Source organism: Bradyrhizobium sp. USDA 3397, from assembly GCF_054060965.1.
In genome coordinates, this window is sequence record NZ_JBSSDS010000001.1 from 616072 (window position 1) to 670710 (window position 54639).

Annotated in this window: 56 protein-coding genes and 1 pseudogene (2 of these 57 cut by a window edge); 25 read left to right on the forward strand and 32 right to left on the reverse strand. The window is 64.6% G+C overall.

The genetic code is table 11. From position 1 onward, the window contains the following. On the reverse strand, positions 1–335 hold the 5' portion of the coding sequence (locus ACVWYQ_RS02965; RefSeq protein ID WP_404541432.1) for a COG4315 family predicted lipoprotein. The gene continues 97 nt to the left of window position 1, outside the view; the window shows 335 of its 432 coding nt (coding positions 1–335); the start codon lies at positions 333–335; its stop codon lies off the left edge, out of view. A 118-nt stretch (positions 336–453) separates the two neighbouring features. Next, on the reverse strand, positions 454–918 hold the full coding sequence (locus ACVWYQ_RS02970) for a MarR family winged helix-turn-helix transcriptional regulator (RefSeq protein ID WP_271546818.1): 465 nt from the start codon (positions 916–918) through the stop codon (positions 454–456). A 102-nt stretch (positions 919–1020) separates the two neighbouring features. Between ACVWYQ_RS02970 and ACVWYQ_RS02975 the strand changes: the two genes are divergently transcribed. The 3 genes from ACVWYQ_RS02975 to ACVWYQ_RS02985 all read left to right on the forward strand — a co-directional run bounded on the left by ACVWYQ_RS02975 (position 1021) and on the right by ACVWYQ_RS02985 (position 3796). Beyond that, positions 1021–2943, forward strand: a complete 1923-nt coding sequence (locus tag ACVWYQ_RS02975; protein ID WP_404541430.1) for an FAD-binding monooxygenase — start codon at positions 1021–1023, stop codon at positions 2941–2943. A gap of 236 nt (positions 2944–3179) precedes the next feature. Next, positions 3180–3461: a hypothetical protein gene (locus ACVWYQ_RS02980; RefSeq protein ID WP_036000293.1), complete on the forward strand. Its 282-nt coding sequence runs from the start codon at positions 3180–3182 to the stop codon at positions 3459–3461. Positions 3462–3589: 128 nt separating this feature from the next. Next, a complete protein-coding gene (locus ACVWYQ_RS02985) occupies positions 3590–3796 on the forward strand; it encodes a hypothetical protein (protein WP_036000235.1) in 207 nt (68 codons plus the stop codon). Positions 3797–3839: 43 nt separating this feature from the next. Here ACVWYQ_RS02985 and ACVWYQ_RS02990 read toward each other — a convergent pair whose 3' ends face one another. Together ACVWYQ_RS02990 and ACVWYQ_RS02995 are read right to left on the reverse strand one after the other, a co-directional pair. Continuing rightward, positions 3840–4184 carry a DMT family transporter gene (locus ACVWYQ_RS02990; RefSeq protein ID WP_157287445.1) on the reverse strand — a complete coding sequence of 115 codons (345 nt, stop codon included), beginning with the start codon at positions 4182–4184 and terminating at the stop codon, positions 3840–3842. 167 nt (positions 4185–4351) lie between these two features. Beyond that, positions 4352–5017, reverse strand: a complete 666-nt coding sequence (locus tag ACVWYQ_RS02995; RefSeq protein WP_404541427.1) for an O-methyltransferase — start codon at positions 5015–5017, stop codon at positions 4352–4354. A gap of 98 nt (positions 5018–5115) precedes the next feature. On the opposite strand from ACVWYQ_RS02995, the gene ACVWYQ_RS03000 reads away from it, so the two are divergent. After that, the gene (locus ACVWYQ_RS03000) at positions 5116–5748 is read left to right on the forward strand and encodes a TetR family transcriptional regulator (RefSeq protein ID WP_404541425.1); all 633 of its coding nucleotides are present in this window, start codon (positions 5116–5118) and stop codon (positions 5746–5748) included. A gap of 56 nt (positions 5749–5804) precedes the next feature. Then, positions 5805–6620, forward strand: a complete 816-nt coding sequence (pdxY, locus tag ACVWYQ_RS03005) for a pyridoxal kinase (protein ID WP_275499235.1) — start codon at positions 5805–5807, stop codon at positions 6618–6620. A gap of 4 nt (positions 6621–6624) precedes the next feature. On the opposite strand, the gene ACVWYQ_RS03010 is transcribed toward pdxY, so the two are convergent. Next, entirely contained in the window at positions 6625–7926 is a 1302-nt protein-coding gene (locus ACVWYQ_RS03010; RefSeq protein ID WP_404541423.1) for a M15 family metallopeptidase domain-containing protein, read from the reverse strand. Between the two features lie 241 nt (positions 7927–8167). Between ACVWYQ_RS03010 and ACVWYQ_RS03015 the strand changes: the two genes are divergently transcribed. After that, a complete protein-coding gene (locus tag ACVWYQ_RS03015; protein WP_025035973.1) occupies positions 8168–8371 on the forward strand; it encodes a hypothetical protein in 204 nt (67 codons plus the stop codon). 171 nt (positions 8372–8542) lie between these two features. Next, the gene (locus ACVWYQ_RS03020) at positions 8543–8794 is read left to right on the forward strand and encodes a hypothetical protein (RefSeq protein ID WP_275499232.1); all 252 of its coding nucleotides are present in this window, start codon (positions 8543–8545) and stop codon (positions 8792–8794) included. Here the strand turns inward: ACVWYQ_RS03020 and ACVWYQ_RS03025 are convergent. Then, positions 8791–9342 carry a bifunctional transcriptional activator/DNA repair enzyme AdaA gene (locus ACVWYQ_RS03025; protein ID WP_456725399.1) on the reverse strand — a complete coding sequence of 184 codons (552 nt, stop codon included), beginning with the start codon at positions 9340–9342 and terminating at the stop codon, positions 8791–8793. The two genes, ACVWYQ_RS03020 and ACVWYQ_RS03025, sit on opposite strands and share 4 nt — an antisense overlap. 129 nt (positions 9343–9471) lie before the next feature. On the opposite strand from ACVWYQ_RS03025, the gene ACVWYQ_RS03030 reads away from it, so the two are divergent. Both ACVWYQ_RS03030 and ACVWYQ_RS03035 read left to right on the forward strand, forming a co-directional pair. Then, positions 9472–9888, forward strand: coding sequence for a nuclear transport factor 2 family protein (locus tag ACVWYQ_RS03030; RefSeq protein ID WP_404541421.1), 417 nt, complete (start codon positions 9472–9474; stop codon positions 9886–9888). Positions 9889–9973: 85 nt separating this feature from the next. Further along, positions 9974–10888: a DMT family transporter gene (locus ACVWYQ_RS03035; RefSeq protein ID WP_404541419.1), complete on the forward strand. Its 915-nt coding sequence runs from the start codon at positions 9974–9976 to the stop codon at positions 10886–10888. A 6-nt stretch (positions 10889–10894) separates the two neighbouring features. Here ACVWYQ_RS03035 and ACVWYQ_RS03040 read toward each other — a convergent pair whose 3' ends face one another. Beyond that, positions 10895–11245 (reverse strand): zinc ribbon domain-containing protein YjdM, encoded by a 351-nt coding sequence (locus ACVWYQ_RS03040; RefSeq protein WP_456725400.1) that lies wholly within the window; start codon positions 11243–11245, stop codon positions 10895–10897. 349 nt (positions 11246–11594) lie between these two features. Between ACVWYQ_RS03040 and ACVWYQ_RS03045 the strand changes: the two genes are divergently transcribed. From ACVWYQ_RS03045 to ACVWYQ_RS03065, 5 genes are all read left to right on the forward strand, one after another. After that, positions 11595–11999 carry a VOC family protein gene (locus ACVWYQ_RS03045; protein ID WP_157287472.1) on the forward strand — a complete coding sequence of 135 codons (405 nt, stop codon included), beginning with the start codon at positions 11595–11597 and terminating at the stop codon, positions 11997–11999. A gap of 115 nt (positions 12000–12114) precedes the next feature. Then, entirely contained in the window at positions 12115–12762 is a 648-nt protein-coding gene (locus ACVWYQ_RS03050) for a cell envelope biogenesis protein TolA (RefSeq protein ID WP_456725401.1), read from the forward strand. Between the two features lie 260 nt (positions 12763–13022). Then, positions 13023–13304 (forward strand): hypothetical protein, encoded by a 282-nt coding sequence (locus tag ACVWYQ_RS03055; RefSeq protein ID WP_456725402.1) that lies wholly within the window; start codon positions 13023–13025, stop codon positions 13302–13304. 219 nt (positions 13305–13523) lie between these two features. Then, positions 13524–14564, forward strand: a complete 1041-nt coding sequence (locus tag ACVWYQ_RS03060) for an acyl-CoA desaturase (RefSeq protein WP_275509677.1) — start codon at positions 13524–13526, stop codon at positions 14562–14564. Positions 14565–14789: 225 nt separating this feature from the next. Continuing rightward, complete coding sequence (locus ACVWYQ_RS03065) at positions 14790–15293, forward strand: hypothetical protein (protein ID WP_036033716.1); 504 nt, start codon at positions 14790–14792, stop codon at positions 15291–15293. 186 nt (positions 15294–15479) lie between these two features. Here ACVWYQ_RS03065 and ACVWYQ_RS03070 read toward each other — a convergent pair whose 3' ends face one another. Continuing rightward, a complete protein-coding gene (locus tag ACVWYQ_RS03070; RefSeq protein ID WP_271547266.1) occupies positions 15480–16493 on the reverse strand; it encodes a hypothetical protein in 1014 nt (337 codons plus the stop codon). 343 nt (positions 16494–16836) lie between these two features. On the opposite strand from ACVWYQ_RS03070, the gene ACVWYQ_RS03075 reads away from it, so the two are divergent. After that, positions 16837–17139 carry a hypothetical protein gene (locus tag ACVWYQ_RS03075; protein ID WP_271546788.1) on the forward strand — a complete coding sequence of 101 codons (303 nt, stop codon included), beginning with the start codon at positions 16837–16839 and terminating at the stop codon, positions 17137–17139. A 189-nt stretch (positions 17140–17328) separates the two neighbouring features. On the opposite strand, the gene ACVWYQ_RS03080 is transcribed toward ACVWYQ_RS03075, so the two are convergent. Continuing rightward, entirely contained in the window at positions 17329–17985 is a 657-nt protein-coding gene (locus tag ACVWYQ_RS03080) for a phasin family protein (protein WP_456725403.1), read from the reverse strand. 212 nt (positions 17986–18197) lie between these two features. Here ACVWYQ_RS03080 and ACVWYQ_RS03085 point away from each other — a divergent pair, with 212 nt between their 5' ends. Then, the gene (locus tag ACVWYQ_RS03085) at positions 18198–18464 is read left to right on the forward strand and encodes a DUF2312 domain-containing protein (RefSeq protein WP_025575662.1); all 267 of its coding nucleotides are present in this window, start codon (positions 18198–18200) and stop codon (positions 18462–18464) included. Positions 18465–18671: 207 nt separating this feature from the next. On the opposite strand, the gene ACVWYQ_RS03090 is transcribed toward ACVWYQ_RS03085, so the two are convergent. The 4 genes from ACVWYQ_RS03090 to ACVWYQ_RS03105 form a co-directional block, all read right to left on the reverse strand. Continuing rightward, the gene (locus tag ACVWYQ_RS03090; RefSeq protein ID WP_456725404.1) at positions 18672–19187 is read right to left on the reverse strand and encodes a chromosome partitioning protein ParB; all 516 of its coding nucleotides are present in this window, start codon (positions 19185–19187) and stop codon (positions 18672–18674) included. 227 nt (positions 19188–19414) lie between these two features. Next, on the reverse strand, positions 19415–19984 hold the full coding sequence (locus ACVWYQ_RS03095; protein ID WP_456725405.1) for a hypothetical protein: 570 nt from the start codon (positions 19982–19984) through the stop codon (positions 19415–19417). Further along, positions 19981–20733, reverse strand: a complete 753-nt coding sequence (locus ACVWYQ_RS03100; protein WP_456725406.1) for a hypothetical protein — start codon at positions 20731–20733, stop codon at positions 19981–19983. Before ACVWYQ_RS03100 ends, ACVWYQ_RS03095 begins: the two co-directional genes overlap by 4 nt. Before the next feature lie 43 nt (positions 20734–20776). Further along, positions 20777–24544, reverse strand: coding sequence for a vitamin B12-dependent ribonucleotide reductase (locus ACVWYQ_RS03105; RefSeq protein ID WP_456725407.1), 3768 nt, complete (start codon positions 24542–24544; stop codon positions 20777–20779). 766 nt (positions 24545–25310) lie between these two features. Between ACVWYQ_RS03105 and ACVWYQ_RS03110 the strand changes: the two genes are divergently transcribed. Then, positions 25311–26210, forward strand: coding sequence for a DMT family transporter (locus ACVWYQ_RS03110; RefSeq protein ID WP_404541393.1), 900 nt, complete (start codon positions 25311–25313; stop codon positions 26208–26210). Positions 26211–26229: 19 nt separating this feature from the next. Here the strand turns inward: ACVWYQ_RS03110 and ACVWYQ_RS03115 are convergent, their stop codons facing one another. From ACVWYQ_RS03115 to ACVWYQ_RS03125, 3 genes are all read right to left on the reverse strand, one after another. After that, positions 26230–28029 carry a cache domain-containing protein gene (locus ACVWYQ_RS03115; RefSeq protein ID WP_404541391.1) on the reverse strand — a complete coding sequence of 600 codons (1800 nt, stop codon included), beginning with the start codon at positions 28027–28029 and terminating at the stop codon, positions 26230–26232. Positions 28030–28037: 8 nt separating this feature from the next. Then, a complete protein-coding gene (locus ACVWYQ_RS03120; RefSeq protein WP_275509687.1) occupies positions 28038–29009 on the reverse strand; it encodes an ABC transporter substrate-binding protein in 972 nt (323 codons plus the stop codon). Positions 29010–29599: 590 nt separating this feature from the next. Next, on the reverse strand, positions 29600–30493 hold the full coding sequence (locus ACVWYQ_RS03125; RefSeq protein WP_456725408.1) for a LysR substrate-binding domain-containing protein: 894 nt from the start codon (positions 30491–30493) through the stop codon (positions 29600–29602). 79 nt (positions 30494–30572) lie between these two features. Between ACVWYQ_RS03125 and mdcA the strand changes: the two genes are divergently transcribed. From mdcA to ACVWYQ_RS03140, 3 genes and pseudogenes are all read left to right on the forward strand, one after another. Further along, positions 30573–32219 carry a malonate decarboxylase subunit alpha gene (gene mdcA, locus ACVWYQ_RS03130; protein WP_404541387.1) on the forward strand — a complete coding sequence of 549 codons (1647 nt, stop codon included), beginning with the start codon at positions 30573–30575 and terminating at the stop codon, positions 32217–32219. 12 nt (positions 32220–32231) lie between these two features. After that, positions 32232–33512, forward strand: a complete 1281-nt coding sequence (locus ACVWYQ_RS03135) for a malonyl-CoA decarboxylase domain-containing protein (RefSeq protein ID WP_404541385.1) — start codon at positions 32232–32234, stop codon at positions 33510–33512. Beyond that, positions 33412–33970: pseudogene (locus tag ACVWYQ_RS03140) on the forward strand (alpha/beta hydrolase); the annotation flags it as partial. The gene ACVWYQ_RS03135 and the pseudogene ACVWYQ_RS03140, both read left to right, overlap by 101 nt. 188 nt (positions 33971–34158) lie before the next feature. Here ACVWYQ_RS03140 and ACVWYQ_RS03145 read toward each other — a convergent pair. The 3 genes from ACVWYQ_RS03145 to ACVWYQ_RS03155 form a co-directional block, all read right to left on the reverse strand. Continuing rightward, the gene (locus ACVWYQ_RS03145; protein ID WP_456725409.1) at positions 34159–36417 is read right to left on the reverse strand and encodes a CHASE3 domain-containing protein; all 2259 of its coding nucleotides are present in this window, start codon (positions 36415–36417) and stop codon (positions 34159–34161) included. Beyond that, the gene (locus ACVWYQ_RS03150; RefSeq protein ID WP_157287617.1) at positions 36414–36836 is read right to left on the reverse strand and encodes a response regulator; all 423 of its coding nucleotides are present in this window, start codon (positions 36834–36836) and stop codon (positions 36414–36416) included. Before ACVWYQ_RS03150 ends, ACVWYQ_RS03145 begins: the two co-directional genes overlap by 4 nt. Before the next feature lie 237 nt (positions 36837–37073). After that, positions 37074–37808 carry a BA14K family protein gene (locus tag ACVWYQ_RS03155; RefSeq protein ID WP_404651924.1) on the reverse strand — a complete coding sequence of 245 codons (735 nt, stop codon included), beginning with the start codon at positions 37806–37808 and terminating at the stop codon, positions 37074–37076. Positions 37809–38049: 241 nt separating this feature from the next. Between ACVWYQ_RS03155 and ACVWYQ_RS03160 the strand changes: the two genes are divergently transcribed. Further along, the gene (locus tag ACVWYQ_RS03160) at positions 38050–38457 is read left to right on the forward strand and encodes an NADH:ubiquinone oxidoreductase subunit NDUFA12 (protein ID WP_157288059.1); all 408 of its coding nucleotides are present in this window, start codon (positions 38050–38052) and stop codon (positions 38455–38457) included. Positions 38458–38965: 508 nt separating this feature from the next. Here the strand turns inward: ACVWYQ_RS03160 and ACVWYQ_RS03165 are convergent. Further along, complete coding sequence (locus ACVWYQ_RS03165) at positions 38966–39652, reverse strand: DJ-1/PfpI family protein (RefSeq protein ID WP_456725410.1); 687 nt, start codon at positions 39650–39652, stop codon at positions 38966–38968. A gap of 104 nt (positions 39653–39756) precedes the next feature. Between ACVWYQ_RS03165 and ACVWYQ_RS03170 the strand changes: the two genes are divergently transcribed. Continuing rightward, the gene (locus ACVWYQ_RS03170; protein WP_456725411.1) at positions 39757–40695 is read left to right on the forward strand and encodes a GlxA family transcriptional regulator; all 939 of its coding nucleotides are present in this window, start codon (positions 39757–39759) and stop codon (positions 40693–40695) included. Between the two features lie 65 nt (positions 40696–40760). Here ACVWYQ_RS03170 and bla read toward each other — a convergent pair whose 3' ends face one another. After that, positions 40761–41699, reverse strand: a complete 939-nt coding sequence (bla, locus tag ACVWYQ_RS03175) for a class A beta-lactamase (protein ID WP_456725412.1) — start codon at positions 41697–41699, stop codon at positions 40761–40763. Between the two features lie 44 nt (positions 41700–41743). On the opposite strand from bla, the gene ACVWYQ_RS03180 reads away from it, so the two are divergent. Next, positions 41744–42640 carry a LysR family transcriptional regulator gene (locus tag ACVWYQ_RS03180; protein WP_404541375.1) on the forward strand — a complete coding sequence of 299 codons (897 nt, stop codon included), beginning with the start codon at positions 41744–41746 and terminating at the stop codon, positions 42638–42640. Positions 42641–42681: 41 nt separating this feature from the next. Here ACVWYQ_RS03180 and ACVWYQ_RS03185 read toward each other — a convergent pair whose 3' ends face one another. Then, positions 42682–42936, reverse strand: coding sequence for a PepSY domain-containing protein (locus ACVWYQ_RS03185; protein WP_404541373.1), 255 nt, complete (start codon positions 42934–42936; stop codon positions 42682–42684). A 26-nt stretch (positions 42937–42962) separates the two neighbouring features. Beyond that, a complete protein-coding gene (locus ACVWYQ_RS03190; protein ID WP_456725413.1) occupies positions 42963–44021 on the reverse strand; it encodes a Na+-dependent transporter in 1059 nt (352 codons plus the stop codon). Positions 44022–44203: 182 nt separating this feature from the next. On the opposite strand from ACVWYQ_RS03190, the gene ACVWYQ_RS03195 reads away from it, so the two are divergent. Next, entirely contained in the window at positions 44204–45232 is a 1029-nt protein-coding gene (locus tag ACVWYQ_RS03195; RefSeq protein WP_456725414.1) for a DUF2155 domain-containing protein, read from the forward strand. 212 nt (positions 45233–45444) lie between these two features. Here the strand turns inward: ACVWYQ_RS03195 and aat are convergent, their stop codons facing one another. The 9 genes from aat to ACVWYQ_RS03240 form a co-directional block, all read right to left on the reverse strand. After that, on the reverse strand, positions 45445–46125 hold the full coding sequence (aat, locus tag ACVWYQ_RS03200; protein ID WP_271546745.1) for a leucyl/phenylalanyl-tRNA--protein transferase: 681 nt from the start codon (positions 46123–46125) through the stop codon (positions 45445–45447). Between the two features lie 54 nt (positions 46126–46179). Next, a complete protein-coding gene (locus tag ACVWYQ_RS03205; RefSeq protein WP_271546743.1) occupies positions 46180–47295 on the reverse strand; it encodes a sensor histidine kinase in 1116 nt (371 codons plus the stop codon). Next, on the reverse strand, positions 47292–47732 hold the full coding sequence (locus ACVWYQ_RS03210) for a response regulator (protein ID WP_036000093.1): 441 nt from the start codon (positions 47730–47732) through the stop codon (positions 47292–47294). The genes ACVWYQ_RS03205 and ACVWYQ_RS03210 overlap by 4 nt, the downstream gene beginning before the upstream one ends. Then, on the reverse strand, positions 47729–49255 hold the full coding sequence (locus tag ACVWYQ_RS03215) for a sensor histidine kinase (protein ID WP_404541365.1): 1527 nt from the start codon (positions 49253–49255) through the stop codon (positions 47729–47731). Before ACVWYQ_RS03215 ends, ACVWYQ_RS03210 begins: the two co-directional genes overlap by 4 nt. Positions 49256–49360: 105 nt before the next feature. Further along, positions 49361–50719, reverse strand: coding sequence for an acetyl-CoA carboxylase biotin carboxylase subunit (gene accC / locus ACVWYQ_RS03220; RefSeq protein WP_456725415.1), 1359 nt, complete (start codon positions 50717–50719; stop codon positions 49361–49363). Positions 50720–50801: 82 nt separating this feature from the next. Beyond that, on the reverse strand, positions 50802–51290 hold the full coding sequence (gene accB, locus ACVWYQ_RS03225) for an acetyl-CoA carboxylase biotin carboxyl carrier protein (RefSeq protein ID WP_157285923.1): 489 nt from the start codon (positions 51288–51290) through the stop codon (positions 50802–50804). A 35-nt stretch (positions 51291–51325) separates the two neighbouring features. Beyond that, positions 51326–51793 carry a type II 3-dehydroquinate dehydratase gene (gene aroQ / locus ACVWYQ_RS03230; protein ID WP_157285922.1) on the reverse strand — a complete coding sequence of 156 codons (468 nt, stop codon included), beginning with the start codon at positions 51791–51793 and terminating at the stop codon, positions 51326–51328. A 396-nt stretch (positions 51794–52189) separates the two neighbouring features. Continuing rightward, positions 52190–52744, reverse strand: a complete 555-nt coding sequence (locus ACVWYQ_RS03235; protein ID WP_246732384.1) for a hypothetical protein — start codon at positions 52742–52744, stop codon at positions 52190–52192. 67 nt (positions 52745–52811) lie between these two features. Next, positions 52812–54068, reverse strand: a complete 1257-nt coding sequence (locus ACVWYQ_RS03240) for a YadA-like family protein (RefSeq protein ID WP_456725416.1) — start codon at positions 54066–54068, stop codon at positions 52812–52814. Between the two features lie 230 nt (positions 54069–54298). Between ACVWYQ_RS03240 and ACVWYQ_RS03245 the strand changes: the two genes are divergently transcribed. Beyond that, positions 54299–54639, forward strand: partial view of a helix-turn-helix transcriptional regulator gene (locus ACVWYQ_RS03245; protein WP_456725417.1) — the 5' end (the start) only. Its footprint extends 796 nt past the window's final position; only the first 341 of its 1137 coding nucleotides appear in the window; the start codon lies at positions 54299–54301; its stop codon lies beyond the right edge, outside the window.

Genomic DNA, 54639 nt, shown 5'->3' on the forward strand with positions numbered 1-54639 from the left:
TAACGGTAGGCCCACATCTTGCTGCCGTCGTTGCGGCTGATCACGGTGAAGTCGCCGACGGCCCTGGCGTCGGCCGTTGCGGCGAGCGGCACCCAGCTCTCGATGCATTTGCCGTTGCAGTTCGACGTCTTTCCCGTGGTGTCGCGCTCGTAATAGTAGAGCGTCATGCCGTTGAGATCGACGAGCTTGGGCCCCTGCTTGGTCAGGATCACCTTCGCGGGAGCCGTTGGCGCCTCGACCTTCGGCGGAGGAGGATCGCCGCCGCCATGGCCCCCTGCGACCGCCTGAACGGTCGAGAGCGCGACGGCCGCGGCCACAACGAAGAACCTGAACATCCGAAACTCCGCCCCGCAAAGTTAATCGCGCGTTAAGCGCCCCAATGCGGCCGACGTTAGCAGCCGAAGGTTAGTTCCTGGTTTCGTGCGCTGCGACAATTACGGACATGGTCCGCGATCAGAGCTGCGTATCGCGCAGCGGCGCGCGGCTGAGCTCGTTGCCGGCGGCGATCGCCTTGCGCAGCAGCCGCATCAGCTCCTCACCCTCTTTCGCGCTGAGGCCGCGCAGCATGATGCGCTGCGCGGATTCGACGGCCGGGGTGATCTTGCGCAGCGTGCGGCGGCCCTCGTCGGTGATTTCGAGCTCACGCGCGCGGCGGTCGCGGCTGGAGGGGCGCCGCTCCGCGAGGCCCTTCTGGACGAGGCGATCGATCACGCCGGTGATGGTGGTGCGATCGTAGGCGATCAATCCGGCGAGCGTCACCTGATCGAGCCCTGGATTGGCCTTGATGGTCGCAAGCGCCGCGTATTGCACCGGCGTGAGATCGAAGCCGGCATCCCCGACCTCGGCCAGAAACACCGCGACCGAGATCTGCTGGAAGCGGCGTGCCAGATGTCCGGGCATGTCGTTGTTGTCTTTCACCGAAATCTCCTCCGGGGCAGAGCGGTGCGGATCATTTGACAAGTATACTGATAGTCAGCATACTGAGCAATAACCAAACAGAATTTGGCGGGAGAGGTGCTCATGCAGTTCCATCTCAATGGATTTCAGCCGGGCGACCCTGAAATCGCCGATCCTGCCGCGCGCGTTCAGGCATCGGGAGCGGCGGGCGCCGTGCCTGGCGAGGTCGATGTCCTCATCGTCGGCTGCGGGCCGGCCGGCCTGACGCTCGCCGCCCAGCTCGCGCAATTCCCCGACATCAGGACCTGCATCGTCGAGCAGAAGCCGGACCGCCTGCTGGTCGGTCAGGCCGACGGCATCGCCTGCCGCACCATGGAGATGTTCCACGCCTATGGCTTCAGCGAGCGTGTGCTGAAGGAGGCCTGTTGGGTCAACGAGACCACGTTCTGGAAGCCGGATGAAGCGGCGCCGGAGAAGATCGTCCGCAGTGGCCGGGTGCAGGACGTCGAGGACGGGCTGTCGGAATTCCCGCACCTCATCCTGAACCAGGCGCGCGTCCATGATTGCTTTCTCGACGTCATGCGCAAGTCGCCGGCGAAGCTCGCGCCGTATTACAGCCGACGCGTGCTTGATGTGAATGTCGATCCGGCCGCCGGTGCCGACGATCATGCCGTGACCGTGCGCCTCGAACGCGTCGATGCCGCGAACGAGGGCAAGGTCGAGACGATCAAGGCCCGCTACGTCGTCGGCTGCGACGGCGCCCGCAGCACGGTGCGCAAGTCGATCGGGCGCGAGCTGCACGGTGATTCCGCCAACCACGCCTGGGGCGTGATGGACGTGCTGGCGGTGACCGATTTTCCGGACATCCGCTTCAAGTCGCTGATCCAGTCGGCCAAGGACGGCAGCCTGCTGATCATTCCGCGCGAAGGCGGCTACATGGTCCGCATCTATGTCGAGCTCGCCAAGCTCGATGTCGGCGAACGCGTCGCCAATCGCAACATCACCGCCGATGACGTGATTGCGAAAGCGCAGCGGGTCCTGAAGCCGCATCGGCTTGAGGTGAAGGAGATCGCCTGGTGGTCGGTCTACGAGATCGGCCAGCGCCTCACCGACAAGTTCGACGACGTGCCGGAGGGCGAGATCGAGACGCGCCTGCCGCGCATCTTCATCGCCGGCGATGCCTGCCACACCCACAGCCCGAAGGCCGGGCAGGGCATGAACGTTTCGATGCAGGATGCCTTCAATCTCGGCTGGAAGCTCGCCGCCGTGCTGCGGAGGCAATGTGCGCAAAGCCTGTTGCATTCCTACTCGGCCGAGCGCCGGGCAGTCGCGAAGGAGCTGATCGATTTCGATCGCGAATGGGCTGATATCCTCGCCTCCGCCGCCAAGGCCGGCGGCGCCGATGCCGCCAAAACGCAGGACTATTTCGTCCGGCACGGACGTTTTACCGCGGGCACGGCAACGCATTACAAGCCGTCGATACTCACCGGCGCGGCCACGCATCAGCACCTTGCGCAGGGCCTCATTATCGGCACGCGCTTCCATTCCGCGCCGGTGATCCGGCTGGCGGACGCCAAGCCGGTGCATCTCGGCCATGCCGCACGGGCTGATGGCCGCTTCCGCATCTACGCGTTCTCGCCCGCTGAGAACCCCGCAGCGTCGGGCTCGGCCATTCGTGCCTTGTGCAATTTCCTCGCGGAATCCCGGAAGTCACCTATCCGTCGATATACGCCTGTTGGAGCTGACATCGACAGCGTGATCGATCTGCGCGCGGTGTTTCAGCAGGACCATCGCGAGCTCGCCATCGAGGCAATGCCGCCGATGTTGCTCCCGAGCAAAGGCCGTTACGGCTTGTACGACTACGAGAAGATGTTCTGCCCGGATCTCAAGAGCGGCCACGACGTCTTCACGATGCGCGGCATCGATCGGGCTGCCGGCTGCATGGTCGTGGTGCGGCCCGACCAGTATGTCGCGACCGTGCTGCCGCTCGACGATTTTGCCGGGCTCGCATCGTTCTTCGATGCCTTCATGCTGCCGGCGAGCTGACGCCGAAAGCGCCGCGTGGGCCGTGCCGCCCGCGATGCCGCATGCGGCGCAGCCGAGCTAGCACTGGCTGCAACGAAAGCCCGGCCCTCGTGCCGGGCTTACCGCTTGCGCGCGCCCTCCGGTTCCGTGCGCGTACAATTTAAGAAAGTTCTTCGCGGGCAGATTTCATCGATCGTAATATGTCTATCCAAAGCTGTAAGCATCCACTCGGGGCAGCGGGGCACCGGAGGATGACGATGAGACAGAACCAAGCGGAGACGCGCCGTCAGCAAAATGTCGCGAAGCGGTCGATGACCAAGGAGGCCAAGCAGCTGGCCGGCCTGATTGCCGGACTGCGCGAATCCCTCGAGGAGATCCACAAGGAGCGGGCGGGCACCAAGCTGTCGGGCGCAGAAATGGGACTACTCGATGAGCGTCGCAACAATCTGCTGCTCACCATCGCAGCCCTCAATGACCGTCTTTCGGCGGTGCAGGGCCTCATCAATCTCGGCCGCCCGCACATTATCCGCGTGCACTAGCGCCGATCCGAGGCAACGAGATCGCTCTGTTGCGACGGCACGGGGCCGGCCACAGGCCTCGTGGATGGCACGAAATTGCCACGCTCCCGGCGAATTGCCGCCAAAGCCCGCTGCCACGAGAAGGCCGGGTGCAGGGCGACGCAAGGGGATGCGAATTGGCCTACAAGATGGTCGCAGAACGCGACAACGAAAAGTACAGTTTCGCCCGCGAGAGCCGATTGCTCATCGTAGCGAAGGCGAAAGTGTGGGCGAGCGAGGGGTGGCGGGTGGTCGTCACCGACCAGGATGGCAAGGCCTACGCGCCGTCCGAGCTCGATCAGCTGTCCGCAGCGTGATGGTGGAGCGCGGCCTGGACCTTCAGAGCCGGTGCCGCGCGCATCAACGCACGGTGGTCTCCGAGAACAGGTTGATGATCACCACCCCTGATACGATCAACGCGATGCCGACGAAGGCTGCGGCGTCCAGGATCTGACGGAACAGCACGAAGGAGACGGTGGCGGTCAGGATGATGCCGACCCCGCCCCAGATCGCATAGGCGATGCTCAACGGAATCACCCGGATCGCCACCGAGAGCGCGTAGAACGAGGCGACGTAGAACAGCACCATCGCCAGCGTCGGCCAGGGACGGGTGAACTGCGCGGACTGCTGCAGGAACGCCGACGCGGTGACCTCGAACACGATGGCGAGGGCGAGAGCCGCATAGGCGTTGAAGGCGGAGGTCATGAGCCTCTCGGCGTGAGGAAGATACCGCGCGGGTCGCGAATATCACGTGCGAATGACGAACCTGCGACATTGCCGACGGTGTCCGGTGACTTCCGCTCCAGTCGACGCGAAGCCGCCGCGCGACGGGCGTGCGGCGGCTCGAGATGTCCCGATCCTTCGATGCGATCTTAATTGATCCGGACCGAGAGTTCGACATCTTCGGCAAAGGGCGTGGACATGTAGCCGCTGCCGGGTGCGCGCACCCGCGCCAGATAGTCAGGGCTATCGTCGGCGTTGTCAGCGACGATAATCGCCCCCGGCCGGAGACGGCCTTCGACCAGATCGAGGATCCCGGGGTAGAGCGCCTTGGCACCGTCGAGCAACACTAGATCGATCGTTTCGGGCAGATCGGTGCTGAGCGTCTTCAGCGCGTCGCCTTCGCGGATGTCGACGAGATCGATCAAGCCGCCGGCCGAGAGGTTGTCTCTCGCCCGGGCTACCTTGGACGGCTCGAACTCGCTGGTGATGAGGTGCCCCCCACCGTTGTCGCGCAGGCCCGCGGCAAGGTGCAGTGTCGAGATGCCGAACGAGGTGCCGAACTCGACGATGGATCGGGCGTGGGAGCTGCGCGCCAGCATGTAGAGCAGCGCTCCGGTCGCGCGCGAGACCGCGAGCGGTGCGTCCTTCAGGCGTCCATAGAGATCGCGATATTCGGTCATGCTCCGCATCATCCGCTCCCGCTCTGCGTCGGACAGGTCTGCGACTGCGGCTTCCGTTGCTTCGCTTGCTGCCTCGGCTTCGCTGAACAGGCGATCCAGTAGCGGCGCAAGCGAAGCGATGGTCGGGGTGGTCATTCGAAGTCTCCAGAGTTGGCGAAAGAAGCGCGTGCTTGCGCGTCGTTTGAAATACGACTAATTCGTCGCATTTCCTATTCGCATTGCCGGAGCGACCCATGGCCGACCGTCGAAGCCGTTCAATTTCCTCGCGAAAACAGCCGCAACAAGCCCGCTCGATGGAGCTGGTGGCGGCCATTCTGGATGCGGCTGTTCAGGTTTTGGCGAAGGAGGGCGCGCAACGTTTCACCACGGCGCGGGTGGCTGAGCGGGCCGGGGTGAGCGTCGGGTCGCTCTATCAATATTTTCCAAACAAGGCCGCAATCCTGTTTCGTCTCCAGAGCGACGAGTGGCGGCATACGAGCGAGCTGCTGCGCGATATCCTCGCCGATCGCGCCAAGCCGCCACCGGCGCGGTTGCGCGCGCTGGTCCATGCCTTCATCCGCTCCGAGTGCGAGGAGGCTGCGATCCGCACGGCCCTCAACGACGCCGCGCCACTCTATCGTGACGCACCCGAAGCGCGCGAGGTCCGGGCGGCCAGCAAGGGCATCGTCGATGCCTTCATGCGAGAGGCGCTGCCCAAAACTTCCAATGCGACGCGGGGTCTCGCCGGCGAGCTGATCACGACCACGCTCAGCGAGGTCGGCAAGCGATTTTCGGAGACGCCACGCAGTCATGCCGAGATTGCGCATCATGCCGACGGCCTTGCCGACATGTTCTGCGCCTATCTCGGGGAATTGGGCCGACGCTGAAGCGAGATCCGGGCGACACTTGCATCGCTCCACGTTTGTCCGTACGGACCTCTTTCATGCTCGTCATCTCCATCCAGAGCCAGGTGGTCCACGGCCATGTCGGCAACAGCGCGGCCGCCTATGCCATGCAGGCGGAGGGCGTGAACGTCGCTGCGGTGCCGACGACGCTGCTGTCCAACCATCCGCGCTATCCGAGCCTGCGCGGGCGGGTGCTGGAGACCGAGCTCGTCGCCGATCTCCTCAAGGGCGTGGAGGAGCGCGGCCTGGTCGACGAGGCCGCGGTGCTCGTTACCGGCTATCTCGGCTCGCCCGGCAATGCCGCCGTGATCGCCGACTTCGTCGAACGGGCGCGCACGCGGAATGGAAAGCTCGTCTATCTCTGCGATCCCGTGATCGGTGACGACGGCCGCGTCTATGTCGCGGACGGCATCCTGGACGTGCTCCGCCACCGGCTGCTGCCGGCGGCGAACCTGACGACGCCGAACCAGTTCGAACTCGAGCTGCTCTCTGGCGCCGCAATTGCCGACGCCGAGAGCCTCAGCGCGGCCTGCGCGGTGCTGGCTGGGGCAGGCACCGACGTCGTCGCCACCGGCTGCACCCTCGCTGACACGGCGGCGGGGCAGGTGGAGACGATCCTGTGCACTGATGGGCGATTGTCGCGCTTTGCGACGCCGCGCCTGCCGATCCGTCCCTACGGCACCGGCGATCTCCTTACCGGGCTGATCGCGGCGCATCTGGCCAAGGGCGAAGCAATGGAGTTGGCGGTAGGGCGCGCGGTCGACACGGTCTTTGCCGTGCTGGTACGCACGCAGGACGCCGGCTCGGCCGAGATGCGGCTGGTCCCGCTGCCGACGGCAGAGCGCAAGCCGTAAACCGTCAGGTCGCGCGCTTGCCGGCCGATTGCGCCGACTTCTGCGGCTTGGCCGCCGAGCCCTTGTGCTCGCGCGCGACGTCAGCCTTCGGCGGCTTGGCGCTCGCGAGGCCTTGTGTCTTCTTCGGCTTGGCGCCGGCAACGTCCTTGCGGTCGGAGGTGCCGCGCTTCGAGATATATTCCTGGCCGTCGATCGGGCCGACATGGGGCGGATCGCGGCCGAGATAGGGTCGGCCGATGCCGTACGCCTTGCCGTTGGCATCGACCCACTTCCACAGGATTTCGGTCGAGACCCAGCGCTGCGCCCGGTTGCTGCCTTGCGTGCTGACGATGTCGGCCGCCATGCCGTGACCGTAGCCGCCGCGCGTGCTGCCGCCGTGATAGGAGCGGTTGGAGGCGGCCTTCAGGCCGCTCGCGATCGACTGGCGATAGTCGTCGCGGAACGCGCTGGTGATGCCCGGCGAGAGACCGGCCGCTTCGGCCGCGAGCATCATGCGGAACAGCTTCTGCTTGAAGCTCTTGTCCATGCCGCCGATAACGTAGTCCATCATCGACATGCCGGCGCGCTCGGCCGCATGCGGATCCTTCCAGGTGAAGTCCTGATCGACCAGCTTGGTGAAGCTGCGCATCACCGTGACGGTCTTGCCCTTGCGCTTGATGGTGACGGCGCGCCGCTCCTGCACCTTCATCGTGTCTTCCTTGGCGGTGCGCTGGTAGAGCGCCCAGAGGTAGCGGTCGATGCAGGCTTCCATGACGAAGCATTCGTCGAGCACGGCGATGTTGTCGGCAGGCGGTGACGCCTTGCGCGCAGGCGCAACGGGGTCGCTCGCGCTCGCCGCGGCCGACAATGTGTCCGTCGTCACGATCTCGGTGGGATCGGCGGATGCGAGCTTGACGGGCTCGGGCGCAGGGGCGGGAGCAATCTCGCTGACGACGGGCTCCGGTTCAGGCAAGATCGGCGGCGCGGGTACGGCTTCCGCCGGCAGGATCAGCGCCGGGTCGGCCGAGGCGAGCTTGATGGTGGAGGCGGGCTCCTCGGGCGTTGCCTCTGCCGGCGCGGCAGGGGCCGCAGCGACGGCGGCGGCGATGTCGGCGGTCAAGGCGAAGCGGTCCTCAAGGGTCGCAGCGCGCGGCACGTCGGCGAGGTCGATGCGGCCGAGATCCTTGGCGTGCGAGATCGCAGCTACATTGGCGCCGCTATTCTCGATGAGCGCAGGCGCATAGGCGGAGAGAGACAATGCCAGCCAGCCGGCGACAACCGCCGAGGGACACGATAACGCCACCAGAAGAGACCGCCGATCGTTCATGATCCCTGCCTCCAAACGGTCTGCTCGAACAATCCTGCCCGAACAGTGATGATGCAAACAGTCTGACGAAACAGTCGCACGGAAAGGCACGCAGCACGTCGATTGTTCGGGCCACGGTGTGGCGGCGCAATGGCGCAAATCGGGGCGTGCGGGCTTTTCGGGGCAACTGTGGCCGAAGTGCAACGCCCGGTTCCATTTGACGCTGCCGCAACTTTGTTGCGGCTGGTGCGTTGGAGGCGCCATGACGCATCCCTCGCTTCGTCCCATGGACGCCTTCGACCCCACCGAGCCCGCCATCCTGCACGATCGTCTCTCCGACACGATCATCACCTGGACCGCCGACCAGGCCGAGGACTACCGCCGCGCCAGCCGGCCTGGCGCGGATGGAACCGTGGCCTGGAAGACCTATCTCTTCGATGGCTGGGGCAACGTGCTCGGCGGCTGAGCACTTCCTCTGGAGGCGCCGCGTCGCAGCGGGCGCGATTCGTCCAAATCCCTGGACGCTTTAGGCATAACGTCATGCACCGCATGCGATGTTGCAATGCGGCGGTGTATGTCGCGTTGCAGCAAAATGCGCCTAAATAGGCTCCGACTCTCAAACTTCGGAGCATCACCAATGAACAAGAAGACCTTGTCGATCGCCGCCTTCCTGACGATCGCGGGCGGTACCGCGGCTTTCGCCGCCGAGCTGCCGACCTATGAGGCCAACGGTTTCCCGGTTTCCCCGCTGCAGGTGCGCGTGCTCGGTGCCGCACATGTCGAGCAGCGGGTCGCAACGCCAAGCGCAATCGCCTCGGTCCACCAGGCGAAGGTGCTCAGCCCGCGCAAGGTGAAGACCGCGGACGTGATCACTGGCGCGGGCCGCTAAGCTCGCCGCGCGCGCAGGCTTGACGGCGAGCGGCCGTAGAGTTCGGCGAAGGCGGCGTTGAACCTGCGCAGGCTGCCGAACCCGGCCTGGAATGCGATAGCGGTCATGCTGTCATCGCCGGCATCGAGCAGGCGCTTGGCGCGCTGGACGCGCAGTGTCTTGGCGAGTTGCTGCGGCGTAGCGCCGACATGGCGCTCGAACAGGCGCGCCAGGTGACGCGACGAGATGCCGAGCCGCGTCGCGAGATCGACCACCGAGCCTTCATCGAGCGCGCCGTCATCGATGAGCCTCATGGCCCGGGCCACCGTGGAGCGTGTGCCGTTCCAGGCCGGGCAGAAAGGAGCGGTCTCGGGACGGCAGCGCAGGAAGCCGGCGGCCTCGGCAGCCGCAGCCGTCGGATAATAGACCACATTGCGCGCCAGCGGCTGCTTGGCCGGACAGACCGGCCGGCAATAAATGCCCGTGGTCTTCACCGCCGTGAAGAAGCGGCCGTCATAGCGGGGATCGCGGCGCAGGCGCGCGGCGTTGCAGACATCAAAGCTCAACATGATCGCATGGTAGCGCATGAGGTCGGCGGCGGAAGGGCAGCCGGATGACCGAGTCCGATTGCGGCGAGCCGCGGCGCGCACCGCGGCCTAGAAGGCGGTTCTCATCGCAACACGGCCGGAGACCCCATCGTGACCAGCCCGAGAGACGTCGTACTGAACGCCTGGAACACCTTTTCGTCACGCGATCCCGAGCGCATCGCGGCACTCTTCACCGAAGACGCCGAATGGATCGCGCCGAAGGGCAATGCCACCGCCATCGCGCTCGACCACACCGATCACATGAAGGGGCCGCACCAGATCGCCCGCTTCATCGCGCAGGAGATGCACCGATTGTTTTCGAACATCGATATCGCGTTCCGCGGCGTGTATGTCGACGGCGATGTCGTGATCGTGGAGGAGCGGATGCGCGCCACGCTGCCCGGCGGCAAGCCGTACGAGAACGAGTATTGCTTCGTGTTCGAGGTGGTGGGCGACCGGATCAGGCAAGTGCGGGAATACATGGATACGCGCAAGGGATGGCGGATGGTCTTCGACGAGGGGCTGTAACACGCGCAGTCGGCATTGCCCTCGCGTGACAGCCCTGCAGCCGCGTGGGTTGAGCGGCTCAGCGAGCCGACATATCGAGAGATCCATGGATCAGCGGACGAGCGGCGCCGACGCTCAGAAGAAGGATGCCGCGCCGGCACTGCTCGGCGTGGTCTGCGGGCTTGCCGCGGCGCTGTTCTGGGCGCTCGGCTTTGCCGCCACGCGGCATGGCCTCAAGGCCGGCTTCACGCCGGTCGATCTGCTGGTGCATCGCTATGTCTGGTCGGGGATCGCCTTCCTGCCCCTCGTGTTGCGCGCCGGACTCTCCGATCTTTGCGGCATCGGCTGGGGCAGGGGGCTCGTGCTGATGGTGCTCGGCGGTCCCGTGATGTCGCTGATCTCCTACAGCGGCTTCCTGTTCGTCCCGCTCGGCCATGGCAGCGTGATCCAGCCCTCTTGCGCCACGCTCGGCGGCCTCCTGCTCGCGGCGGTCGTGCTGAAGGAGCGGATCTCCGCCTCGCGCCTGACCGGCGCGCTCGTCATCGTCGGAGGCCTCGGCGTGATCGGTGCGGAATCGATCGGCCACATCGGCGCCGACGGCATTCAGGGCGATCTGATCTTCGTGCTCGCCGGGTTCATGTTCGCCGGCTTCGGCGCGATGCTGCGCCGATGGCGCGTCTCGGCCGTGCCGGCTGCGCTCGTCATCAACGTGCTGTCGCTGCTGCTGGTGCCGGTCTACGTCGCCACGGTCGGCCTCGCCCACATTGCATCAATTGGCATGACCGAGAACGCCATCCAGGCGCTGGCGCAGGGCGTGCTTGCCGGCCCCGCGGCGCTCTATCTCTATGCCGTCTCGGTCCAGCGTCTCGGCGTCGCCCGCGCCGCGGTGTTTCCGGCCTGCGTGCCCGCACTGACGCTGCTCACGGGCTGGTTGCTGCTCGGCGAGCCGCCGACGATGCTGCAGATGGCAGGCCTCGTGACGGTGCTGTGCGGGTTCTACCTGGCGCAGCGGCAAAGCTAGCGGGCCTCACGCCTTCTTCACGAACTCCGACTTCAGATTCATCGCGCCGATGCCGTCGATCTTGCAGGCGATGTTGTGGCCGTCGCTGGCGTCCTGCAGGCGGATGTTGCGCACCTTGGTGCCGCCCTTGACGACCGAGGACGAGCCCTTGATCTTGAGATCCTTGATCACGATGACGCTGTCGCCGTCGGCGAGCAAATTGCCGTTGGCATCGCGCACGCCTGTATCCTGCGCCGTGTCCGCGGCCGCCTCCGCCGCGCCGCTCCATTCATGGCCGCATTCCGGGCAGACCCAGAGATCGCGGTCCTGATAGGCGTGCTCGGAATTGCAGGTCGGGCATTTCATCGTGTCGGTCATGACGGGTCTTGTCTCGCGCTTCGTTCGCGGCGCGACCGTAGAGGCGGGAACCGGGAAAGCAAGCAAAAGCTGGCAGGTGCTCGCGGCCGATTCTGAGCCTGAGGGGCAATCGAGGGCCGGCTCAAGCAAGTGTTGCGAAAACAACCCCATGCACAGTAGCCATCCGTATGGAATTGCTCGGGGTTTTTCCTGACTTCGGTAAAATCGAACAAGAGTTGACGCGTCGGGCAAAACAATGGCATGATGCCATCGTGGAACGGGGTCGGGGGCGTCGGGTGCGGCACCATCCCGGATTACGCTTGCGCTCCGTCCGGGCTACGCTCGCGCCTCAACTTGCGACGAGCCGCTCATGAGCTTCCTCCTCAACATCGACGTTCCTGACGTAGCGAAAGCCACGACGTTCTACACCGAAGCCTTTGGCCTCTCGGTCGGCCGCCGCTTCGGCGCCGACTTCGTCGAGCTCAACGGCTGGCCCGCGCCGGTGTATCTCTTGACCAAGCAGGCCGGCACCATCGGCGCCGGCGGCGACCGCCGCCGCTATGAGCGGCACTGGACGCCGATGCATATCGACGTCGTCGTCGACGATGTCGACGCCGCCGTCGCGCGTGCGCTCGCTGCCGGGGCGATCCTGGAAGTGCCGGCGAGTGATGCGCCCTATGGCCGGATCGCGATGCTGGCCGATCCGTTCGGGCACGGTTTTTGTCTATTGGCGTTCAGCGCGCAAGGCTATGACGCGTTGCTTGAAGATTCGTAGCCTGGATGGAGCGCAAGCGTAGTCCAGCGCCGAGCGTGCCGCACGACCCCGGATTGTGCTTTGCTCGATCCGGGCTACGCTCGCGCGCGGAAAGCTGCGCCGACATCGGAGCGATATGGCAAAGAAGCTGAAGACCTACCAGACCTCGCTCGGCTTCTACGATCAGGCGATCGCCGCGCCCTCGATGAAGGCGGCGCTTGCCGCCTGGGGCGCCAGCTCCAATCTGTTCCATCAGGGTGTCGCCAGGGAGACCGACGATCCCGATGTCGTCGCCGCAACCATGGCGAAGCCGGGCGTGGTGCTCAGGCGCCCGGTCGGCTCGGACGGCCCGTTCACCGAGAGCGCGGAGCTGCCCACCGATCTCGGCGGGGGCGAGGCCAAGCCCAAGCGCAAGTCCAAGAGCAAGGCCGAGAGCAAGCCGACGTCAAAGAAGCGTCCCGCCAAGACAGCCCGGCATGCATCCCGCGAAATCGATGATGCAGCCGCCCGCAAGGCCGCAGCAGCTTTCGAGAAGGAGGAGCGACGCCGCGAGGCAGCGCGTGCCAAGGAGGAGGCCGCCCGCGCCAAGGAGCGTGCCCGGCGCGACAAGGCGGTTGCCGCGGCGGAAGCAGCGCTCGACAAGGCAACACGCGAGCACGAAGCGAAGGCGGGGGCGATCGAAGCCGAGCGGGCCGCGCTCGAGGCGCGCGCCGAAGCGGAGCAGGAGCGCTGGGATAAGCAGAGGCACAAGCTGGATCAGGCCCTGCGCCGCGCGCGCGAGTGAGAGGCAGGTGCCGACATCCGGGAGTTCTGTTGCTCATCCAGACCACTCCTGCGTCATACTCGCCGTCATTGCGAGGAGCCCTTGCGACGAAGCAATCCAGACTGCCGCCGGGTGACAGTCTGGATTGCTTCGCTCCGCTCGCAATGACGGCGGAGGCAGCGTCGCAAAAATCTGGCAGCGCCCATCTTCCAGATCTCGCGCGAAATTTGCTTGCCTCGCCTGGCATCCTTTTGCACTCTCCGCGCGAAGGAGACCAACGCATGACAAAGATGACTGCCGCCTGCGCGCTCGGCACCGCCCTGGTGCTGAGCGGCCTTGCAACCTCGGACGCCGAAGCCCGGACGCGGAGAGCCATCGTCGTTCGCGCGCCGCAGGAGCGGCTCATCATCACGGCGCCCGTGCTGAGGCCGACGCCGTGGGATTACAACATCGTGCCACGCTATCGCTATCGCCCCGAGCACGACCGGGTCGATCCCTATGGCCCGCCCCTGGTGCCGTCCTACGTGCGCTATGAGGGATGGCGCTGGCCGTATTGGTGGTGAAGGCACCGACCGACGCCAAACTGATCGGCGCATGAGCGTACGCTGACAGATGCGGGACGTGCATCTGCTCGTCATGGTCTCCACTTTCGAGTTCGGCAGAGAAGCAAGAGGGGCGGGCTGCCCCGCCCGTGCTCCTACGGCCGCTGGGGTCCTTGCCTCAGATAACCAGGGGTTGTACGCTGCACTGCAGAAAAATGCAGTGCAAATGGATCGGCTGGAATGAGTGTGGTTGAGAGCGTGGCGTCCGAGCAGCTTTCGGAGCCGAAGATGCCGCCGGGCGTGCTGACCGAAGGTCCGCTGGTCGACGCCAAGTTTCGCGATTCCTACATCTCCTTCGCCATCATGGTCGGCGGCTCGATCGCCGCGCTGGTCTGGGCGTTCTGGCAGGGCATCGGCTGGGTGGAGGTTTCGGTCTTCGCCGGCACGTTCATCATGTCCACGATCGGCATCGGCTTCATGCATCGCTATTTCGTGCACCGCAGCTTTCGCTGCGGTCCGGTGATGCGAACGATCTTCGCCGCGCTCGCGACCATGGCGGTGCAGGGCTCGATCCTGAAATGGGTGAGCAACCACCGGCGGCACCATCTGCACTCCGACCGGCCCGGCGACGTGCACAGCCCTTACTACGACGGCTCCGGCAACGCGTATACCAGCTTCGCCAAGGGCATGACGCATGCGCAAGGCGGCTGGGTGTGGGACCGCGAGACCACCGATGCCAGCTACTACGCCAAGGACATCCTGGCCGACCCGATCGCGATGTTCTTCACCAGGACGCGCTGGTACTGGTACGCGCTCTCGGCGCTGATCATTCCGGGCGCCATCGGCTACGCGTTTGGCGGCGTACGCACGATGATCGGCTGCATCCTGTTCTCAGGCCTGTTCCGCAGCTACCTGATGACGATGGCGACCTCGCTGGTCAACTCGGTCTGCCACAGCGACGGCCGCTGGGGCTACCGCCGCTTCGAGACCCATGACGGCACCACCAACGAGCTGGTGACCACGCTGCTGACGTTCGGCGAGGGGCTGCACAACAACCATCACCGCTTTCCGCGGGATGCGTATCTCTCGCACGCCTGGTACGAGGTGGACATCAACGGGCTGATCATCCTGGGGCTGGGGAAGCTCGGGCTGGTGCACGATATTTTCGCGGCGGGCGATGCCGGCCGCCATCGTGCTGCGAATGCAGGGCGGGGCGAGCCTGCGCCCGCCGCCGTCGGGAATGCCTTCGACGCCGACGACCGTCGCTCCCCCGGAACGTAATCGTGCCCGCCATGGCCCGGCGCCGATGCGGCGGGGAGTGCACTTCGAACAGGTACGCGGATAGATTGAAGTTTGTTGGCTCGTTATCTCTGCGTGCAGTGTTGGCGATTGGGCAAAAGTGGCAAAGTGGAGACTGTCAAGAATACATAGAGGTAGAACGGCACTTATCCCCGTAATAAACCCAATGCTGCTTGGGGTTTCTTTGCGCGTATTGGGAGGACAGTCATGGCAAGTGTCGAACAATTGCACAGACGCGACGGAGTGAACTTGGTCCAACTCGAAGCGGACATCACTTCGATCCGGTCGGGAAGCTCCATTACTTCAGTTAATCTGCCTGATTACGTCGAGCACACCGCGGGGGTGTCCCGGGTCGGTGCGCTCAGTGCAGAAGCGGTCATTCGCGACTATGAGTCCGCTGCAAAAGAGATCGAGGCCATGGGCACCGAGTTGATCGACGCCGCGCAAAAATGCGAGGCGCTGACGGCCCAGGTTCATGATGCGATCGCCTTCATGCGAGAAACGGCGGCAGGCTATCGTGAAGAGGGACGCAAGATCTTCAAGCGCATCGAAGAATGCGCGCTGTTCACCGAAGACGTTCGCAAGACCTGCGAACAGGTCAAACGCAGAATGGCTGAAGTCTCGGTCGGCCCTTCCGATGAGGAGCTTGCGCCGCAAGAGCCCGAGCTGACGGGGATCGCGGCCAAGGTGACGATGAGCGAGATACGCTGAGGGGAGCGTAGGTCCGTAGGGTGGGTTAGCTGCGCGACTGCGCAAGGCGCAGCTCGCGCAGCGTAACCCACCACGTCTGTCTCCGCGGAAATCAAGAGGCGGGGTACGCCAGCGGACTGCGCTTCGCGCCGCCGCAGGCTAACCCACCCTACGGCACTTCAAATCGCGCGCCTTCGCGAAACGGGCTCACCAATCCGGATCGCCGTAATAATAAGGGTCGGCCATATAGCGCGGCGGCATCCAGGGGCCTCGCGGCGGCGGCCTCGGCCGTCGTGGCGCGGCGTCTGGTACGTGCGCCCGGGCACGCGCAGCCGTGTCGTTGCTCACCACGCTGCGCACGACGGGCTTGGCGGCTGCAGAGGCGGATGGCGCCGATGACGCGCTCAGTTGCGTTTGCAGCGCCTGGACCTGCGCGGCGAGGCGCGCATTGTCCGCCGCATCCTTCTCCTGCGCGGCCTTGAGCTGTTGAATAGTGTCGGCCTGGTCGCGCAGGGTCTGCTCGCTGCGGCTCTTCAGCTGCTCGAGCTTGCCGTTGATATTCGCAAGCTCGCTCGTGATGGCCTTGAGCGATTGCGCGAGCTCGGACGATGCCGGCTCGGCCGCCGTGGCGCCGGGCTTCGGGGCGCTTTCCGCGTCCTTAGGCCCCGGCGGTGCAGGCACCGGGCTCGGCTCATCCGCGGCCGCCAGCAGCACCGTCGCCGGCTGCTCCGGACTTTCCGCGGCGGTCGCTTGCGGGGGTGCGCTCGCGGGTGGAGCCCATCGCGCCATGATGGACTTGCCGATCGATGTCGCCTCGTCGCCATATTGCGATGCGACAGCGGCACCGAGCAGGCCGATCGCCATCACGAGAATAGCCAGAGCGCGCATCATCGCCCTGTCTCCCCTCAGGCCGTGATCGCGAGGCTTGGTGTTTAGAACCCTGGCATCCGGCGTCGGCGCCTTGTTTGCCGAGGTGGCGGCTGCCGTCGAGGCGGCGCTTGCGTGGAAGGTCCGCGGGGCTTCGCTGCTCCGTTCCATTCCAGAAACCAGCCGGTCCAGCCGCGCGAGGTCTTCCTCTGCGCTCTTGATCCGGTCGTAGGCCCGCGCCAGCCCACCGTCGGCGCGCGCCTCGTCCGGCTTGGCGGTTTCAGGCTTGGCCGCATCAGGCTTGTCGGTATCGGGTTTGGGGTCGTTCGTCTCAGGCACCGATGCGCTCTCCATCCGGTCGGGCGTCAATGGGAGGCAGTCCGATTTTTGGGAAGAATAGGTCTCGCTGCTATCAGACACAACGCGTGTGCAAAGGAAAAATTATGGCGGGCTCGGCACACCATGCGCGACACGGCGCTGTCGTGCGATCGCTTGGAATCTTCTGGTGCTGAAGCAGCCGGGAGCAGCTTCCCCGTATTCCTACGACGTGCACCGATCCTGATCGAAAAACGTTCATCGCGTTGCGGCGGCGACAGGGACCAGTCGAGCAGCGCCGGTCTCACCATGAGCGTTCGCTGACGGGAACGGGCGCTAGTCCATTCCGTTTCCTTTGAGGGGATTGTTCGAGGAGGACAACATGAAAGCAATGATCATCGCGCTTTCGGCTGCCGTTGTCATGGCTACAGCCCCGGCCGTATTTGCTCAGGGTGTATCGAGCAAGACGCCGGGTCATGAGATGCAGCAAATGGGTTCCCAGAAGGGCGAGCCGGGCGCTTCCAGCTACGCTCCGGGACATAAGAAGAAGCAGCAGGCGAAGTCCTCGAAGAGAACCAGCCCCGGCGCGTCGAGCTACGCTCCAGGACGAACTACAGGACAAACCACAGGTCAAACCACGGGCGCGAGCGGCGGGTCGACCACCGGCACCAAGTCCGGGTACTGAACTCCCGGCGGTCCTCAGGCGCGTAGGGCGGGTTAGCTCCGCGACGGCGCAAAGCGCAGGTCGGGTAGCGCAACCCACCTCTTTGATCTCGGCGGCGGAGAGGTGGTGGGTTACGCCGGCGGACCGCGCTTCGCGCAACCGCCAGCTAACCCACCTTACGTCCCGCGGCGCCGCAATGTGCACCCGTCGTCAGTGACGTATCGTGCGGATTTCGAGCGTGGTCTGGGTGAGCCTGGCCACGAACCCCTCAAGATGCATGACCCTTTCTCTGGTCAATTGTTCATGCAGCTCGGCGATCTTCTGGGATTCGGCGATAAACGAGTCGCACGCCTGTTTCGCGTACGCCATCTGAAGCTCAAAGGCCTCGACGGGTGAACGCGCCGTCGCGAGCTTTCCCAGGAAATTCCAGGCTTGCTCAAGCGAGGTCCTGATATAGTCGCTATAGGCGTCGGCAATCGCCTGCGTGCTGGCCTGGAAGGGTTCGACCGGTGCGACGGGCGGGCTTGCAGCTAGCTCCATCCCGGAAGCCTCGTCCGGCAAGGCCGCAGCCGAAGGTATCTCCGCACTGATCTGTCGGCCAGGCTCTTGCTCGGTCTCGTGCTCGGTCTCTTGCCTGGTCTCCGCCGGGGCATCCGGCAATTGATGCGCTGCACTTGCGCGTTGCTCGCCGGCCCCGGTCCGATGTCCGGCCTTCTTCTTGCCGCCGCGCCGTCCGGATTTTCCCTTTGGCTTGTTGTCCACCGCACTCAACATTGCAAATGGCTCCCAAATATCGATGAAGCCGCGAGCCTCCGTCGCGTTTGCGCTGAAATCGCGATTGTGGGCTGTCGCTTGCGTGGCGGCCATGTGGTGAGATTTTGCCGCTGCATCGTCGACGCAGACGGCAAGAAGTCGCCGATCCAGTGAGCTGCGGGGTGGCCGCCTGTCGCCGCCTTAGAAGGCCGCCATACGAAGGACCGTTGGCGTACGCTTCATCCTGGTTGTCCGCGGTGGCTCGGTTAACACATTGGTCATTTCTTTGCGGTCATTTTCGCGACCTCATTCAGCGAGGAGGCACCATGTCCGACATCACCATTCCCGGCGGCAAGATCCGTTCCTTCGTCGAGCGGATCGAGAACCTCGACAGCGAAATGCAGGAGTTGAGCGAGCAGAAGAAGGAAGTTTTCGCGGAAGCCAAGGGCGAGGGCTTTGACGTCAAGATCCTCAAGGAGATCATCAAGCTGCGCAAGGAAGACAAGAACGAGCGCGACGAGCGCGAAAGCCTGCTCGACCTCTACATGCGCGCGATGGAGACCGCTTCGCCGGAGCAGGCGAAGGCGGCGTGAGGGGATTGGGTGATCTGTGAGGAGAGGTGGCCGCGATCGCTGGGATTGCGGCCATCATGCGGTGGCAGCACCGCAAGGTGAAGCGCAACGTCATTCCGGGGCGCGCGAAGCGCGAGCCCGGAATCCATTCCACAACGCGTCGTGCCGCCCGATGGATTCCGGGCTCGCGCCCAAAGCGGGCGCGCCCCGGAATGACGGCGTCCGCCATCAATAGCGGCCGCCGCTGCCCTTTTGCTGCGTGATCCAGTCCGACAACGATTTCGGTTTCGATTTCACAGTCCGGCCCGGTGATGCCTTCGGATTGTCGCGGACACCTTTCGCCGGACGGGTACGCGGCGCTTCCGACTGCCTGACGCCCTTCAAGGCAGCCGCCGATGCCTCTGCGGCTTCCTTCTCCAGGCGCAACTGTTTCAATCGCGCCATCTTGATGCGCTCGGCCTCGACTTCGGGTCGCTCGGTGAGCAGCGGCTTATGCTGAGCAAGCTCGGCCGTAACAAGGACACCGAGAATGGTCGGCTCGCCGAGCGCCTTGCAGGCCTCTAACCGATGCAGTCCCTCGACCAGAACCAGCCGGTCTCCGTCGAGCCGAACGGAAATGGGGGCCTGTTGTCCGATCTCCAGAATGCTCTCCGCGATCTCCGCGACGGTCTCGGGCTTGAGGGCTTTCTTCTGCTTCGTGGGAACGAAGATCTTCTCGATCGGGAAGCTTTCCGGTTTGGGCATAACTTTGACTCCGCTTCTACCGGGCCGTTCGGAACTCAAGCCAGCTGGGTGGGAGTTTAGGTGGGGAAGCGGTCGACTGCAAAAGCAATTTCGGAGGCGAGGTGATGATGAGCATCGAAATGGGAGCCACTCTGCGGCTAACGCGATAGAGCTCATAGGATGGGCAGAGCGAACCCAATAGCCGTGGCGGCCTGATGGGTTTGGAAGGGCTCTACCCATCCTAGGAGCTAGTTGACGAGACCCATGTTTGTAAAGGTCAGACGGCTCGCAGTAACCTTGGTGCCGATAATTGCCACCAGATCGTTTTCCCCTTCGACGGATCTCAAAAGGCGATCAGTTTCAACTGATAGTTTGGTGACCAAGGAGTCGTCTTGAAGCAAGCAATGGATTGGATCACTCGAAGTTGCGTTTTCAAAATGCTTCTGTTGCGAAGGCGGCGGTATTGCTAAGGCGTCAAGAAGAGTCTTGATGCGGTTATCAATGTCCCCACCATCGCCGATCAGTTGCCCTGGTGCTTGCCGTCGCAAGAACGTGATCTCAAGCTCACAGAGAAGATCTAGGCGTTTCGAAACAAGAGGTGCAAAGACTGTCGTGCCGCGCGTTTCAAGGATGCCGATCTTGCTTGTAGGGATGTCGAATTCTTCCTGCAGCATCTTCTCCGCTTCGGTCCGCAAAGGAGAGTGCCGCCAAAGCTCGCGAAGTTGGGGAGCTAGAGCCAGCCGGATCGCGTGAATGTCGGAAAGGCTTGCTCGCTGTCGTGGTACGATTGGGCCTTCATAGAGAAGTCTAAACTTCATTTCTTCTCCTGTTTGTCCGGCGATAAGGCTCCGCTTCGTTTCAATGGGCCGACGCCTCTTTGCTGATAACAAAACTCCGACGTCCGGATATTCATGCCTTTTACTAGATCCACAAATCGCGCGGCCTTCTTGCTGGGCTTGCCATGAGCGGCGAGAATTGCTTGGGCAGTTGCGTATGCGCAAATGTCAGTCATGTCCAAAAGACAAACGTAATCCGATGATAGCTGAACTGCATTTGAATGGATGCGAGTGAAGTGTGTGGCTTGTAGTCGCGCGAGACCCCAGTCAATTTTCGTGCGGTCGGTATCGAATGAAAGTTGGTAGGTCGTGCCTTCATGGTGTTGCATGTTCGCAATTGCTGCGAAGCAGGCGAGGCCCGCCAAGTGCTTTTCGTTGACGTCAAATGGGAGTCCGTCGACAAGCTTTAGCTGTTGCGGGTAGCGTGTTTGATCGATCCATGCCGAGAACCAGCGCCCACCCAAATTTAACATCAAGTTCACGCATTCTTCCACGAAGGCGTGAACGTCTGCCGGCGCAAAATGTAGGAATGGTGAGCGACGACGCGCGTCGCCGCTAAACAGAATGCGGCAGTGAATCTTTGCCTCTGTCGGAACATCGCGAGAAGCCTTCAGCCGGACCAATGCGCTCCGGGCGTCTTCGCGGGCATCGGGTGGGAGCCACAGTATCCCTCCGGTGACGAACTGCTCAGCTTTGCTTTCGTCGCACAATGCAAGAGGCCGCTCAAACAAGAGCGGCCTCAATTCAGTCGGTGTGGTTGGTGCGGCCAATGAGCTAGCTACACCCCGTCGTGCTCCCACACGTATCGCACTTCATGCACGTCCCATTCCGCACCAGCGTGAAGTTGCCGCACTCGCTGCACATTTCGCCTTCGTAGCCCTTGGCCTTGGCTTCCGCGCGGCGCTCGGCCTTGGTGGGAGCGGCGGTCGCGGCGGTGCCGGCCTTGCTCCATTGCAGCTGCTCGAGCTTCTCCGTCGGCGAGAGGTCGTGCTGGACTTCCTGCTTCAGGGCGACGGCGCCTTCGATGGCGTCGCCAACACGGGCCGAGGCGCCGTGGGCCAGGGCCGTGACCTTGCTGCCGCCTGAGGGCGCGCTGTCGTTGCCCTGGCTGATGGCGGTGCTGCCGCCGCGCATCACGACGAGGTTGTCCGTGCGCGAGCGGGTGAGGCCGCGCGAGACCAGTTTTGTCGCGTGGTGGCCGCCGTCCTCCTCGGGCTCCTTGCCTTCCTCGACGCCCTTGCCGAGCGCGTCAAAACCCGTCTCGTTGGGATCGACGTGGGCGAGGTCGAAGCGGGACAGATAGCTCACCGCGAGCTCGCGGAAGACGTAGTCCAGGATCGAGGTCGCGTACTTGATGCTGTCGTTGCCCTGCACGGGGCCCGCCGGCTCGAAGCGGGTGAAGGTGAAGGCGTCGACATATTCGTCCAGCGGCACGCCGTATTGCAGGCCGAGCGACACCGCGATGGCGAAGTTGTTGATGAAGGAGCGCAGCGCCGCGCCTTCCTTGTGCATGTCGATGAAGATCTCGCCGAGACGGCCGTCATCGTATTCGCCGGTGCGCAAGTACACCTTGTGGCCGCCGACGACCGCCTTCTGGGTGTAGCCCTTGCGTCGGTCCGGCATCTTCTCGCGCTCGCGCATCACAACGATGCGCTCGACCAGCTTCTCGACGACCTTTTCGGCCACATGCGTGGCGCGCGCCGCCATGGGTTTTTCGTGCAGCAGCTCGACCGCATCGTCCTCGTCCTCATCGTCGCTGATGAGCTGCGAGTTGAGCGGCTGCGAGAGTTTTGAGCCGTCGCGATAGAGCGCGTTGGCCTTCAATGCGAGCTTCCACGACAGCATGTAGGCGGACTTGCAGTCCTCCACCGTGGCGTCGTTCGGCATGTTGATGGTCTTGGAGATCGCGCCCGAGATGAAGGGCTGCGCCGCCGCCATCATGCGGATGTGGCTCTCGACCGACAGATAGCGCTTGCCGATCTTGCCGCAGGGATTGGCGCAGTCGAACACCGGATAATGCTCGGCCTTGAGGTGCGGGGCACCTTCCACCGTCATCGCGCCGCAGATGTGGACGTTGGCCGCCTCGATCTCGCGCTTGGTGAAGCCGACGGCCTGGAGCAGGTCGAAGCCGGGGGCGGCAATGGCTTCCGCGCCGATGCCGAGTTGGTCGCGGATGAAATCCTCGCCGAAGGTCCACTTGTTGAAGGCGAACTTGATGTCGAACGCGGTCGGCAGCGCTTTCTCGACCTTGGCGATGGCTTCATCGGTGAAGCCTTTTGCCTTCAGGGTCGAGGCGTTGATGCCGGGCGCGTTGGAGAGCGAGCCGTGGCCGACGGCGTAGGCCTCGATCTCGGCGATCTCGCTCTCGCGATAGCCGAGCGCGCGCAGCGCGGCCGGCACCGCGCGGTTGATGATCTTGAAGTAGCCGCCGCCGGCGAGCTTCTTGAACTTGACCAGCGCGAAGTCGGGCTCGATGCCGGTGGTGTCGCAATCCATGACGAGGCCGATCGTGCCGGTCGGCGCGATCACCGTGGTCTGGGCGTTGCGATAGCCGTGCTTCTCGCCGAGCTCGAGCGCCGCATCCCAGGCCGCCTGGGCATGGCTGACGAGGTCTCCTTGCGGGCAGGAGACGAGGTCGAGCGGCACCGGGTTGACGCTGAGCGCCTCATAGCCGTTCGACTGGCCATGCGCGGCGCGGCGGTGGTTGCGGATCACGCGCAGCATGTGCGCGGCGTTCTTCTTGTAGCCGGGGAAGGTGCCCAGTTCAGCAGCCATTTCCGCGGAGGTCTTGTAGGTGATGCCGGTCATGACCGCGGTCAGCGCGCCGGCGATCGCACGGCCTTCCTTGCTGTCATAGGGCAGGCCCATGGTCATCAGGAGGCCGCCGATATTGGCGTAGCCGAGGCCGAGCGTGCGGAACTCGTAGGAGAGCTCGGCGATCGCCTTCGACGGGAACTGTGCCATCATGACGGAGATTTCCAGCACGACGGTCCAGAGCCGGCAGAGGTGCTCATAGCCCTCGACGTCGAAGCGCTTGGTCTCGGTGTTGTAGAACGTCAGCAGGTTCGCCGAGGCGAGGTTGCACGCCGTGTCGTCCAGGAACATGTATTCCGAGCACGGATTGGACGCGCGGATGTCGCCGGACGCCTTGCAGGTGTGCCAGTCGTTCATCGTGGTGTTGAAGTGCAGGCCGGGATCGGCCGAGGCCCAGGCGGCGTAGCCGATCTTCTCCCAGAGGTCGCGCGCCTTCAGCGTCTTGGTCACCTTCTTGGAGGTGCGGGCGGTCAGATTCCAGTCGCCGTCGGTCTCGACCGCGCGCAGGAAGTCGTCCTTCAGCGAGACCGAGTTGTTGGAGTTCTGGCCTGATACCGTGAGATAGGCTTCGCTATCCCAGTCGGTGTCGTAGGTGTCGAACTGGATGTCCTTGTAGCCCTGCTTGGCGAACTGAATGACGCGCTTGATGTAATTGTCGGGCACGAGGCTGCGGCGCGCGAGCTTGATCTCGCGGCGGAGGGCAGGGTTCTTCTCGGGGTCGAAGCAGTCGTCGCCCGAGCCTTCGCAGTTCACGCAGGCCTTCAGCACCGCCTTGAGGTGCTTCTGGTTGATCTTGGAGCCCGTGACGAGGGCGGCGACCTTCTGCTCCTCCTTCACCTTCCAGTCGATATAGGTCTCGATGTCGGGGTGATCGACGTCGACGACGACCATCTTGGCGGCGCGGCGCGTGGTGCCGCCGCTCTTGATAGCGCCGGCGGCGCGGTCGCCGATCTTGAGGAAGCTCATCAGGCCGGAGGAGCGGCCGCCGCCGGAGAGCTTTTCGCCTTCGCCGCGCAGGCGCGAGAAGTTGGAGCCGGTGCCGGAGCCGTATTTGAACAGGCGCGCCTCGCGGACCCAGAGGTCCATGATGCCGCCCTCGTTGACGAGGTCGTCGCCGACGCCCTGGATGAAGCAGGCATGCGGCTGCGGGTGCTCGTAGGCCGATTTGGACTTGGTCAGCTTAGCCGTGAAGGGATCGACGTAATAATGGCCCTGGCCGGGGCCGTCGATGCCATAGGCCCAGTGCAGGCCGGTGTTGAACCATTGCGGCGAGTTCGGCGCGACCATCTGCATGGCGAGCATGTAGCGGAGCTCGTCATAGAAGGCCTGGGCGTCGTCGTCGGTCGAGAAGTACTTGCCCTTCCAGCCCCAATAGGTCCAGCAGCCGGCGAGGCGGTCGAACACCTGCTTGGCCGAGAGCTCGCTGACATAGCGCTCCTTCTCGGGCAGCGCGGCGAGGGCATCAGTGTCGGGCACGGAGCGCCACAGGAAGGAGGGGACGGATTCCTCCTCGACCTTCTTCAGGCGCGCGGCAACGCCGGCTTTGCGGAAATATTTCTGGGCCAGCACGTCGGAGGCGACCTGCGACCACTCGCTCGGCACCTCGACGTTATCAAGCTTGAACACGACCGAGCCGTCGGGATTGCGAATCTCCGACGTGGTCAGGCGGAATTCGATTCCCGCATAAGGTGACTGTCCCGCAGTGGTGTGGCGCCGCTCAATCCGCATGGTCTTGCCCCGTCCTTTTCTTTGACCGGTCCCGCCCCTCGTTGTGGGCGTGCCGGGTCGTCATTGCATTCGCGGCGCCTTCAGCCGTTCGGCCTCGGGGCTCCGCAGTTCAGCCGGTGGATCCGGCCCTGTTTTTTCCCGGCGCGAGCTCGATGCGTCGCATCGATCATCCCGCCGGCATGTCCACACCCATCCGCCCCCAAGGGGATGTGCGCGACATGCGTTCAACGCCCCACAACGTCACTTCGTCATCGATGCCATCCGAGCCTGTTGCCGGCCCGTTCTGGCGCCCCGAAGAGCCTGCATTCCGAGGGCAGACAAGCCCTCATCCGCAGCCTTTGGCCGACTGGCGGAGCTGAAATTTGCGAGACCCTTTGGGGAGTGCCGGCGGGACGCAAACTCACTCGCGCCGAACGGACCGAAAGCTAGGACTCTCCGTTGCGCCCGTCAAGAACTAGTGCGAGTTCCTGAATCAAATACTAAATATGGTGGATTGTGGGGGATAACAGGGGTCTTCGCCGCGCCTGTCGTGGACCCAAGTATCAGTGAGTCCTCAGGGATTCCCAACTGAAAAAATTTGCATGCCGTGATGACGCGGGGCCTTCATCCCGCTGTTCACAGGGCAGGTATATTTTTGAGCAATGGGATTGCGTCAGCAGGACTCACGTAGCCCTACGGACGGTGAGGGCAGGCATGCCCGCCAAAGCGGTGGTGGGACCCGCGAATCCGGGCCAAGCTGACCGCCAGATTTGCCGGACTAGCCGACATGCTTGATTCGACGACGCCGGGCGTGCGGCCGCGCATCGCCCCGGCCGGCCTGATGTTCCTTGCGATCACGTCGATCGGCTGGGGCTTCAACTGGCCGGTGACGAAATTCCTGCTCGCCGAGCTGCCGCCTCTGACGCTGCGCGGGGTCACCGGCGTGCTCGGCGCGCTGCTGCTGGCGCTGCTTGCGGTGATCCGGCGGCAAAGCCTGCACGTAGAGGGTGTGATCTGGCCGCGCCTGCTCACCGCAGCCGCGCTCAACGTCACGGGCTGGATGGTGCTGATGGGGCTGGCGCTGCTCTGGCTGCCGGCGAGCGAGGCGGCGCTGATCGCCTATACGATGCCGGTCTGGGCGTCGATCATCGCCTGGCCGGTGCTTGGGGAGCGGCCGACGGTCTTGCGCACGCTTGGGCTGGTGCTGGCTTTCGCAGGGCTTGCCTCGATCATGGGGGGCAACGGCCTTGCCGCCAGCACGGAAAAGCTGCCGGGCATCATCATGGTACTCGTCGGTGCGTTCGGCTTTGCCCTCGGCACCGTGCTCTCGAAGAAGTACCCGATTCACCTGCCGCCGCTCACGGCGGCAGCCTGGCAGATCGGGATCGGCTGCCTGCCGATCTCGATCATTGGCCTCCTGATCGAGACCACGCATTTGTCGCATGTGACGCCGCTTGGCTGGTGGCTGCTGGTCTATTCGGTCGTCGGGCAGTTCTGCATCGCCTATGTCAGCTGGTTCGCAGCGCTGGCGCGCCTGCCGGCCTCGGTCGCCGCGATCGGCACCATGGCGGTGCCGGTGATCGGCGTCGTGGCCTCGGCGGTCGCGCTTGGCGAGCCGCTCGGGCCAGGGCAGATCGCGGGGCTGGTGTTTACGCTGGCCGCGGTGGTGCTGGCGACACGGGGGTAGCCGTCCGGACGCCGGGGTATCAGTGGTCCTGAGGTTCTTTCTCTCGCCGGCGTTGTGCCGGGCCCCGCGGTTTCAACGGCAGGCCAGCAGGTGCGACAGCAAAGACTTCGAGAGCCTGGTCATAGCCCTTGATGGTCCGCTGTCCGAGCGACGCCAAGGGAACGCCATTGCTTACCCTTCCAGCGATCGTGGGATCAGCCAGGATCTGCGCGTCCTTCGCGAGATTGCAGAGCCGCGAGGCCAAATTCACCACGGCTCCCATCGCCGTGTAGTCCAGCCGACCGTTATAACCGACCGTTCCTACCGTTGCCGGTCCCATGGCAACGCCCACACCAAAGCCGATCGCGTGGCCGGCGTCACACCATTTGCCGGCAAGGGACTGAACCGTCATTTGCAGGTCGATCGCGAGGCGGACCGCTTGAGTTGCCGGCTGTTCGCATGCGATCGGGGCATTGACCAGCAGCATGACTCCGTCGCCATCAAAGCCGATGAGCGTTGCCTCGTGACGAGTCGTCACGGCGCCGACGGCCTCGTAGTACTCTCGCATGACGGCCATGATGACATCGGGTTCATTGCGCGTGGAGAACGCCGTGAAGCCGCGCAAGTCGCCAAAAATGACAGCCACTTCACGTCGCTGCCCTTCGAGCAGTTCGTGAGAATGTTCGACCAATTCGGCGACCTGCGATGGCAGGAACTGCTTCAGCCGTTCGATCCGCGCAGATTTCTGCTGCGAGATCGCCAGTTCAGAAGCCATTTCATTGAAACGCAACGCCAGCTGCTGCAACTCGTCACCGCTGAAGATTTTGATGCGATGCTCGAATTGTCCGGTTCTGATCCGCTCCACGCCCTCTTCCAGTTGCTTGATCGGACCGGACATTCTGTGCGCGCGCCAATAGGCGAGCGCCAGCGCGACAAGCACACCGAAGGCAATGAGGATCGACGATCGCCACAACGCTGCGCGAATTGATGCAAAGGCTTCCGAGGTCGGCAGCATCGCGATCACCGTCCATCCCACATCGGCGGCCCGAACGGATAGCGCCACCACCGGGTTGCCTCGCTCCCCGGTTATCACCGCCGCTCCGCTCGTCTCGCCAACGAGATGCTTGATCCGGCCGAAACTGCCCGAGCTGGCGCGACCGCGCAGAACCAGACTGATATCGGGATGTGCGATCAGATGACCGGAGTTATCGACAACAATGGCGTAGCCGGTCTCGCCAATTCTGATAGCTGCGATGACATCCCAGATCAGCTTCAGATTGACCTCGGCGATCGCAACCCCCGCTTCCGGCAGGCTCCCGGCAACCGCGATCCTCATATAGGGCTCTGAATCTTGCCGGTACTCAACCGGTCCGTACCAGACTTTGTTGCCGCGTGCGCCCAGAATAGCGGGATCCGCAGACATATCGATGCCGCGCCCGGTCCTGTTCAGAAGCAGCCTCGAAACAAAGACCCGTTCGGTGCCGGTCTCATCCAGAAGCGAAACCGAAAGTATCGCAGGCACCTGCTGGAGGAGACGCAAGGCATCGATCTTATGTTGCGCATCGTCTCCGGCAGCCCAGGGAAGCTGCACCATCCAACCCAGCTGATCGCGGATGCCTTCGCTGAACGCCTCGATCCTGTCGGACGCCGAGCGAGCATCGGCCTGCAGCACCGCGCTGATCTGGCGGCGCTGGTCTCGGTAACCGAAAGAAGCCTCGACGGCCGCGCCGAGTATCAGAGGCACGACCGCAGCGACAAACAACGTTGCGAAGTACTTGCAGAACAGCGAGCGACGCGGGGGCATCGTACACGAAGAGGGCTGCGCAGCACCGTCCGTCATAACTACGCTCAGGAGATCACCTTGCTGGCGCGAAACAGGATCGACGACACATCCAGATCCATACCCAGAAGCCTGGCTGTCTTCATATTGACTGCCAGTTCAAACTTCTCGGGACGTATCACCGGAAGATCTGACGGATCTTCACCGCGCAGGATGCGATCGGCGTAATTGGCAAGCCGAAAATAGGTCGTGCGCTGGTTTGCGCCGTAGCTCAGGAGACCTCCAGCGTCACAATATTCAGACCAGCCAAACATCGAGGGAAGCCGGCGCGCGATTGCAAGCTCCGCAATCTTCGCACGATGCACCAGCGTCACAGCATCGGGAAACACGAGGAGAGCATCCGCGTCCACCTTGCCGGCAGCCATCAACCCGTTCTCGATTTCGCGAGCGCCGGAGAACGGAACGTAGGTTGCCTCAATGCCGAGATTTCGGCACGACTCCAAGGTCGCGCGCCATTCCAGCGGCTCTCCCGGATGATCCGTGTTCGAGAACACCGCCAGTTTTCGCAGCTTTGGATAGATGTCCTTGAGCAGCTCAACGCGCTTTCCTGCCAGCTCGAGCGACAGGAATGTGCTGCCGGTGAAATTGGTGCCGGGATGAGAAAGGCTCTTCACCACACCCAAAGCGACGGGGTCACCGCTCAATGCAAACAGCACGGGGACGTCGGTGACCGCAGTCATGGCGCGTGTCGCCGGACCGCTCGAGACCACGAGGTCGATATCCGCTCGCTGCAACTCGGAGACGATCTTGCGCAGTGCCTGCGGATTTCCAGGAGCATAATGCGTCTCGAAGGTTACGTTCCTGCCCTCGACGTATCCCAGCGCGCGCATTCCCTCGCGAAAGCCGTCCAGGAAGGGATCCGGTTCGGACTCAGTCGAGACCCAGAAGATACGATGCAGCTTGGTTCCGCCCTGCGCCCGTGCGATCGCAGGCCAGGCCAGTCCTCCACCAATCAATAAGATGAACTCTCGTCTCTTCATGCGAGCACCTGTCGAAACTGGGCCGGCAGTTCCGGCCGCAGACCAAGATCCGAGCCGTGCATCTGGTGACTGCGCTTGGTATCGCGCTCCGCAAGCGGACTCTCGCGACACCGACTCCAACATTTGTCGCCGAGAGCATGCTCAGAGACTGGGTTGGTGAGACGCTTTGTCCTTGAGATGCGCTTGATTTTTGCTTGAGACTGACCGATCGAGATCAAAACGGCCTTATTCCCGGCATCGCGCGGTGTCGGAACACCTCCGGCGCGGATACGGGCGAGCTACGGCGTCTCACAAGGACAACCGGAACTCACGTCCGGAGCCAGTGTCCTCGACCTCATATATGGTGTGACTGCAGCGCCTTCGGCAACTCACGGGCTAGCGCGTGCTCATACGGGCTAGGGGGTGTACTCATAAAGGCAATGTTCGCTCCTGAGGACGAGCGGAGATACTCTGATCTGCCAGAGCATTACTGCTTGTGGACCCAGAGCCGTCATGAGACCGATGCGCTCAATACCGCCTGACGGATCCTCATCATTGCGAGATGAACCAATCTGCACCCTGGGGTTGGACCCGCAACGGAACGTATGGCGCTAAATCGTCGGGCGCGCTGGCGATTGCCCAAGTGCCAGAAGCGCTGCGGCCAGCGCCGCCGCGGCCTTTTCGGGCCGGGCTTTCTCATAGATTGCGAACTCAAGGTCAGGAAGGCGCGGCAGGCCCTCTTGCGATCCCAGACTGCGCAAACCTGCAATGACCGCGCTCGCGGGAAGCGGCGTGATGGCGAGACCAGCGAGCGCCGCCGCGCGCACACCTGTCAGGCTGGGGCTGGTATAGATGATCTCCCACGTCAGTTCGCTGTCATTTAGCGCGGCGAGCGCTGCCTCACGCGATACTGACCGCTCGCGATAGAGCGCCAGCGGCAGCACCGCGCCCGGAACCAGATCAAACGCGTCGGCGGCGGCCCAAACCATGGGTTCGCGCCAGACTAGGCGCCCACGCGACGTACCGAGCGGACGCTTAGCGAACACGACGTCGAGTCGTCCCTTGTTCAACTGCTCAATCAATTCCGCACTAACGCCGATCTGCACCTCGAGCTTCACGCTCGCGTGCAACATGGCGAAGCGTCCCAGCGCCGATGGCAGCGAGCCGCCGGCGACTTCCTCGACCACTCCAAGACGCACGGTTCCTGACAAACGCGGCGCTGACAGGCGATGGCGGGCCGCCTCCTCGAGTTGCAACAGACGACGGGCGTCACCCAGCAGCATCTCTCCATCGTCGGTCAGCGCGACGCTGCGGGTCGTGCGCCGGAACAGCGGACGTTTGGTTTCAAGCTCCAATCGCTTGATCTGCTGGCTGATGGTCGACTGCGTCAGATTGAGCCGTTCGGCGGCGCGGTGGAAGCCGCCGCAATCCGCGACGGCAACAAAGGAAGCGCAAAAGCTCGAATTCCAGCATGTCAATTGATCCAAATCCATAATCAATAACATTACAAAATATCGTTTCTATAATCAATGCTGGTCACCTAACTTCTGCATCGAAGACAGCGTCGAGCGAAGGAGGTTCATCATGCACGCCACATCACGACGGGGAGCGGATCGCTCCGCGAGGCTAGCTCGGGCCGCCACGATCTGCTCTGAAAAGCTCTGCCCTGCCGAGCGCGCGACCGAGTTGCTCGAAGCGATCATCGAGCCGGGCGACCGCGTTGCCATCGAGGGCGACAATCAGAAGCAGGCCGATTTTCTTGCCGCCGCCCTGACGAGCGTGAATCCGGCGCAGATTCACGATCTGCACATGGTGCAGTCGGTGCTGGCGCTGCCCGATCATCTCGCCGTGTTCGAGCGCGGTGTCGCCAATCGGCTCGATTTTGCCTTCGCAGGTCCGCAGAGCCGCAAGCTTGCCGAACTGGTCGGCATCGGCACGGTGAAGATCGGCGCAATCCATACCTATCTCGAGCTCTATGCTCGGATGTTGGTGGACCTGACGCCGCACGTGGCGCTGATCGTCGCCGACAAGGCCGACCGCAACGGCAATCTCTACACCGGTCCCAACACCGAAGACACGCCGACCATCGCCGAAGCCGCGGCCTTTCGCGGCGGCATTGTCGTGGCGCAAGTCAACGAGATCGTTGACCGGTTGCCGCGAGTAGACGTCCCCGGCGACTGGGTCGATTTCGTCATACCGAGCCCAAAGCCTTACGCGATCGAGCCTCTGTTCACGCGCGACCCCGCCAAGGTAAGGGACGAGAACGTGCTGATGGCGATGATGGCGATTGCTGCGGTCTATGAGTCATTTGAGGTCCGGCGGCTCAACCACGGCATCGGTTACGCCACCGCGGCGATCGAGCTGATCCTCCCGACATTTGCCGCCCGGCGTGGCCTGAAGGGCAAGATCGCGAGCCAATTCGTGCTCAACCCGCACCCGACCCTGATCCCGGCGATCGAAGCCGGCTTCGTCGACGGCGTCTATTGCTTCGGCTCCGAGCTCGGTATGGAGCGCTACGTCGCAAAGCACGCCGATATATTCCCGATCGGCGCCGACGGCAGCCTGCGGTCGAACCGGGCACTGGCGCAGGTCGCCGGACAATATGCCTGCGACATGTTTGTTGGCGCCACGCTGCAAATCGACGCGCGAGGCAACAGTTCGACGGCCACGAAAGACCGGATCGCAGGCTTCGGCGGCGCGCCGAACATGGGTGCGGATGCACGCGGTCGTCGCCACGACAGCCCCACCTGGCTTCGCGCCGGTCAGGAAGCAGGCGATCCCTTACGCGGGCGCAAGCTTGTGGTGCAGATGGTGCAGACCCATCAGCCAAACGGCACGCCCAGTTTTGTCGAGCGTCTGGACGCGTTCGATCTGGCCGCCTCCGCCGGCTTCGCATTGCCGCCGGTGATGATCTATGGCGACGACGTGAGTCATGTCATCACCGAGAAGGCCGTTGCGAACCTGTTGCGCTGCCGATCACCGCAAGATCGCGAGGCGGCATTGCGCGCGATCGCCGGCGACACCGAATTTGGCAAGCGCCAATCGCCTGACACAACCGAGAGCCTTCGCCGTCGCGGCATCGTGATGTTTCCGGCAGACCTTGGCATCGACGTCGGCACGGCGACGCGCGATCTGCTCGCCGCCAAGACGATCGATGATCTCGTGGCCGCCTCGAGCGGACTCTACATGCCACCGGCCAAGTTCCGCCGCGCCGTCACCGCCCAAGCTTGAGGAGGAATAGTCATGTCCGCAATCCGCCGAACTTTCAACGATCCATCCAGCACGACAATGCCGCCCCTCGATCGCGCGAAGCAGCTCGCAGCATCGCTGCTCTCCGAGCGCAGCCAGGCCTCAGGAGCGCTGGTCGCGCGGCAATTGCGCGAGCTGCTTGGCGCACTCCACGACAACGATCGCCGCTGCTTTCAGCGCTATCTCGCCACGGAATTTCATCCTCACGGCCCCGCTTTGCGCGCGGCGGCGCAGCGCTACCTCGCCGAAGGCACCGCAGAAGCCGCGGCCGCACTCGCGCGTGCTGCCGAGCCGCCGCGCCAGGAAGTGCTGCGGCGAATCAACATGGCACCCGGCGGGATCAGCGCGCTGATCGCAATGCGCAGCGAAATTGCTTCATACATGCGCACTGACCTCGAACTGAAGTTGCTCGACGCGGACCTCAAGCATTTGTTCGCCTCGTGGTTCAACCGCGGCTTCATCGAGTTGCGGCGCATCGACTGGCAGACACCGGCCGCGGTGCTGGAAAAGCTGATCGCCTACGAAGCCGTGCACGAAATCAAGGGCTGGGACGACCTGCGCCGGCGCCTTGCACCCGATCGGCGCTGCTTTGGCTTCTTTCATCCCGCACTTCCAGGCGAGCCACTGATTTTCGTCGAGGTTGCTTTGGTGGAAGGACTGGCCACGGCCGTGCAGCCGTTGTTGTCGCAGGACGACGGTGAAGCCATCGCGCGGCAGCGCGCCGCCCGCGCCGACACCGCGATCTTCTATTCGATCTCCAATTGTCAGGACGGACTGCGCGGCGTGGCGTTCGGCAATTTCCTGATCAAGCAGGTCGTTGAAGAGCTGCAGTCGGAGTTTCCGCAGCTGAAGCGTTTTTCCACCCTATCGCCGGTACCGGGATTTCGGCAATGGCTCGCTAATCGGCTTGCAAATGCAAGTGATCCCGATGCGGCGCTGTTATCGCAACTGGAGAGCGATAGCTGGTGGAATGACCCGGCGCAGAGCGAGAAGCTGCGCGTGCCCTTGCTGCGGCTCTGCGCTAGCTATCTGACACGGAAGCCCTCGATACGCATCGACCCCGTGGCGCGTTTTCACCTCGGCAACGGCGCACGGCTCGAGCGCATCAATTGGCTCGGCAATACCGCTCTGCGTGCGATTCAAGAATCCTTCGGGATCATGGTCAACTATCTTTATGACCACAACAGCATTGAGACCAATCACGAAGCATTTGTACGCGACGGCACCATCGTCCGTTCGCCTGACGTCGATGCTCTACTGCACATCACCGACTGAGCCGCGATCAAGTTCGTTCGCCGACGGCTCCAGCTGGTCGGAAGTCATTCCGCGCTTACAGGCGGTAGGGTTGAACGTCACCTCCGTGCAAAACCCGCTGACCACACTTCCTGAGGCGGTGGCTGCGGGCGAGCGCGTGCTTGCGCGGCCGCTGGCCTAACGGTTCTGGCCGGTCATTCCTTTTCCGGCATGATCGTCACCAAAGCTGGCGTTCATCCGAACGTCTCGCGCTGGTCTATGTAGCGGCGCGCGCGGCGGACGCTGGCGAAGACTACACCACGCTCGCTAAGACCTATCCGACTCCACCGGCATGGGCTGGAATCGTGTTTGACGGCGACGAGGGAGGCCTTTCCGAAGAGGCCTTCCTGCGGGATTTCGCGGGTGACCTGCCGAAGGCAAAAGGGAAGGCGCTCTATGCGGTGCAGGAGCCGTTCCAGAGAGCGCTACTCGCCGGCAAGCTGAGAGACGGGCGCAGCAGTCATGGCAGGCTATACTCATCACTATGTAAAGCAGAATGTCTCGCTGTTGCAGGGACGATCCGTTGCTGCGAAGGTCGGCTATAGGCCCTTCTCGGACCTCCTGTTATGTCCGCTACTGCGCCGCTGTTGGGGGATAAGCAGACATCGCGGATTTAAGAGTTCACGCGCTAGCTCGGCGCCATCCCGCCGCCGGTCAGCGCCTTCCGGATCATCTCCGCGAGCTGGTTGCGCCGGTAGGGCTTGGTCAGCAGCAGCACGCCGTCGTCGAGCTTGCCGTGATGGACGATGGCGTTGTCGGTGTAGCCGGAGGTGTAGAGCACCTTCACGCCCGGCCGGCGCCTTGCCACCTCTTCGGCGAGTTCGCGGCCGCTCATGCCGCCGGGGATGACGACGTCGGTGAAGAGCAGGTCGAAGCTCTGGCCGGCCTCGATCAGGTCCAGCGCCGCCTTGCCGTCGGGCGCGGCGACCGTCTTGTAGCCGAGGCTCTGCAGCTGCGCGGTGACGAAGTTGCGGACCAGCGGATCGTCCTCGACCACGAAAATAGTCTCGGCGCCGCCTTCGGCCGTCGGCGTGACGCCGGCTGCGACGTCCGCGGCGCCTTCGCCCGGCGGCAGATAGAGCTTGATCGTGGTGCCGTGGCCTTCCTCGCTGTAGATCTTGATGTGGCCGCCGGATTGCTTGACGAAGCCGTAGACCATGGAGAGGCCGAGGCCGGATCCCTTGCCGACCTCCTTGGTGGTGAAGAAGGGCTCGAACGCCATCTGCTGCACGTCAGGGGGCATGCCGGTGCCGGTGTCGCTGACCGCGAGCATGATGTAGGGGCCCGCTGCCACGTCGGCATTGGCCTGCGCATAGGCCTCGTCGAGCACGACGCGGTGGGTCTCCAGCAGCAGCTTGCCGCCGCCCGGCATGGCGTCGCGGGCGTTGATCGCCATGTTGAGCACGGCGTTGGTGAGCCTGGACGGATCGATATGCGTCGTCATCGGCCCCTGTTCCAGCACGGTCTCGATCTGGATCTGCTCGCCGAGGGTGGGGCGCAGAAGCTTTGCGATGTCCGAGATCGCGGCGTTGATGTCGACATTGCGCGGCTCGAGCGGCTGCCGGCGCGCGAACGCCAAGAGGTGCTGGATCAGCTCGGCGCAGCGTTCGGCGGCATCGTCGATCAGCCGGGCCGTGCGCTGCAGCTCGGGCTGGTCCTTCAGGTTCTCCACCAGCGTCTCGGTGTTGCCGGAGATGACCGTGAGCATGTTGTTGAAGTCGTGCGCGACGCCTCCGGTCAGCTTGCCGATCGCATCCAGCTTCTGCGACTGGTGCAACTGCCGCTCGGTCTCGCGCGAGGTCGTCGCATCGTGATAGACCAGCACCGCGCCGGAGATGTTGCCTTGCCCGTCCCGCATCGGCCGGCCGCTGACCATGAGATGGCGCGGCGGGTTGCCGCTGTGCGGGCGGACGATCATCTCCAGCTCTTCGAACTGCTCGCCGCGCAGCACGCGCGTCGATGGCAGCTCGTCGGCCGGAAGCGGCGTGATGCCGTCGCCGTGAAACACGTCGGACAGCGCGCGCAGATTGCCGACGTTCATGCCGGTGCGATGCAGCAGCATGCGCTCGGCGGCTGGATTGGACAGCAGCACGGTGCCCTCGGCGTCGATGACCAGCACCGCCTCCGCCATGCTGCGAAACGTGCTCTGGAGCACGTTGACCGACAGGCGCAGCTCGTCATGTGCGGCGACGAGATGCTCAGTGCGCTCGGCCACCGCCGCCTCGAGCGCCGTCTTGGCGGCTTGAGTCTGCTCGAGCGAGCTCTGGAGCTCACCCGTCGTGCGGCGGCTTTCGCGCATCACCAACGCGACCAGGAGCAGGATCAGCACGGCGCCGGCGACGTCGATGCCGAGCAGCACGACGCCGGTGCGGCGCGAATCCTGGGAGCGGGCGGCGAGCAGGCGTTCTTCCTCCGCGCTCAGGCGGTCGAGATTGCGCATCACCGTGTCCATGAGGCCGCGGCCCTCGGCCTTGCTGTTGAGCGCGGCAATGCCGGCCTGGTCGTCGGCGGCCCGCAGGCGCATCGCGGTGGCGGCGATCTCGATCCGGCGCAGCGCCAGCGGCTCGGTGCCCTCAAGCAGGGCGACCTGATCGGGGGTGTCGCGCACGTCGCGCTTGAGCTCGGCGAGGGCCGGCGCGATCTTGGCGTGCACCGCCTGGAACTCGTCGCTGAAGCCCTGGCTGCGATAGAGTTCGTAGCCGCGCGCGGCGCTCTCGGCCCGGCGCAGCAGCACGCGCAGATCGGAGATCTTCTTTTGCACCTGGACGGTGTGGTTCACCGACGCCGCGTCGGACCGCGACTTGACGTCGAGGGCGATCGACGCCGCGGTGATGATCAGGAGGATGGCAAGTCCAGCACCGAGAATGACGCGCTGCGTTGGGATCAAGGGGCTTCTTTCTGGTCCTTCGGCGGCGCGCTCGCGTCCGCGCCGGCGAGGCATTCCCGGATCGTGGTCAGCAACGCTTCCGGCGTGAACGGCTTGCGCAGGCAGCGCGTTGCGCCGAGTTCCAGCGCCATGCGGAGAAAATCGGGAGAGGGCGAGGCGGACGAGGCGAAGGCATAGCCCGACATCGCGATCAGCGGCGTGGCAGGGGCGCGCTCGTGAAAGATGCGGATGGATTCGAAGCCGCGCATATGCGGCATGAAGATGTCGACCAGCATGACGTCGAAGGCTTGCGATTCCAGCGCAGCCAGTCCTGTTTCGCCGCCGTCGGTCAGCGTGACGTCGAAGCCCTGACGTTGGAGGAGGACCTCGATGGTCGCGCCGACCATCGGATCGTCATCAACCACGAGAATACGCGGCATGACACTTCCCAGAAGATCGAAGTCCCCACTGTGGTTTGTGATATCCGCGAATCGTGGGTCCGGTCAATTTGCGATTGGATCGCGCAAGGTATGCACGGTTTGGTGCATAAAGGTCCATTTGCATCGATTTGTATTTATCCGCGAGGTAATGGAGCCGAAACGAGCGAGGAAGGCGCCGATTGCAAAAAAGGCGCCGCATCGCTGCGGCGCCTTTCGCCTCTAGTCTTCGCGATCTGCTTACGGGCAAGGATGCCGCCGGCCGTCGTAGCCGAGATAGGTGCCCGAGGCCGGGTCGTAAGATTTGAAGCGCCGCGCGCAATAAGCGGCGTCGCCGCCGCCATCCTGCACCACGGCAACCGACGGCTCGTCATAGTAGCCGTAGTAGTAGGGATCATCGTAATAGCCGTAGCCGCTGCCGTAATAGGCGTAGGAGCCGAGGCCGCCGATCGCGGCGCCAGCCGCAAAGCCCGGCCAGAAGCCGCCGTGGCGATGATGATGGTGGTGGCGACCGTGCCAGTGACGACCGCTCCAGTTGCCGCTGCCGCCCTGCCAGTTGCCGCTGCCGCCCTGCCAGTTGCCTGCGACTGCAGCGCTACGGGTCCCACTGAAGCTCGGCGAGATAGCGGCACGGTCTGCCGCGCCCCCGACGAAACTGCCACCGCCCGGACGAACCGCGCCACCGGCTGCGAAATTGCCACCGCCCGGGCGCATCGCGGCTCCGCCCCCGAAACCGCCGCCACCGCCCTGGAACGCGGCGCCGCCGCCGCCCATGCGGGCGCCGCCACCGAAGCCGCCGCCTCCGCCGCCGACTGCGGCACCTCCGCCGCCGATCGCGGCACCTCCGCCACCGACCGCGGCGCCACCGCCCGCTCCGACCGCGGCGGCACGACTCTGCTGCGCAATGCTCGGGCTCGCCAAGGGAAGAACCAACGCCACCGTCGCAGCGGCACTCAATAATTTCAGATTGTTCATGGTAAACTCCTTTCCCGGAAAGCAACCCTGCCAAAGCGCGTGGGTTCCTGGGATCACGCCGGTTTGCGCGCGCATGGAGCCTCAGGTCCCGCCGCTGTATCGGGCATGAATGAATCGCGTCCGCTTTGCGGCAGGGGTGTGCGCGGCAGGCGGACTTGCCGGGGGCGCCGACGCGCCTGCCGAACTGGACATTTCGCCCCCCGGATGGCATCAGGACCCCACGAAGCAGGGCCCTTGCCGCATGAAACAATTCTTTCTCAAGTTCTTCACCTGGTGGAATGGCCAGACCTTTGGCACCCAGCTCTGGACCAAGCGGTATGGCGAGCTGGTCGGCGAGGACGAGCAGGGCAACCGTTACTACCGCACGCAGGGCGGGGCGATCGATCCAACGCTCGGCTTCGAGCGGCGCTGGGTGATCTATAACGGCTACGCGGAAGCGAGCCGGATTCCGCCGTCCTGGCATGGCTGGATCCACCACGTCGTCGACAAGCCGCCGACCGAGATTGATTACCAGCCGCGCGAGTGGGAAAAGCCGCACCAGCCGAATCTCACCGGCACAGCGAAGGCCTATCGGCCCTCCGGCTCGACGCTCGCCAGCGGCAGGCGTCCCAAGGCGACCGGCGACTATCAGCCCTGGACGCCCGGCTAAGCCCCTTTCGGCCGACTCACGAACCACCATCGTCCAAAGCGGATGCACTTGCATCCGCGCCGCGCCGCTGTGGACAACGGGAACAGCGGGGATGCCGCCTTGCGCAGGTGTTGCCGCGAGGCGGGCGATGCGGCTCAATGATCCCATCTTACGGAGATGGGAGACCATCGCGTTCGGTTCGGGCAACAGTTCGCGACTGTCCCGAGATGCAGCGGCCGCCGAGGAAGGACTCGATCGGGAGATAGGCCCCCGGTCTGGAAGCTCCGACATCGCCCGATGTGAATGTGCAGCCACCGTGAGACAGGAAAGGCCGCTCGGGAAACCGAGCGGCCTTTTTCTTTGGGAGAGGTCCAGGAAGGGTCACGTGCCCGGACGCAGCGCAGCGCTTCTTTAGCGATGTGCTGCAGAGCCGGGGGCCCATGCTGCAACGGACCCCGCAGCTTCCTGGGTCCCGGCTCTGCGCAGCAGCGTTGCACGCTGCAGCGCGTCCGGGACACGAGGGTCGCAGCTAGTTCACCCGCACGGCCGCGCGCTTCACCGCCTCGAGCCGTTGCGCCTGGTTTTGCGCGCCGCGCTCCCTCAGCAGCGCCAGCACTTCAGCCGGCGCGGTGTCGGGCGATCCCGCATTGAACGGCGGGGCTGGATTGTATTCCATCTGCAGCTGGATCGCTTCGGCCGTGGTGCGATTGACCATGATCGAGACCAGCGTCAACGCGAAATCGATGCCAGCGGTGACGCCGCCGCCGGTGATGCGGTTGCGATCGACGCAGACGCGGGTCTTGGTCGGCGTCGCGCCGAACTGCGCGAGCATCTCAATTGCGCTCCAATGGGTGGCGGCGCGGTAGCCGTTCAAGAGGCCCGCGGCGCCAAGGGCCAGCGATCCCGTGCACACCGAGGTGACGTACTTGGCGCCTGCCGCCTGCTTGCGCAGGAATTCGAGTACGTCCTCGTCGTTGAGAAGGTCGTTGGTGCCTTGGCCGCCGGGCACGCAGATGACGTCGAGCTGGGGGCAATCTGCAAAGGTCGTGGTCGGCGTCAGCGTCAGCACGGAATCGCTCGGCACCGGCTCGATCCGCTTCCAGATCAGGTGCAGCTTTGCGTCCGGAACCATGGCGAACACCTGCAAGGGGCCGGTGAAGTCGAGCTGGGTGACGCGCGGAAATACCAGGATTCCGATCTGGAGCGGTGACGACATGGGAGCCTCCGACAATGCGCTTGACGCCGGAAGAATGGCATGGTGCCGTGCTGTCCGAAATGGCATAATTCCCTCGCTTTCGGACATGCGTTACGGGTTGGCCCATGATCGGCATCCTGATCTTTCCGGACTTCCAGCTGCTCGATGCTTCGGGCCCGATCTCGGCGTTCGAGATTGCAGCGCGCTGCACCGGCAAGGCGCCAGCTATCCGCGTTCTGGCTGCCAAGCCGGGGCTGGTGCGCAGCTCGTCGGGCGTCGAGATGATGGCGCGTGACTTCAAGACGGCGAACGCGATCACGACGCTGGCCGTGGCCGGCGGCAGCGGCGTTGCGGAGGCCGCGCGCTGCGAGATCACGCGGGCCTTCGTGAAGCGGCTGGCAAGGCGCGGCGTGCGGGTCGCGAGCGTCTGCTCGGGCGCCTTCGTGCTGGCCGAGGCCGGGCTTCTCGACGGCCGCCGCGCCACCACGCATTGGGGGCGGACCCGTGAGTTCGTCGCGCGCTTTCCCAAGGTGAAGTTCGAGCCGGACCAGATTTTTACCCGCGACGGCAATGTGTGGACATCGGCAGGTATCACCGCAGGCATCGACCTCGCGCTGGCGATGATCACCGAGGACCATGGCGAGGAGATCGCGCAGGCGACCGCGCGCCAGCTCGTGCTGTACCATCGCCGCAGCGGCGGGCAGTCGCAATTCTCGTCGCTGCTGGAGCTGAAGACGCCGAACGGACGCTTCGGCACGCTCCTGTCCTGGGCGCGCGAAAATCTCGACGCGCCGCTGACCGTGGAGGATCTCGCCGACCGCGCCGGCATGAGCGCACGGCATTTTGCCCGCGCCTTCGCCGCCGAGACAGGCACGACGCCCTCCAAGGCGATCGAGCGGCTCAGGCTCGAAGTCGCGCGCGAGCGCGTGCAGTCCTCGCGCGAGGCGATCGAGCGCGTGGCGGAGGTGACCGGCTTCCGCGACCCCGAGCGCATGCGGCGCGCCTTCATCCGCGCCTATGGCCAGCCGCCGCAGGCCCTGCGGCGCGCGGCGCGGGCGGGGTAGGGGCACCCGGCACAGACCTCCCTTCCAGGACGCCGGCCGCTTCGGCACGAACGTCAGCTCTGCGGTCAGCCGAATTCCTTGCCGACCTCTCGTCCGACGGAGGCAATCACCTCATTCTGGCCGCTGAAATCGACAGAGGCGCCCGTGAGATAAACTGCCACGATGAGCGCCGAACGCTGAGGTGGCCATGCGATCGCGACGTCGTTGTTGGTGCCGTGGCCGCCCGTTCCGGTCTTGTCGCCCACGCGCCAGCCCTGCGGCAAGCCGGCGCGCAATCGGCTGTCGCCTGTCTTGTTCGCGATCATCCATTTGGACAGCTGCTCCCGGGCTGCCGGCGGGAGCGCGTTGCCGAGCACCAGACGCCTGTAATTCTCAGCCATCGCGTTTGGACTCGTCGTGTCGCGAACATCGCCGGGCGCAGCTTCGTTCAACTCGGTCTCGACGCGGTCCAATCGGGTCACGTCGTCACCGAGGCTGCGCGCGAAGGCGGTCAAGCCGGCGGTGCCTCCTATGTTCCTGAGAAGCAGGTTCCCCGCCGTATTGTCGCTCTTCGTAATGGCAGCCTCGCAGAGTTCGCGCAGCGACATGCCTTCCGGTCCGACATGCTCACGGGTGATCGGCGAATTCTCGACGATATCGGATTGTTCGATGCGGACGCGGCGATCGAGGCCGTCCAGCTTGTCTCCCAGACTCTTCAATATTGCTGCGGACGCAAGCACCTTGAAGGTGCTGCACATCGGAAATCGTTCGTCTCCCCTATGATGAATCGACGCGCCGGTTTGCGTGTCGAGCACGGTGACGCCGAGCCGGCCGCCGCTTTTGCTTTCAAGTTGTCTGATGGCCTCCAACAGTCGTGTTGTTTCGAGTGTCGCAGCGCTCGAAGCGTTCGAGAGGAAGAAATGTCCCGCGAGCACAAGTGTGGATGATCCGAACTGACGTCGCGTTAGCATCGTGAACTCCCATTGAAACTGCGCTTTTTTGCTGCGTGCTCCCGCGATTGACAAACGATGCTTCGTAAGGCCAACCATAAGTAAAACTTGGATCAGACGTGGCCCGCCGACCTCCCAGCGTTTCCAATCTTCCGCTGAACGCACTTCGTGCTTTCGAGGCGGCAGCGCGCCACCTCAGCTTCACCAAGGCCGGCCTGGAACTCCGTGTGTCGCAGGCCGCAGTGAGCCAGCAAGTGCGAACTCTGGAGCGAAGCCTGCGTGTGGAGCTGTTCAGGCGGCTCACGCGAGGGCTTGCCCTTACGGAGGAAGGCGAGGCGCTGTTGCCTGCCATTTCCGATGCTTTCGGTCGCATCAACCAGGTGCTGGATCGTTTCGAAAATGGCCGCATGCGGGAGACGCTGATGATCGGCGTCGTCGGAACGTTCGCAGCAGGCTGGCTCGTTCCTCGCATCAAGACTTTCACCTCGAGCCACCCGCAGGTCGATATCAGGATCTTTGCGAACAACAATCGTGTCGATCTCGGCGCCGAGGGTTTGGACTTCGCCATTCGATTTGGCGACGGCGCCTGGCACGGTACCAACGCAGAGCGCTTGGTCGATGCTCCCTTCACTCCGATGTGCACGCCAGCGATGGCGAAGCGTCTCAAAGACCCGATCGATCTCCATCAAGAAGTGCTGCTGCGGTCCTACCGATCCGGCGAGTGGACACAGTGGTTCGAGGCAGCGAAATGCAGCCAGCCGCGCATGACGGGTCCGATGTTCGATTCATCGATTTCCTTGGCGCATGCTGCGGCTCGCGGAGGCGGGGTCGCACTTTTGCCGGTCATCTTGTTCTCGGAGGAGGTCGCCCGGAAACGCCTGGCCTGTCCCTACAACACGCGCGTCCATCTTGGGTCGTACTGGCTCACGTCCCTCAAATCAAAGCGGCACACGCACGCGATGCAGGCATTCCGGCAGTGGATATTGGCCGAATGCAAGAGGATGGGAATCAAGTGAACTTGCGCAGTCCGCCTTGCTCAAGCGGACTGCGGCGATGTTCACTTATCCGGCTTTTCGCTCACGATGGCGCCAGTTTTGGGATCGGCGTGGAATTCCATCTTCTGGCCGTTCTTGACTCCCTCGCCCTCCCACTGGCCATCGTCGGCTTCAAGCTTGGTGACCTGTGAATAGCCGGACTCCATGAGCTTGGCTTTCACTTGTTCCATCGGCATCCAGTCAGGTCCGGGTTGATCGGCCCTCGCTGCCGAGCCCATGGCAAGCGAGCCGAGAACCAGAATCATGGCGAACTTCATCGCTAACCTCCTTGCGGTTAGAGGCTTCAACCGGGGTCCTGAACGGATGTTCCTCCCCTGCGTCGGTGCGACGCGAACGAGGGTGCGTCAGTCTTGGTTGCCTCGTCGGGCGCATTTGCGCGCACTCTCAGTCGCCGCGCGATCGGCATCAGCATGTAGGGCGCAAGGTGAATCGGAAACTGCGTCAGCGCGAAATAGAGCCAGGTGGTGGGCGGCAATGCGCCGGCGGTTGCCGCCAGCATCAGGCCGAGATTGCGCTGTGACACCATCAGGCCGATGGCGAAGGCGCGCTCGGTGCCGGCGCGGCGAAAAATCAATGTCGTGACGGCGAGCAGGGTGAAATAGACCGCGAAGGCGAGCAGTGCGACAGTGATCGCAAACAGCGGATCGGCGACGAAATCGTGCGCCACGTCGCCCATGACGGCGGATGCGAAGACCAGCAGGATGAGGATGTTGAAGCCGTCGATCGGCTGCTTGTGGCGCTGGATCGCCTCGGTGCCGAACAAGCGGCGGATGACGGTCGCGGCCAGCAGCGATGCGGCGAGGATTCCGAGCAGCTTCAGGCCGAGCGCGAGCGGCGAGATGCTGAGCATGCCGCCGAGAAAGAGGCTCGCGAACAGCGAGGCGGTGAAGGGCACGAGCGCGGTCGCGGTGACCAGGGTGACCAGCGGCAGCGTGGCGTCGAGGCCGATCAGCGCGGCGAGCGCGGGCGCTGCCATCATCGGCGAAGCCATGCCCTGGAGCATCAGCGCGAGGAAGAGACCGGGTGAGCTTTTGTCGAGCCCGCTTCCCTGGGCGAGGAGGGCGACGATCAGCGGCACACCGATCGTGGTCCAGGCCGTGGCGGCCGCGACCAGCGCCGGCCGGCGCAGATGTCCGTACAGCGCGACGAGATCGACGCGCATGAAGGAGATGCAGAGCAGAAGGAAGATGGCCTCGGTGACGTAGGGGCGCAGCAGCGCGCCGAGCGCCGGCACCGCGACCGCGATGAAGGCAATCGCCGCCACCGCGCGCGTGCCCTGGCCACCGAGCCATGCGAGGGCACGCAGGGGGAGGGCGAGGGCGGCTTCGAGGAGGGAGGGCATTTCTGTCGGGATTGTCGGTTCGGGGGCATACCCGCATTCGGCCCCGGGGAGGGGGCTCAGGACTATCCCATCCGGGAGCCGGCCTGGCCAGACCGGGCCGGGAAGGGCAGGGATGCCGCCCTTCCCCCGCCGTATTCGGCGTGTTAACCGGAAGGCCTGCGAGCGGCGGTATCCCCTGTAGAATGTCCAACGAGCCCGATTCGCTGTTGAAGCCGCGCGAAATGTTCAAAACCTTTTCCCTGACCGGTCTTGCGGCGCTTTTGGCCGCCACCGCACTGACGGCTGCGACGCCGGCAAGTGCGCAGATCGGCACGATCTTCTCCGATCCGCCGCCGCTGCGGCCGCCCGGCAGCATTCCGCGCGGCCAGTCCCAGCCGCAGCAGATGCCCGAGGACGACGAAGAGGTGCCGGAGCTGCCGCCGCAGGGCCGGGTGCTGCCGTCGCGCCCGATGCCGCCGCCTCCGGGCCGGCAGGGCAACGTGATGCCCGGGCCGGTCGAGACCCAGCCCCTAGCACCGCCGCCGGGCTCGACCCTCGCGCCGCCGAACCAGCCGCCCTCGGCCGCGATCAATCCGCCGGGTCCGCAAGGCGCTCCCGGAGCGCCCGGTCAGCGGCAGCCCCAGCAGAAGGGCGGCGTGCCGCAGACGCCGGCCAGCCTCCAGCCGGGCGACGAGGTCGTAACGGAGCCGCCGGCCCAGAAGATCGTGAACAAGAAGGCGACCTTCTCCGGCCTCGACAAGATCACCGGGCGCATCATCAATTTCGACGAGGAGATCGGCGAGACCGTCCAGTTCGGTGCGCTCCGCGTCAAGACCAACGCCTGCTACACGCGTCCGGCGACTGAAGCGGCCAACACCGACGCCTTCGTCGAGGTCGACGAGATCACCTTGCAGGGCGAGGTGAAGCGGATCTTCTCGGGCTGGATGTACGCGGCGAGCCCCGGCCTGCACGGCGTCGAGCATCCGATCTACGACATCTGGCTGACCGACTGCAAAGAGCCGCAGCAGACTGTGGCGACGGCGGCACCGGATCCGGCCGCGGCCAAGCCGCCGCCACCGCCGCCCGCGCAGAAGAAGGCCGCGCCCAAGCAGGTGCAGCAGCGCCCGCCGCAGCCGCTGCCGCCGATCCAGCAGCAGCAACCGGCGCCGCCACCGCCGCCACCACCGGAGCAGCGCCCAGGCCTGTTCGGCATCCCCGGATTTGGCCGCTAACCTGATGGAGTTGGGTTCGGCGGGCTCTTCACCTCTCCCCGACGGGGAGAGGTCGGATTGCTATGGCGCGCATTGCGCGCCTGAGCAATCCGGGTGAGGGGCTGAGGCACTCCGTGAGACTTGAACCCCTCACCCGGACCGCATCTACGATGCGCTCCGACCTCTCCCTTCGGGAGAGGTGAACGACTCCTGACCGCCAGTCCGGTCGCTGGTTATTGCCGCGAGGCGATGATTTCGAGGGCGCTTGCGCCCGGGATCGCTTCGCCGGCGGAGAGCTTCAGGAAATCGCCGGGCTCGCCGGCCAGCGCCCTGTCGAGCAGCGCGGTGTAGCGTCGCCGCGAGATCTCGACGGCGCCGAAGCTCTTCAGGTGCTCGGTGACATATTGGGTGTCGAGCAGCTCGAAGCCGCCGTGAATGAGCCGCGCGACCAGATGCACCAGCGCGACCTTCGAGGCATCGCGCACGGTGTGGAACATGCTCTCGCCGAAGAAGGCCCGCCCCAGACTGACGCCGTAGAGACCGCCGACGAGCTCGTCGCCCTGCCAGGCTTCGACGCTGTGGCAATGGCCGAGCTCGAACAGCCCGCCATAGAGGTCGCGGATGCGCTTGTTGATCCAGGTGTCCTCGCGGCCCACTTGCGGCGCCGCGCAGCCGGCGATGGTCGCCTTGAACGCGGTGTTGACGGTGACGCGAAACTGATCCGAGCGCACCGTGCGCGCAAGGCGCGAGGCGACGCGGAAGCCGTCGAGCGGGATGACACCGCGCAGCTCCGGCTCGACCCAGAACAGGGTCGGATCGTCGGCGCTTTCCGCCATCGGAAAGATGCCGCAGGCATAAGCGCGCAGCAGCACGGCCGGCGTGATTTCAGACGGGGCGGAGTCGCGCGAAGTCATGGCTTGCCATCATAGCAGGATCGCAATGCAGTTGCGATGGGTGCGCCGGACCGCTCAGCTCGCGGCAGCGGTGCTGGTTTTGCCGACGCTTGCGAGCATGCGGCCGAACTTCAGCACGACCCGGGTTCCGGAATGCGCGGGATCGCGCTCGACCGTGGCGTCGAGCTTGGTGGCCATGGCCGCGACGATGCGCTGGCCCATGCCGGTGGAGCGCGGATCGGCCTTGGCGTTGTCGCCGACGCCGTCGTCGGTGATCGAGAGCAGGAGGTCGTCGCCTTGCGAGATCAGCTCGACATGGATCGGGCCGGCGCCGTCAGGATAGGCGTATTTCACCGCGTTCATCACCAGCTCGTTGACGATGATGCCGACGGCGACCGCACGGTCCGGATCGATCTCGATCGGCTCGGCTTTCAAAGTCAGGCGCGACATGCGGTTGCCCTCGGCCGACCGCCTGAGATCCTCGAGCAGCGAGTCCAGATATTGATTGAGGACCACGCTCTTGAGGTCCTGCGAGGTGTAGAGGCGGCGGTGCACCTGCGCCACCGCGGCGACGCGACCCATCGCGTTGGTCAGCGCCGCCTTGACCTCGTCCTGCGCGGCGGAGCTTGCCTGCAGGTGCAGCAGCGAGGCGATGATCTGAAGCGAGTTGCCGACGCGGTGGTTGACCTCGCGCAGCAGGAGCTCGCGTTCGGCGGCGAGCGCCGCGTAGCGGTCGCGCGAGGCGTGGATCTCGGCCTCGGCTTCCTCGCGCGCCCGTTGCAGCTCGGCCTGGCGTAGCGCGCCTTCGGCCGCGACGTGGAGGAGCGGGATGAAGTCGCCCTGGACGTCCTTGACCAGATAGTCGGCCGCTCCCGCCTTGAGCGCCGTCACCGCGATGCTGGAATCCTGCGAGGCGGTCACGAACACGACGGGCGGCGCGTCCGGGATCGCCATGATCTGCTCAAGCGTCTCGAGCCCGTCGAGGCCCGGCATGTACTGATCGAGCGCGACGACGTCGATGCCGCCTTCGGTGCTGTTCTGGGCGGCGGCACGGCGGATGCGCGCGAGCCCTTCCTCGCCGCTCGCGGCATGGACGACCCGGAAGCCGCGCCGCGTCAGGCCGCGATCGACCAGGCGCGCCAGCGCCCCGTCGTCGTCAATGTAGAGCAGTGTCGGCGTGCGCTGGTTCATGTGGCGGCGGGCGGGACCTGGATGACCGAGAAGAACAGACCGAGCTGCCGGATGGCGTTGGCGAAATTCTCGTAGTTGACGGGCTTGGTGATGTAGACGTTGCAGCCGAGCTCGTAGCAGCGCTTGATCTCCTGGGAATCGTCGGTGGTGGTCAGCACCACCACGGGCGAGGCCTTCAGGTATTTGTTCTCCTTGATCTGCTTCAGGATGTCGATCCCGGTCATGTCGGGGAGGTTGAGGTCGAGCAAGATCAGGAGCGCGTTGCCCTTCTGCACGAGCCCGGAGCCGTCGGCGCCGAACAGGTGCCGCATGGCGTCGGTCCCGGTGGTGAAGGAGACGATCTCGTTGTTGACGCCCGAGCGGCGGATGTTGCGCTCGATCAGACGGGCATGGCCCTCGTCGTCCTCGACCATGATGATGGTGACAGGCTGGGTCATCGATCTCTGTTCCGGTTGCTCACGTTCCAGGCGATCGGCAGCGTGATCGTGAAGGTGCTGCCCGTGTTGAGTTCCGATGATACCGACATGGTGCCGCCGAGGCGACGCACAAGTGCACGCACATGGGCAAGACCAATGCCCTGGCCGGGCTTGTCCTGGGTTCCCGCGCGGCGGAACAGGTCGAATATCCGCTGGTGGTCCTTGGGATCGATGCCGCGGCCGTTGTCGCTGACCTCGAAGATAGCGTAGCCGAGCTTGGTCCGCCCGCGGATTCTGATCTCGCCGGGCACGCCGGGCTTGAGATATTTGATGGCATTGTCGATCAAATTGGAGAAGATCTGCTCGAGGGCGAGACGGTCGCTCACGAGGTCCGGCAGGGGCTCGACGTGAATCTCGGCCTGCGCCTCGGCGGCCTGGTGCGCCAGCGTCGTCACGATGGCCTCGATCAGCTCGCGGGTGTCGACCTTCACCGGCTGGAATTCGCGCCGGCCCTCGCGGGTGAGATTGAGGATGGCCGAGATCAGCCGGTCCATCTTGGCGATCGACGATTTGATGAAGCCGAGCGCTTCGGAGAAATCCTCCTGGAGCTGCTTGTCGCCGCCCTCCAGCGCGATCTCACCCGGCGCGGCGGGCGCGAGCGGCGCTCCTTCCGCGGGGGCGTGCGCGAGGCTGCCGATGCGGCGGAAGATGTCGCCGCCGAGCTCATCGAGCTCGCTGGTGAAGCCCATGATGTTGACGAGTGGCGAGCGCAGATCATGGCTGACGATATAGGCAAAGCGCTGGATTTCGTCGTTGGCCTCGCGCAGGTCCGCCGTGCGTTCGTCGACGACGGTCTCGAGGTTGGCGTAGGCCTCGCGCAGGCGCGCTTCGGCTTCGTCGCGCACGCGTGCCGAACGCCGCACCAGCCAGATCGAGATCAGCGCCAGCACCACAACGAGGCCGGAGCCGATTCCGGTCATCGAGGCGGCCAGGGTCTGGCTGCGGTCGGAGTTGGTCGTGCGGAGGCGGAACAGCCGCTCCTCCTCCCGCATCATCGTGTTGGCGACGCTGGCGATCCTCGCCGTGGCGTCCTGGGCTGCCAGCTCACGCACCAGTGCCGTGGCCTTGTCCGCCTGGCCTTGCCGAATGAAGGCCATTTCCTGCGCGAACTGGCTGAGCCGGGTTTCAATCGCCGTGCTCAGCTTCTCGACATTCTCGCGTTGCCCCGGATTGTCGACGCTCTGGCGGGTGAGCTTGTCGAGGGCCGGGATGATGGCGGCCACGGCCTTTTCATGGTCAGTCCTGAAGTTGTCTTCCCCGGTCAACAGGTAGCCACGGGCGCCGCTCTCTGCACGTCGGATCTCCAGCAGCAGGGCATTGATCTGGTTCTCCACCTCGATGGTGTGAACCACCCATTTGCTATCCTCCCGCGCCTTGTTGACGAGGTAGACGGAACCGGCGCTGATCACGGTCAGCACCAAAAGGCCCGCCGCGAACAGCAGGATCTGCCAGAATGCGCGCCGTCGCTGGCCTTCAGCCGTCACGACGGTTCACCTGTCTGCAGGCAATGGAGTTCAAAACGCCCCCTTGGAACTGCCCCAACCATCCAGAACGCGATTGGAGGCAAGGGGTTCCATGAGAGCATGTGATTATCGCGGCGCTGGTTCCGCCTTGCCGGCCAGGTACTGCTCCAGCCAGTGGATGTGGTAGTCGCCGTTGATGATGTCGGCTTCGCGCACCAGCGCGCGGAACAGCGGCAGCGTGGTCTCGATGCCTTCGACCACCATCTCGTCCAAGGCGCGGCGCAGCCGCATCAGGCATTCGGCGCGGGTCTTGCCGTGCACGATCAGCTTGCCAACGAGGGAGTCGTAATAGGGCGGGATCGTGTAGCCCTGGTAGACGGCGGAATCGATCCGCACCCCGAGGCCGCCGGGCGGATGATATTGCAGGATCCGGCCGGGCGAGGGGCGGAAGGTCTGCGGATTCTCGGCGTTGATGCGGCACTCGATCGCATGGCCGATGACCTGGACTTCGCCCTGCCTGGCCGGCAGGTCGCCGCCGGCGGCGATGCGGATCTGCTCCAGCACGAGGTCGATGTCGGTGATGCTCTCGGTGACGGGATGTTCCACCTGGATGCGGGTGTTCATCTCGATGAAGTAGAACTCGCCGTCCTCGAACAGGAATTCGATGGTGCCGACGCCGAGATATTTCATCTCGCGCATCGCTTTCGCGCAGGTCTCGCCGATCTTGGCGCGCGCGGCGGCAGCGAGCACGGGCGAGGGGCCTTCCTCCCAGACCTTCTGGTGGCGCCGCTGCAGCGAGCAGTCGCGTTCGCCGAGATGGATCGCGCCGCCGCGGCCATCGCCGAGGATCTGAATCTCGATGTGGCGCGGCTTCTGCAGGTATTTTTCCAGATAGACGGAAGCATCGCCAAAGGCGGATTTGGCCTCGTTGGCCGCCGTCGACAGCGCCAGCTGCAGGTCGGCCTCGCTGTGCGCGACCTTCATGCCGCGGCCGCCGCCGCCCGCCGCCGCCTTCACCAGCACGGGGAAGCCGATTTTCCTCGCGATCGCCATCGCATCGTCGTCGGGACCGACGGCGCCGTCCGAGCCGGGCACCACGGGGATGCCGAGGCGCTTGGCGGTCTTCTTGGCCTCGATCTTGTCGCCCATCAGGCGGATGTGCTCGGCCTTCGGACCGATGAAGTGCAGATTGTGCTCGGCGAGGATTTCCGCAAAGCGCGCGTTCTCGGAGAGGAAGCCGTAACCGGGATGCACGGCATCGGCGCCGGTGATCTCGCAGGCCGCGAGCAGGGCGGGCACGTTGAGATAGCTGTCCTTGGACGCCGGCGGCCCGATGCAGACGCTCTCGTCCGACAGCCGCACATGCATGGCATCGGCGTCGGCGGTGGAGTGCACGGCGACGGTGGCGATCCCGAGCTCCTTGCAGGCCCTGAGGATGCGAAGGGCGATCTCGCCGCGGTTGGCTATGAGGATCTTGTCGAACATGTTGTCCTGCAGCGAATGGCGAGTGGCGAATGGCGAGTAGGGAAGGCTGACGCCATTCGCTATTCGCTATTCCCCATTCGCGTCACTCAATGATCACCAGCGGCTCGCCGTACTCGACCGGCTGGCCATCCTCGACCAGGATCTGCGTCACCGTGCCGGCGCGCGGCGAGGGGATCTGGTTCATCGTCTTCATGGCTTCGATGATCAGCAGGGTCTGGCCGACCGAGACCTTGGCGCCGACGTCGATGAACGGCTTTGCGCCCGGCTCCGGCGCCCAATAGGCCGTGCCGACCATCGGCGAGGTCACGGCGCCGGGATGCTTCGACAGATCGGCCGCGGCAGGGACCGCGGGGCTTGCTGCCAGCGGCAGGGCGGCCGGAGGAGCCGTCACCTGCATCGGCATGGTCGCGGCAACGCTGATGTTGCGGGCGACGCGCAGGCGCAGACCCGCTCGCTCGATCTCGATCTCGGTGAGGCTGGTCTCATCGAGCAGAAGTGCCAGCTCGCGGACGAGCGCGGAATCCTCGCTGGAAAACTTTGCGGCTGCTTTGTCGTCTGGCTGGCGCGCCATGTTGTTTGATCCGAATGTTCTGTTGGAAGGGAGCGTCAGGCGTTGGGCTTGATGCCGAGCTTGGCGGCAAGGCCCTGGATGGCGAGGCGGTAGCCCTCGATGCCGAAACCGCAGAGCGAGGCGAAAGCCGCGCGCGCGGTGTAGGAATGGTGACGAAAGCTCTCGCGGGCGTGGATGTTCGTCACATGCACCTCGACCGTCGGAATCTGCACCGCGAGCAGCGCATCGTGCAGTGCGATCGAGGTGTGGGAATAGCCGCCGGCATTGATGATGATGCCCTTCATCTTGCGCCGATGCGCCTCGTGGATGAAATCGATCAGCTCGCCTTCGCGGTTGGATTGCCGGCAGTCCGCCTTCAGGCCGAACGTCGCGGCCGTGTCCCGGCACAGCGCCTCGACGTCGGCCAGCGTCGCATGGCCATACTTGTCGGGCTCGCGGGTCCCCAGCATGTTGAGGTTCGGCCCGTTCAGGACGAGGATCGTGTCGGTTGCAGGTTCGGCCATTCCAATCCCGGAAAGAGGTGTTTCGGCGTGGCGGGGGTTATAGGTAACAAAGCGCGTGAGGGGAAGCCTTGAAGGGCCTCAGCGGCGGGTTCAACCGCCTCATCCAGTGCGCAAAAACCTGTGCGGAAGTCACGGAAAATACTTGTAAACCGTCCTCAAGGACAAGCAGCCGAGCGCTGGCCAGCTGCCGCAGCCCTGGAGCCAAGCTCTCAGCGTGCGCAAAGGGGACGCTACCGTGCAGGCCTTCCAGCCGTCATCGGGCGGTTGGCTGGATCCGCGCGCCTCTCGCGGGGAGGAGCGGTCGTCGCGCCACCGTGCCGGTCAACCGCCACGACTGGATCCCCAGCAGTTCTGGAGCCGCAGGGCTTTCGGCGAAGTCGCCGCGGAAAGCTCGATCTATTTCGATTGCTGACCGGTGTCCGACGGCAGGGGCTTGATGGCGGGGATGGGTGCTGGCTTCGCAGCCGCGGCCGGCTTGCCGCTGTTCGGGGGAGTGGGCTGCTTTTGGGCGGCTGGTGGTTCGGGCGCAGCGGGCGCGGCCTGTCCGATCGACACGGAAAGGCCGAACAGCCGCCATTGTCCATTCACCGGAGCGAACGCTAGATCGAAATTGACCTGGGTCGGCACCGACGGAAAAAAACCGGCCATGCGCATCATGCCGTTGGCCTCGATCTGCGGCAGCAAATTGAGCTGCGGATCGATCACGGCAACGCCGGAGAGATCGAGATTGTCGTTGCGCAGTTTAGCGAAGATCTCGCCGAGCCGCGCCGCCGTGTTGCTCTGGAATCCAGGCGCGCCGATGTCACGCAGCACCGTGTAGTTGCCTGTCTTGTTGGCCTGGTCCAGCGCCAGCAGCGTCGATCTGATCAGGATGACCACCCCGTTACGGTCGATCTGCGCAGGCTTTGGCGCAGGCGAGGCAGGCGTCTGCGCATGGCTGCCGGATGTCATTCCCAACAGCCCGGCCGCGAACACCAGCACTCGCCAGCCGTGCCGCCTGCTTGTCATCACGCTGCCGTCACCATGCGACGGTTACTCCGGCGCGTCCGCCGACGCCGCCTTGCGCAAAGCCGGCGGCGACCCCGCCATTGAGGACAACGTAGTCGTTCAACCGCATCTGTGCGCCCAGGCTCATGGCGTTTTGCCCGCGGAAGGTGCCCCAGTTGGTCGAGATCGCGAACTTCTTGTCCGACGGCAGCGCGGAGCCGCCCATGGCGATGGCGATCGCCGTTCCCTCAAAGGCCTGACGCATCTGCGTCTGCAACGTTGCGACGTTGCCCTGCAGCACGGACACGTTGGTTTGGAGACTTGAAATATCCTGCGTGCTGAAAGGAGCTGCGGCAAGATTGCCGTTGGCGTCGGCGGTGACAATCGAAGTCGGGCCGGACTGCGCCGCGAGACTTGCGGCCGAGGCAATGCCCGACATGCGGTAGGTGTTGGAGCTCGTGCCGATCGAGACCTGGTTGGCGGCGGTCGCGGTCGCGCCGTTGCCGATGGCCGTCGAATTGGCGAATGTCGCCGTTGCGTTCGGGCCGATGGCCGTCGCATTGGAGCCGGTCGCGACCGTAGCATCGCCGAACGCTGCACCGCCGTTTGCTGCTGCGGCCGCGGCACCGACGGCGATCGAACCGGTGGCGCTCGCGCCATTGCCGATTGCGATAGCATTGACGCCCGTGGCGGCAGAATTGACGCCGACCGCGACCGCGCCGAGCGCGGTGGCCTGCGCGCTGACACCCACGGCAGTTGCACCGGTGGCGCTCGCGACGCTGGCTGTGCCGATGGCGGTGGTGCCGTTCCCGATGGCGCTGCTACCCTGTCCATAGGCGCTCGCGGTGGCGCCGTTGGCATTCGCTCCGGCACCCGTCGCGGTCGCGAACCCGCCGTTCGCTAGGCTGTCCTGGCCAGTCGCGGTTGCGAAGGCGCCGTTCGCGTAACTTCCCTGGCCGGTCGCAGTCGCGCTGGCGCCGTTCGCTTCGCTGCCGCTGCCGGTCGCGGTCGCGTTTTCGCCGTTCGCCCAGGCTGCAGCGCCGTAGGCAGTAGCGCTGGCGCCATCCGCGGCCGCCGTTTGGCCGACTGCCGTGGCAAAGCCGGTCGTCGGAAAGGCGTTGCACTGTCCGGTGAGACCTGCCCCGCTGGAGTAACAAAAAGCGAAGGCGGGAGAGATTCCCGCTGCCGTCATGATGCCGGCCGCTGCGGCAAGACTGCGCCGGAGCCCGCCGCCCAGCAGGCTCCTTAGGAGAAGCCACGCGGGCGTCTGGAAGCGTGTCGGTTTCAATCTGTCCCTCATCGACCAGCCCCTGCTGCAAGGCAGCCGCATTGAGATTCCGCGGTGCTCACGCAGGGATTGATCGTTGAAACCTGTGCGGGCCGCATTGCCCAAACGGTAGTGATCTCGTGCTATTGCCCTGCGTGTTGCAGGACCGTCACACCGCCTTTGGATGCGACAAAAACAAGCAGCAGACCCCATTTCGCTGCGGTGCAGTTCCCGCAAATATGCGACTTGCAGTGTTCCGGAAGCAGGACGGCGGCGTGGATCGAGAAGGGCTCGCACTCATCGAGATGTTCTACCAGGCGGCGCTGGAGCCGAGCACCTGGCCCGCGGCCCTCGATGGCTTGAACCGGCGGCTGGGTGCCGAGCACAGCTTTCTTGTCATAGACCATGGCTCGGATGTCACGGCGCCGCTGATCGCGAAGGCCGGAATCGACCAGTCCGATGTCGCGCGCTTGCTGTCGCCGGACGCGGCTCGCATGCTTGGGCCGATCATGGACCGGCGTTCTCCCAGCCTGGCAGCGGGCACCGCACTCACCGGCGATCAGTTAATGGCCGACGCCGAATTCGAGCAAAC

Excerpts from the sequence above, each read along its gene's own strand:
- ACVWYQ_RS02975 (WP_404541430.1), top strand. The coding sequence starts at position 1,021 with ATGCAGTTCCATCTCAATGGATTTCAGCCGGGCGACCCTGAAATCGCC.
- ACVWYQ_RS02980 (WP_036000293.1), top strand. The coding sequence starts at position 3,180 with ATGAGACAGAACCAAGCGGAGACGCGCCGTCAGCAAAATGTCGCGAAG.
- ACVWYQ_RS02990 (WP_157287445.1), bottom strand. The coding sequence starts at position 4,184 with ATGACCTCCGCCTTCAACGCCTATGCGGCTCTCGCCCTCGCCATCGTG.
- ACVWYQ_RS02995 (WP_404541427.1), bottom strand. The coding sequence starts at position 5,017 with ATGACCACCCCGACCATCGCTTCGCTTGCGCCGCTACTGGATCGCCTG.
- ACVWYQ_RS03000 (WP_404541425.1), top strand. The coding sequence starts at position 5,116 with ATGGCCGACCGTCGAAGCCGTTCAATTTCCTCGCGAAAACAGCCGCAA.
- pdxY (WP_275499235.1), top strand. The coding sequence starts at position 5,805 with ATGCTCGTCATCTCCATCCAGAGCCAGGTGGTCCACGGCCATGTCGGC.
- ACVWYQ_RS03010 (WP_404541423.1), bottom strand. The coding sequence starts at position 7,926 with ATGAACGATCGGCGGTCTCTTCTGGTGGCGTTATCGTGTCCCTCGGCG.
- ACVWYQ_RS03015 (WP_025035973.1), top strand. The coding sequence starts at position 8,168 with ATGACGCATCCCTCGCTTCGTCCCATGGACGCCTTCGACCCCACCGAG.
- ACVWYQ_RS03020 (WP_275499232.1), top strand. The coding sequence starts at position 8,543 with ATGAACAAGAAGACCTTGTCGATCGCCGCCTTCCTGACGATCGCGGGC.
- ACVWYQ_RS03025 (WP_456725399.1), bottom strand. The coding sequence starts at position 9,342 with ATGTTGAGCTTTGATGTCTGCAACGCCGCGCGCCTGCGCCGCGATCCC.
- ACVWYQ_RS03035 (WP_404541419.1), top strand. The coding sequence starts at position 9,974 with ATGGATCAGCGGACGAGCGGCGCCGACGCTCAGAAGAAGGATGCCGCG.
- ACVWYQ_RS03040 (WP_456725400.1), bottom strand. The coding sequence starts at position 11,245 with ATGACCGACACGATGAAATGCCCGACCTGCAATTCCGAGCACGCCTAT.
- ACVWYQ_RS03045 (WP_157287472.1), top strand. The coding sequence starts at position 11,595 with ATGAGCTTCCTCCTCAACATCGACGTTCCTGACGTAGCGAAAGCCACG.
- ACVWYQ_RS03050 (WP_456725401.1), top strand. The coding sequence starts at position 12,115 with ATGGCAAAGAAGCTGAAGACCTACCAGACCTCGCTCGGCTTCTACGAT.
- ACVWYQ_RS03055 (WP_456725402.1), top strand. The coding sequence starts at position 13,023 with ATGACAAAGATGACTGCCGCCTGCGCGCTCGGCACCGCCCTGGTGCTG.
- ACVWYQ_RS03060 (WP_275509677.1), top strand. The coding sequence starts at position 13,524 with ATGAGTGTGGTTGAGAGCGTGGCGTCCGAGCAGCTTTCGGAGCCGAAG.
- ACVWYQ_RS03065 (WP_036033716.1), top strand. The coding sequence starts at position 14,790 with ATGGCAAGTGTCGAACAATTGCACAGACGCGACGGAGTGAACTTGGTC.
- ACVWYQ_RS03070 (WP_271547266.1), bottom strand. The coding sequence starts at position 16,493 with ATGGAGAGCGCATCGGTGCCTGAGACGAACGACCCCAAACCCGATACC.
- ACVWYQ_RS03075 (WP_271546788.1), top strand. The coding sequence starts at position 16,837 with ATGAAAGCAATGATCATCGCGCTTTCGGCTGCCGTTGTCATGGCTACA.
- ACVWYQ_RS03080 (WP_456725403.1), bottom strand. The coding sequence starts at position 17,985 with ATGGCCGCCACGCAAGCGACAGCCCACAATCGCGATTTCAGCGCAAAC.
- ACVWYQ_RS03085 (WP_025575662.1), top strand. The coding sequence starts at position 18,198 with ATGTCCGACATCACCATTCCCGGCGGCAAGATCCGTTCCTTCGTCGAG.
- ACVWYQ_RS03090 (WP_456725404.1), bottom strand. The coding sequence starts at position 19,187 with ATGCCCAAACCGGAAAGCTTCCCGATCGAGAAGATCTTCGTTCCCACG.
- ACVWYQ_RS03095 (WP_456725405.1), bottom strand. The coding sequence starts at position 19,984 with ATGAAGTTTAGACTTCTCTATGAAGGCCCAATCGTACCACGACAGCGA.
- ACVWYQ_RS03105 (WP_456725407.1), bottom strand. The coding sequence starts at position 24,544 with ATGCGGATTGAGCGGCGCCACACCACTGCGGGACAGTCACCTTATGCG.
- ACVWYQ_RS03110 (WP_404541393.1), top strand. The coding sequence starts at position 25,311 with ATGCTTGATTCGACGACGCCGGGCGTGCGGCCGCGCATCGCCCCGGCC.
- ACVWYQ_RS03115 (WP_404541391.1), bottom strand. The coding sequence starts at position 28,029 with ATGACGGACGGTGCTGCGCAGCCCTCTTCGTGTACGATGCCCCCGCGT.
- ACVWYQ_RS03120 (WP_275509687.1), bottom strand. The coding sequence starts at position 29,009 with ATGAAGAGACGAGAGTTCATCTTATTGATTGGTGGAGGACTGGCCTGG.
- ACVWYQ_RS03125 (WP_456725408.1), bottom strand. The coding sequence starts at position 30,493 with ATGTTATTGATTATGGATTTGGATCAATTGACATGCTGGAATTCGAGC.
- mdcA (WP_404541387.1), top strand. The coding sequence starts at position 30,573 with ATGCACGCCACATCACGACGGGGAGCGGATCGCTCCGCGAGGCTAGCT.
- ACVWYQ_RS03135 (WP_404541385.1), top strand. The coding sequence starts at position 32,232 with ATGTCCGCAATCCGCCGAACTTTCAACGATCCATCCAGCACGACAATG.
- ACVWYQ_RS03150 (WP_157287617.1), bottom strand. The coding sequence starts at position 36,836 with ATGCCGCGTATTCTCGTGGTTGATGACGATCCGATGGTCGGCGCGACC.
- ACVWYQ_RS03155 (WP_404651924.1), bottom strand. The coding sequence starts at position 37,808 with ATGAACAATCTGAAATTATTGAGTGCCGCTGCGACGGTGGCGTTGGTT.
- ACVWYQ_RS03160 (WP_157288059.1), top strand. The coding sequence starts at position 38,050 with ATGAAACAATTCTTTCTCAAGTTCTTCACCTGGTGGAATGGCCAGACC.
- ACVWYQ_RS03165 (WP_456725410.1), bottom strand. The coding sequence starts at position 39,652 with ATGTCGTCACCGCTCCAGATCGGAATCCTGGTATTTCCGCGCGTCACC.
- ACVWYQ_RS03170 (WP_456725411.1), top strand. The coding sequence starts at position 39,757 with ATGATCGGCATCCTGATCTTTCCGGACTTCCAGCTGCTCGATGCTTCG.
- ACVWYQ_RS03185 (WP_404541373.1), bottom strand. The coding sequence starts at position 42,936 with ATGAAGTTCGCCATGATTCTGGTTCTCGGCTCGCTTGCCATGGGCTCG.
- ACVWYQ_RS03190 (WP_456725413.1), bottom strand. The coding sequence starts at position 44,021 with ATGCCCTCCCTCCTCGAAGCCGCCCTCGCCCTCCCCCTGCGTGCCCTC.
- ACVWYQ_RS03195 (WP_456725414.1), top strand. The coding sequence starts at position 44,204 with ATGTCCAACGAGCCCGATTCGCTGTTGAAGCCGCGCGAAATGTTCAAA.
- aat (WP_271546745.1), bottom strand. The coding sequence starts at position 46,125 with ATGACTTCGCGCGACTCCGCCCCGTCTGAAATCACGCCGGCCGTGCTG.
- ACVWYQ_RS03205 (WP_271546743.1), bottom strand. The coding sequence starts at position 47,295 with ATGAACCAGCGCACGCCGACACTGCTCTACATTGACGACGACGGGGCG.
- ACVWYQ_RS03210 (WP_036000093.1), bottom strand. The coding sequence starts at position 47,732 with ATGACCCAGCCTGTCACCATCATCATGGTCGAGGACGACGAGGGCCAT.
- accC (WP_456725415.1), bottom strand. The coding sequence starts at position 50,719 with ATGTTCGACAAGATCCTCATAGCCAACCGCGGCGAGATCGCCCTTCGC.
- accB (WP_157285923.1), bottom strand. The coding sequence starts at position 51,290 with ATGGCGCGCCAGCCAGACGACAAAGCAGCCGCAAAGTTTTCCAGCGAG.
- aroQ (WP_157285922.1), bottom strand. The coding sequence starts at position 51,793 with ATGGCCGAACCTGCAACCGACACGATCCTCGTCCTGAACGGGCCGAAC.
- ACVWYQ_RS03235 (WP_246732384.1), bottom strand. The coding sequence starts at position 52,744 with ATGACATCCGGCAGCCATGCGCAGACGCCTGCCTCGCCTGCGCCAAAG.